The sequence below is a fragment of the Streptomyces yerevanensis genome (assembly GCF_000716805.1).
In the GTDB taxonomy this organism is placed as follows: Bacteria; Actinomycetota; Actinomycetes; order Streptomycetales; family Streptomycetaceae; genus Streptomyces; species Streptomyces flaveus.
The window spans coordinates 1-56740 of record NZ_JNWJ01000007.1 but is presented as its reverse complement, the minus strand read 5'-3'; the positions used below and the strand labels follow the sequence as shown (position 1 = coordinate 56740).

General features: G+C 68.6%; 53 protein-coding genes and 3 pseudogenes (1 of these 56 cut by a window edge). 22 read left to right on the top strand and 34 right to left on the bottom strand.

All coding sequences use genetic code 11. The features are described 5' to 3' along the window. Both OP79_RS08730 and OP79_RS08725 read left to right on the top strand, forming a co-directional pair. Positions 1–1206 carry the 3' portion of a SulP family inorganic anion transporter gene (locus OP79_RS08730; RefSeq protein ID WP_211270763.1) on the top strand. 267 nt of this gene lie to the left of the window's left edge, so 1206 of the gene's 1473 nt are visible here — the last part of the coding sequence; its start codon lies off the left edge, out of view; its stop codon occupies positions 1204–1206. A gap of 122 nt (positions 1207–1328) precedes the next feature. Beyond that, complete coding sequence (locus tag OP79_RS08725; RefSeq protein WP_342669507.1) at positions 1329–2039, top strand: transglutaminase domain-containing protein; 711 nt, start codon at positions 1329–1331, stop codon at positions 2037–2039. A gap of 22 nt (positions 2040–2061) precedes the next feature. Here the strand turns inward: OP79_RS08725 and OP79_RS08720 are convergent, their stop codons facing one another. The 4 genes and pseudogenes from OP79_RS08720 to OP79_RS49650 all read right to left on the bottom strand — a co-directional run. Beyond that, the gene (locus OP79_RS08720; RefSeq protein ID WP_051744516.1) at positions 2062–3258 is read right to left on the bottom strand and encodes a MalY/PatB family protein; all 1197 of its coding nucleotides are present in this window, start codon (positions 3256–3258) and stop codon (positions 2062–2064) included. Positions 3259–3576: 318 nt separating this feature from the next. After that, positions 3577–3786, bottom strand: a pseudogene (locus OP79_RS58460) (helix-turn-helix domain-containing protein); the annotation flags it as partial. Then, entirely contained in the window at positions 3725–4882 is a 1158-nt protein-coding gene (locus tag OP79_RS49655; RefSeq protein WP_342669506.1) for an RNA-guided endonuclease InsQ/TnpB family protein, read from the bottom strand. The pseudogene OP79_RS58460 and the gene OP79_RS49655, both read right to left, overlap by 62 nt. Before the next feature lie 333 nt (positions 4883–5215). Continuing rightward, a pseudogene (locus OP79_RS49650) lies at positions 5216–5754 on the bottom strand (response regulator transcription factor); the annotation flags it as partial. 191 nt (positions 5755–5945) lie between these two features. On the opposite strand from OP79_RS49650, the gene OP79_RS08705 reads away from it, so the two are divergent. Continuing rightward, positions 5946–7181, top strand: coding sequence for a glycosyltransferase family 4 protein (locus OP79_RS08705; protein WP_033319470.1), 1236 nt, complete (start codon positions 5946–5948; stop codon positions 7179–7181). Positions 7182–7205: 24 nt separating this feature from the next. Here OP79_RS08705 and OP79_RS08700 read toward each other — a convergent pair whose 3' ends face one another. The 3 genes from OP79_RS08700 to OP79_RS08690 form a co-directional block, all read right to left on the bottom strand. Then, a complete protein-coding gene (locus tag OP79_RS08700) occupies positions 7206–7385 on the bottom strand; it encodes a hypothetical protein (protein WP_033319469.1) in 180 nt (59 codons plus the stop codon). Then, positions 7385–8155: an SDR family NAD(P)-dependent oxidoreductase gene (locus OP79_RS08695; protein ID WP_033319468.1), complete on the bottom strand. Its 771-nt coding sequence runs from the start codon at positions 8153–8155 to the stop codon at positions 7385–7387. The genes OP79_RS08700 and OP79_RS08695 overlap by 1 nt, the downstream gene beginning before the upstream one ends. Before the next feature lie 110 nt (positions 8156–8265). Further along, the gene (locus OP79_RS08690) at positions 8266–8604 is read right to left on the bottom strand and encodes a YnfA family protein (protein ID WP_033319656.1); all 339 of its coding nucleotides are present in this window, start codon (positions 8602–8604) and stop codon (positions 8266–8268) included. Positions 8605–8701: 97 nt separating this feature from the next. Between OP79_RS08690 and OP79_RS08685 the strand changes: the two genes are divergently transcribed. Then, on the top strand, positions 8702–9241 hold the full coding sequence (locus tag OP79_RS08685; RefSeq protein WP_245685251.1) for a MarR family winged helix-turn-helix transcriptional regulator: 540 nt from the start codon (positions 8702–8704) through the stop codon (positions 9239–9241). Positions 9242–9424: 183 nt separating this feature from the next. Here OP79_RS08685 and OP79_RS08680 read toward each other — a convergent pair whose 3' ends face one another. Beyond that, positions 9425–9832 (bottom strand): winged helix-turn-helix transcriptional regulator, encoded by a 408-nt coding sequence (locus OP79_RS08680; protein WP_033319466.1) that lies wholly within the window; start codon positions 9830–9832, stop codon positions 9425–9427. A gap of 137 nt (positions 9833–9969) precedes the next feature. On the opposite strand from OP79_RS08680, the gene OP79_RS08675 reads away from it, so the two are divergent. Continuing rightward, positions 9970–10875, top strand: a complete 906-nt coding sequence (locus tag OP79_RS08675) for an NADP-dependent oxidoreductase (protein WP_033319465.1) — start codon at positions 9970–9972, stop codon at positions 10873–10875. A 48-nt stretch (positions 10876–10923) separates the two neighbouring features. Here OP79_RS08675 and OP79_RS08670 read toward each other — a convergent pair whose 3' ends face one another. Further along, on the bottom strand, positions 10924–11745 hold the full coding sequence (locus OP79_RS08670; protein WP_033319464.1) for a helix-turn-helix domain-containing protein: 822 nt from the start codon (positions 11743–11745) through the stop codon (positions 10924–10926). A gap of 84 nt (positions 11746–11829) precedes the next feature. Between OP79_RS08670 and OP79_RS08665 the strand changes: the two genes are divergently transcribed. Further along, entirely contained in the window at positions 11830–12459 is a 630-nt protein-coding gene (locus tag OP79_RS08665; RefSeq protein ID WP_051744515.1) for a TIGR03086 family metal-binding protein, read from the top strand. A gap of 162 nt (positions 12460–12621) precedes the next feature. Here OP79_RS08665 and OP79_RS08660 read toward each other — a convergent pair whose 3' ends face one another. Further along, positions 12622–13494 carry a polysaccharide deacetylase family protein gene (locus OP79_RS08660; protein ID WP_033319463.1) on the bottom strand — a complete coding sequence of 291 codons (873 nt, stop codon included), beginning with the start codon at positions 13492–13494 and terminating at the stop codon, positions 12622–12624. A 527-nt stretch (positions 13495–14021) separates the two neighbouring features. Between OP79_RS08660 and OP79_RS08655 the strand changes: the two genes are divergently transcribed. Continuing rightward, on the top strand, positions 14022–14888 hold the full coding sequence (locus tag OP79_RS08655) for an LAGLIDADG family homing endonuclease (protein ID WP_033319462.1): 867 nt from the start codon (positions 14022–14024) through the stop codon (positions 14886–14888). Between the two features lie 46 nt (positions 14889–14934). Here the strand turns inward: OP79_RS08655 and OP79_RS08650 are convergent, their stop codons facing one another. Continuing rightward, complete coding sequence (locus OP79_RS08650) at positions 14935–16128, bottom strand: RtcB family protein (RefSeq protein ID WP_033319461.1); 1194 nt, start codon at positions 16126–16128, stop codon at positions 14935–14937. A 170-nt stretch (positions 16129–16298) separates the two neighbouring features. Between OP79_RS08650 and OP79_RS08645 the strand changes: the two genes are divergently transcribed. From OP79_RS08645 to OP79_RS08635, 3 genes are all read left to right on the top strand, one after another. Beyond that, positions 16299–17225, top strand: coding sequence for a hypothetical protein (locus OP79_RS08645; RefSeq protein WP_033319460.1), 927 nt, complete (start codon positions 16299–16301; stop codon positions 17223–17225). Between the two features lie 118 nt (positions 17226–17343). After that, a complete protein-coding gene (locus OP79_RS08640; protein WP_051744514.1) occupies positions 17344–18195 on the top strand; it encodes a hypothetical protein in 852 nt (283 codons plus the stop codon). A 148-nt stretch (positions 18196–18343) separates the two neighbouring features. Beyond that, a complete protein-coding gene (locus OP79_RS08635) occupies positions 18344–19753 on the top strand; it encodes a DUF2637 domain-containing protein (protein ID WP_211270762.1) in 1410 nt (469 codons plus the stop codon). A gap of 75 nt (positions 19754–19828) precedes the next feature. On the opposite strand, the gene lysS is transcribed toward OP79_RS08635, so the two are convergent. Next, a complete protein-coding gene (gene lysS / locus OP79_RS08630) occupies positions 19829–21574 on the bottom strand; it encodes a lysine--tRNA ligase (protein WP_033319458.1) in 1746 nt (581 codons plus the stop codon). A gap of 606 nt (positions 21575–22180) precedes the next feature. Between lysS and argS the strand changes: the two genes are divergently transcribed. Next, positions 22181–23959, top strand: coding sequence for an arginine--tRNA ligase (gene argS, locus OP79_RS08625; RefSeq protein WP_033319457.1), 1779 nt, complete (start codon positions 22181–22183; stop codon positions 23957–23959). A gap of 125 nt (positions 23960–24084) precedes the next feature. Here argS and OP79_RS08620 read toward each other — a convergent pair whose 3' ends face one another. Continuing rightward, positions 24085–24537 (bottom strand): peptidoglycan-binding domain-containing protein, encoded by a 453-nt coding sequence (locus OP79_RS08620; protein WP_033319456.1) that lies wholly within the window; start codon positions 24535–24537, stop codon positions 24085–24087. Positions 24538–24835: 298 nt separating this feature from the next. Here OP79_RS08620 and OP79_RS08615 point away from each other — a divergent pair, with 298 nt between their 5' ends. The 3 genes from OP79_RS08615 to OP79_RS08605 all read left to right on the top strand — a co-directional run bounded on the left by OP79_RS08615 (position 24836) and on the right by OP79_RS08605 (position 27781). Beyond that, positions 24836–25711 (top strand): peptidoglycan-binding protein, encoded by an 876-nt coding sequence (locus OP79_RS08615; RefSeq protein ID WP_033319455.1) that lies wholly within the window; start codon positions 24836–24838, stop codon positions 25709–25711. Positions 25712–25740: 29 nt separating this feature from the next. Continuing rightward, the gene (locus tag OP79_RS08610; protein WP_033319454.1) at positions 25741–26592 is read left to right on the top strand and encodes a helix-turn-helix domain-containing protein; all 852 of its coding nucleotides are present in this window, start codon (positions 25741–25743) and stop codon (positions 26590–26592) included. A 262-nt stretch (positions 26593–26854) separates the two neighbouring features. Continuing rightward, positions 26855–27781: a phosphotransferase family protein gene (locus OP79_RS08605; protein WP_033319453.1), complete on the top strand. Its 927-nt coding sequence runs from the start codon at positions 26855–26857 to the stop codon at positions 27779–27781. Positions 27782–27803: 22 nt separating this feature from the next. On the opposite strand, the gene OP79_RS08600 is transcribed toward OP79_RS08605, so the two are convergent. The 4 genes from OP79_RS08600 to OP79_RS08585 all read right to left on the bottom strand — a co-directional run bounded on the left by OP79_RS08600 (position 27804) and on the right by OP79_RS08585 (position 32879). Further along, positions 27804–28706, bottom strand: coding sequence for an SAM-dependent methyltransferase (locus tag OP79_RS08600; protein WP_033319452.1), 903 nt, complete (start codon positions 28704–28706; stop codon positions 27804–27806). A gap of 311 nt (positions 28707–29017) precedes the next feature. After that, complete coding sequence (locus tag OP79_RS08595; RefSeq protein ID WP_033319451.1) at positions 29018–30922, bottom strand: CocE/NonD family hydrolase; 1905 nt, start codon at positions 30920–30922, stop codon at positions 29018–29020. Between the two features lie 135 nt (positions 30923–31057). Continuing rightward, positions 31058–31777 (bottom strand): ABC transporter permease, encoded by a 720-nt coding sequence (locus OP79_RS08590; protein ID WP_033319450.1) that lies wholly within the window; start codon positions 31775–31777, stop codon positions 31058–31060. Between the two features lie 220 nt (positions 31778–31997). After that, positions 31998–32879, bottom strand: a complete 882-nt coding sequence (locus tag OP79_RS08585) for an ABC transporter ATP-binding protein (RefSeq protein WP_033319449.1) — start codon at positions 32877–32879, stop codon at positions 31998–32000. A gap of 165 nt (positions 32880–33044) precedes the next feature. On the opposite strand from OP79_RS08585, the gene OP79_RS08580 reads away from it, so the two are divergent. From OP79_RS08580 to OP79_RS08570, 3 genes are read left to right on the top strand one after another with little or no spacing between them, the layout of a single operon-like run. Then, on the top strand, positions 33045–33263 hold the full coding sequence (locus OP79_RS08580; RefSeq protein WP_033319448.1) for a hypothetical protein: 219 nt from the start codon (positions 33045–33047) through the stop codon (positions 33261–33263). 19 nt (positions 33264–33282) lie between these two features. Next, complete coding sequence (locus OP79_RS08575) at positions 33283–34422, top strand: sensor histidine kinase (protein WP_211270761.1); 1140 nt, start codon at positions 33283–33285, stop codon at positions 34420–34422. Positions 34423–34425: 3 nt separating this feature from the next. Further along, complete coding sequence (locus tag OP79_RS08570; RefSeq protein WP_033319446.1) at positions 34426–35028, top strand: response regulator transcription factor; 603 nt, start codon at positions 34426–34428, stop codon at positions 35026–35028. 153 nt (positions 35029–35181) lie between these two features. On the opposite strand, the gene hemB is transcribed toward OP79_RS08570, so the two are convergent. From hemB to OP79_RS08540, 6 genes are all read right to left on the bottom strand, one after another. Then, positions 35182–36174, bottom strand: a complete 993-nt coding sequence (gene hemB / locus OP79_RS08565) for a porphobilinogen synthase (RefSeq protein ID WP_033319445.1) — start codon at positions 36172–36174, stop codon at positions 35182–35184. A 339-nt stretch (positions 36175–36513) separates the two neighbouring features. Beyond that, complete coding sequence (locus OP79_RS08560; RefSeq protein ID WP_033319444.1) at positions 36514–38193, bottom strand: bifunctional uroporphyrinogen-III C-methyltransferase/uroporphyrinogen-III synthase; 1680 nt, start codon at positions 38191–38193, stop codon at positions 36514–36516. After that, positions 38190–39170, bottom strand: coding sequence for a hydroxymethylbilane synthase (gene hemC / locus OP79_RS08555; protein ID WP_078491681.1), 981 nt, complete (start codon positions 39168–39170; stop codon positions 38190–38192). The genes OP79_RS08560 and hemC overlap by 4 nt, the downstream gene beginning before the upstream one ends. After that, positions 39167–40903, bottom strand: coding sequence for a glutamyl-tRNA reductase (locus OP79_RS08550; protein ID WP_033319442.1), 1737 nt, complete (start codon positions 40901–40903; stop codon positions 39167–39169). Before OP79_RS08550 ends, hemC begins: the two co-directional genes overlap by 4 nt. Next, on the bottom strand, positions 40900–41661 hold the full coding sequence (locus tag OP79_RS08545) for a redox-sensing transcriptional repressor Rex (protein ID WP_033319441.1): 762 nt from the start codon (positions 41659–41661) through the stop codon (positions 40900–40902). Before OP79_RS08545 ends, OP79_RS08550 begins: the two co-directional genes overlap by 4 nt. 361 nt (positions 41662–42022) lie before the next feature. Beyond that, positions 42023–42325, bottom strand: coding sequence for a glutaredoxin family protein (locus OP79_RS08540; RefSeq protein WP_033319440.1), 303 nt, complete (start codon positions 42323–42325; stop codon positions 42023–42025). A 174-nt stretch (positions 42326–42499) separates the two neighbouring features. Between OP79_RS08540 and OP79_RS08535 the strand changes: the two genes are divergently transcribed. From OP79_RS08535 to OP79_RS08525, 3 genes are all read left to right on the top strand, one after another. After that, the gene (locus OP79_RS08535; protein ID WP_033319439.1) at positions 42500–43444 is read left to right on the top strand and encodes an HAD family hydrolase; all 945 of its coding nucleotides are present in this window, start codon (positions 42500–42502) and stop codon (positions 43442–43444) included. A gap of 346 nt (positions 43445–43790) precedes the next feature. Then, complete coding sequence (locus tag OP79_RS08530; protein WP_033319438.1) at positions 43791–44621, top strand: ECF subfamily RNA polymerase sigma factor, BldN family; 831 nt, start codon at positions 43791–43793, stop codon at positions 44619–44621. A 266-nt stretch (positions 44622–44887) separates the two neighbouring features. Then, positions 44888–46123 carry a DUF5667 domain-containing protein gene (locus OP79_RS08525; RefSeq protein ID WP_033319437.1) on the top strand — a complete coding sequence of 412 codons (1236 nt, stop codon included), beginning with the start codon at positions 44888–44890 and terminating at the stop codon, positions 46121–46123. Between the two features lie 84 nt (positions 46124–46207). On the opposite strand, the gene OP79_RS08520 is transcribed toward OP79_RS08525, so the two are convergent. The 8 genes from OP79_RS08520 to OP79_RS08490 form a co-directional block, all read right to left on the bottom strand. Then, positions 46208–47272, bottom strand: a complete 1065-nt coding sequence (locus tag OP79_RS08520; protein ID WP_033319436.1) for a lysophospholipid acyltransferase family protein — start codon at positions 47270–47272, stop codon at positions 46208–46210. Between the two features lie 14 nt (positions 47273–47286). Beyond that, positions 47287–48348: an NAD-dependent epimerase/dehydratase family protein gene (locus tag OP79_RS08515; RefSeq protein WP_033319435.1), complete on the bottom strand. Its 1062-nt coding sequence runs from the start codon at positions 48346–48348 to the stop codon at positions 47287–47289. 335 nt (positions 48349–48683) lie between these two features. Beyond that, positions 48684–48782, bottom strand: a complete 99-nt coding sequence (locus OP79_RS51435; RefSeq protein ID WP_003948845.1) for a 30S ribosomal protein bS22 — start codon at positions 48780–48782, stop codon at positions 48684–48686. Positions 48783–48977: 195 nt separating this feature from the next. Continuing rightward, on the bottom strand, positions 48978–49187 hold the full coding sequence (locus OP79_RS08510) for a helix-turn-helix domain-containing protein (RefSeq protein ID WP_093781815.1): 210 nt from the start codon (positions 49185–49187) through the stop codon (positions 48978–48980). 129 nt (positions 49188–49316) lie between these two features. Further along, complete coding sequence (locus tag OP79_RS08505) at positions 49317–50132, bottom strand: phosphatase (protein WP_033319433.1); 816 nt, start codon at positions 50130–50132, stop codon at positions 49317–49319. A gap of 114 nt (positions 50133–50246) precedes the next feature. Continuing rightward, positions 50247–51419: an acetoin utilization protein AcuC gene (locus tag OP79_RS08500; protein ID WP_033319653.1), complete on the bottom strand. Its 1173-nt coding sequence runs from the start codon at positions 51417–51419 to the stop codon at positions 50247–50249. Continuing rightward, positions 51370–52584, bottom strand: a complete 1215-nt coding sequence (locus OP79_RS08495) for an MFS transporter (protein ID WP_033319432.1) — start codon at positions 52582–52584, stop codon at positions 51370–51372. The genes OP79_RS08500 and OP79_RS08495 overlap by 50 nt, the downstream gene beginning before the upstream one ends. A 121-nt stretch (positions 52585–52705) precedes the next feature. Then, positions 52706–53353, bottom strand: coding sequence for an HAD family hydrolase (locus tag OP79_RS08490; RefSeq protein WP_033319431.1), 648 nt, complete (start codon positions 53351–53353; stop codon positions 52706–52708). A gap of 269 nt (positions 53354–53622) precedes the next feature. Here OP79_RS08490 and OP79_RS55215 point away from each other — a divergent pair, with 269 nt between their 5' ends. Both OP79_RS55215 and OP79_RS08485 read left to right on the top strand, forming a co-directional pair. Continuing rightward, a complete protein-coding gene (locus OP79_RS55215) occupies positions 53623–53889 on the top strand; it encodes a hypothetical protein (RefSeq protein ID WP_157857292.1) in 267 nt (88 codons plus the stop codon). Between the two features lie 241 nt (positions 53890–54130). Next, complete coding sequence (locus OP79_RS08485; protein WP_157857291.1) at positions 54131–54559, top strand: hypothetical protein; 429 nt, start codon at positions 54131–54133, stop codon at positions 54557–54559. Positions 54560–54698: 139 nt separating this feature from the next. Here OP79_RS08485 and OP79_RS58455 read toward each other — a convergent pair. The 3 genes and pseudogenes from OP79_RS58455 to OP79_RS08475 form a co-directional block, all read right to left on the bottom strand. After that, positions 54699–54974: pseudogene (locus OP79_RS58455) on the bottom strand (IS701 family transposase); the annotation flags it as partial. Between the two features lie 197 nt (positions 54975–55171). Further along, on the bottom strand, positions 55172–55657 hold the full coding sequence (locus OP79_RS08480) for a hypothetical protein (protein WP_033319429.1): 486 nt from the start codon (positions 55655–55657) through the stop codon (positions 55172–55174). Between the two features lie 302 nt (positions 55658–55959). Further along, the gene (locus OP79_RS08475) at positions 55960–56415 is read right to left on the bottom strand and encodes an allene oxide cyclase barrel-like domain-containing protein (RefSeq protein ID WP_033319428.1); all 456 of its coding nucleotides are present in this window, start codon (positions 56413–56415) and stop codon (positions 55960–55962) included. Positions 56416–56740: the final 325 nt, after the last annotated feature.

Sequence of the window (56740 nt, the reverse complement as noted above, 5' to 3'; positions counted from 1 at the left end):
GGCTACCTCGTCGCCGCCGTGATCCTCGCCGGCGTCTTCCAGATCGTCCTCGGCGCGCTCGGGGTGGCGAAGCTGATGCGGTTCGTGCCGCGCAGCGTGATGGTCGGCTTCGTCAACTCTCTCGCCATCCTCATCTTCATGGCGCAGGTGCCGGAGATGACGGACGTGCCCTGGCCCGTGTATCCGCTGATCGCCGCCGGTCTGGCGCTGATGGTGTTCTTCCCGAAGGTCACCACCGTCATCCCGGCGCCGCTGGTGTCCATCGCCATCCTCACCGTCATCACCCTCGCGGCCGGCATCGCCGTACCGACCGTCGGCGACAAGGGCGACCTGCCCTCCTCCCTCCCCGTGCCCGGCCTGCCGGACGTGCCGTTCACCCTCGACACGCTCACCACCATCGCCCCGTACGCACTCGCCATGGCCCTGGTCGGCCTCATGGAGTCGCTGATGACGGCCAAGCTGGTCGACGACATCACCGACACCCACTCCTCCAAGACCCGCGAGTCCCTCGGCCAGGGCGTCGCCAACATCGTCACCGGCTTCTTCGGCGGCATGGGCGGCTGCGCGATGATCGGCCAGACGATGATCAACGTACGGGTCTCCGGCGCCCGGACCCGCCTGTCCACCTTCCTCGCCGGGGCCTTCCTGATGGTGCTGTGCATCGTCTTCGGGCCGGTCGTCTCCGACATCCCCATGGCCGCGCTGGTCGCCGTCATGGTCATGGTGTCGGCGGCCACCTTCGACTGGCACTCCATCGCCCCGAAGACGCTTCGGCGGATGCCGGCCGGAGAGATCACCGTCATGGTGATCACCGTCGCGTGCGTGGTCGTCACCCACAACCTCGCCATCGGCGTCGTCGTCGGCTCGATCACCGCGATGGTCATCTTCGCCAAGCGTGTCGCCCACCTCGCCGAGGTCACCGCCGTCACCGACCCCGACGACAGCACGGTCGTCTACCGGGTCACGGGCGAGCTGTTCTTCGCCTCCTCCAACGACCTCGTCGGGCAGTTCGACTACGCCACCGACCCCGACCAGGTCGTCATCGACCTGTCCGCCGCCCACATCTGGGACGCCTCGTCCGTCGCCGCCCTGGACGCCATCGAGACCAAGTACGCCCAGCGCGGCAAGACCGTCGAGATCATCGGCCTGAACGAGCCCAGCGCCCGGATCCACGGCACGCTCAGCGGGGAGCTCGCAAGCCACTGACCGGCGGCAGGACCTCTCGCATACGCTGCTGGCAAACGGAGCCGGAGGCGGGGGTGGGCGTGACCAGTCGGTTGTTGATGCCGTGGCGAGGTGCGAAGGTTCGGCCGGAAACGGCGGCCGGCGTGGGTGGTTCGACGCGGGCCACCGCCGTTCTGGACTGGGAGCAGCCCCTCGTGGCGGCCCTCGTGGAGCGCGTACGGCGCGAGGCGGGGCCGGGGGCCGAGGCTCGTGCGGCGCTTCAGGTGGCGCACGGGATCATCGCGCGTGAGGTGCGGCCCGTGTACTCCGTGGAGGACCGGCATCCGGCCTCGCGGACGCTGCGGCTGGGACGTGGTTCTTGTAGTCAGCGGATGGCTGTGCTGGAGTCCGTCGCTCGGGCGATGGGCGTACGTACGCGGGTGCGCGGGCTGCTCGTCGACGGGGCCTTCTGGTATCCGCGGTTTCCCCGGCTCAAGCCCCTCGTCCCGGAGCATGTGCTGCTCGCCTGGCCCGAGTTTCTGCTGGAGCAGGAACAGGAGCGGGAGTGGGTGCCGGTCGGGGAGCTGTTCGACGGGGTGGCCGGAGGCGGCGAGGCCTTCAGCAATCGCGGCGGTGAGACGCTCTTCGACGCGGTGGCGCGGGTCGGCGTGGACTGGAGCGGGTCGGTGAGCTGCGGTGCGCAGGGCGGCACGACTTGCGATCTGTCCGCCCAAGTCCTGCTCGATCTCGGGTACTTCGACTCCCGTGACGAGCTCTTCGGTCGGCACGGGCAGACACTGTGCCGCACGGCTCGCCTCCTCGCGGAACCCGTACTCGGGCGCTGGAGCGCGGGCGCCCGCGCAACGACGGCCTGAGCCGGGCCCGCCGTGCCCCCCCTCAGCCCAGAGCCCGCGCCATCCGCCGCACCGCCTCCGCGAGCAGTTCCTCGGACGTCGCCAGGTTCAGGCGTACGTGGCCCGAGCCGCCCGTGCCGAAGGGGAGGCCGGAGTTCAGGGCTACTCGGCCCCGGTCCAGGAAGGCGGACGCCGGGTCGTCGCCGAGTGGCAGGGCCCGGCAGTCCAGCCAGGCCAGGTAGGTGGACTCGGCGGGGGTGTAGCGGACGGCGGGGAGGTGTTCGGTCAGGAGGGTGGACAGGAGCCGGCGGTTTTCGTCCAGGCCCGTCAGCAGGGCGTCCAGCCAGGGGCCCGCGTCCCGGAGGGCCGCCGTGTGGGCCAGGATGCCCACGTGGCTGGGACCGTGGCTCACCTCCTCGGGGAGAGCCGCCAGCTCCGTGGCCGCGTCGGGGCCCGCGATGGCCAGGGCCGCCTTCAGGCCCGCCAGGTTCCAGGCCTTGGAGGCGGACATCAGGGAGAAGGCGTTCTCGCCGCCGGGGACCGTCAGGTACGGGACGAAGCGGGCGCCCGGGGACACGAGCGGGGCGTGGATCTCGTCGGCCACCACGCGTATGCCGTACGCGTGGGAAAGCCTTGCCACGGTGGTCAGTTCGGCGGTGGCGTGGAGCGTGCCGGTGGGATTGTGCGGGTTGCAGAGCAGGTACGCGGCCCGGCGGCGCCCGCCCTCGGTGACCCGGTCGAACGCCGACTCCAACTCCGCGAAGTCCAGACGGCCGTCCTCGCCCAGCGGAGCCTCGACCACGGTGCGGTCCATGTTCCGCAGGAACAGGTAAAAGGGCGGGTAGACCGGGCAGTTGACGACCACCGGGTCCCCCGGCCCTGTCACCAGCTTCAGCATCTCGACGATGCCCAGCATCACATCCGGCACGATCGCCGTACGCTCCACGGCGAAGTCGTCCCAGCCCCACCGCTTCCCGGCGAACTCCGCCAGCGCCTCGGCGTACGCCGTCCCGGCCGGATAGCCCGTGTCGCCGAGCGCGATCGCGTCCGTGACGGCACGCGCGACCGGCTCGGCGAGCGGCACGTCCATCTCGGCCACCCACAGGGGCAGTACATCCTCCGGGTAGGTGCGCCACTTCATGCTCGTACGGCGGCGGAGTTGCTCGAGGGAGAGTTGGCTCAGGGGATTGGGGTGAGCGGGAGCGGCTGGAGTGGCGTCAGGGGCGGTTTCAGGCAGCATGGGGAAGATTCTTCCCCTCTGGGGGCGACTATGAGCCCGGCAGGCAGCTGCGGTATGTCGGGGGCGGACGTTTGTGGCTTGTCGCTCCCCCACTCTCGAATTCCCCCCCACTCTCGACTGCGCTCGAGCGGGGGGACCTCCATGAGAGGGGCCCCATCGCGGCGGAGCCGCAAATTGGCACAGCCCCGCGCCCCTGACTTGCCCGGGCCGCCGCTCAGCCTTGCGAGCCGTCCGCCACCGTGAAGCCGATCGCCGAACCGCCCCCTCCCTCCGCCGGGCGAACGGCTCACCCCCATGAGCCGTCGCCACCTCCCGCACCGTGTGGATCAGCCCGGGCGCACCCGGCTTGTCGAGCTTGCGTCGCAGGTAACCGACGTACACGGCGAGGTTCTTGGAGCCGGGGCCGAAGCCGTAGCCCCAGATGCGGTCTTGAAGCTCTCTCCCAGAGGATCCGGGAGATTCCTGCCTACCTTGCGGTGGCGGGTTTGACGCCGTGCGAAGCGCGCCTGACGACTGCCCTCCCGGCAGCCGGGACGAGCGCGTGGCCCGTCCGGTATCGGTGAAGCACCGTGCGGGCGGCGTTGGTGTCGGCGTTGCCTTCCCAGCCGCACGCGGGGTTGTTGCACACGAACTCGGCCTGGTTCCTCCGGCTGCCCAAGGTCACCGTGTGGCACTGGGCGCATTCCTGGGAGGTGCCCGGGGCGGGGACCTCGGCCAGGAGTCCGCCCCGGCGGGCGAGCTTGTAGGCCAAAAGGCGCACGATCCGTCCCCAGGCTTCGCCGAGGATGGCCCGGTTCAGGCTGGCTTTCTGCGCGACCTGCCTGCCCGGCTGCTCGGCAGTGCCCTTCGCGGACTTGGTCATGTTCGTGATGTGCAGTGCTTCGACGACCACCGTGCCGTACGTGTCGGCGAGGGCGGTGGTGGTTTTGTGCTGCCAGTCCTCGCGTCGGCGCTTGGCTGTCGCGCGGATGCGAGCGATCCGGTCGTAGGTCTTGCTCAGGCGGCGGCTGGTGCGCTCGCCCTTCTTGCGGTGGCTCTTGCGGCGGGCCGCTCGCTGCTCGTGGTGGAGCAGACGGGCTTCTTCCTTCTTGCTGAGCCAGGGGCCGTGTTCGGCCCTTTCGCCGTCGGACAGGGCCAGCGGGACGGTGATCCCGGCGTCGATGCCGACCTGCGGGCCCGGATGCGGGCCGGGGGCGGGGGCCAGGGTGGTGACGCGGAAGGCGATGTGCCAGCCCAGGGCGTCCTTGACCAGCCGCGCCCCGGTGATCTTGCTGTCCTGGTCGGCGTGTTTGCCGGCGGGGAGGTCTTTGGTCCAGCGGAACTTCACCCGGCCGAGCCTGGGGATGTTGACCATGCCCCATCGGCGGTGCACCCGCACCACGTGCAGGTCGCGGCCTTGCGGGATGTCGATGCTCATCCTGGTGCGGAAGCGGGCCTTGAACTCTGGTGCCCGGGCCCGGCCCTCCCAGCAGTTCTTCCACGCCTGGAAGTAGGTTTTCAGCACCGCCTGGGCGGCCTGCGCGGGCAGCACGCCGAGCCAGTCCAGCTCCCTGCGGCCCTGGCGGATGACCGCGTCGGCCGCCGCCAGGGTCCGCTTCGCCTTCGCTTCGGGAGCATCGTCCACCAGTCGTGCAGCAGGTTCCAGGTGGTGCGCGCCGCATGCCCTTGTGCGTCCAGGACCGCCACCTGGGCAGGGTCGAGCGCCAGCCGGGCACGATGCCCGAACTGCCGCGTGACCAAGGTGCCTTGACTCACAACACGCTCCCCCCTTCGACAGTTCGCCCGACACTCACAAAAACGAGCGAGGCACTCAAAGGTCACTCAACTGGCCCCGGTGATGCGGCAGCCCCGTCACCGCCACCCGACGTGATGCCGCCTGCCGGTGTGCTGTCGGCCCAAGGCCCCGCTCTCCGAGCTGGACAGCTCCCTCAAGGGGGTCTGGGCCCGGCTGCTGCGCGACGATGCCGGCGTTGCGGGCGAGGAGTTCCAGGAGGTCGAACTCCGTGCGGGTGAGCTCGATCTCACGTTCCCCCGCCAGACGCGCCGGGCCTGCGGGTCGATGCGCAGCCCCACGACGGTGAGCCCGCCGCCGGGCATGCGTTGTTGTTCCCTGGGTACGCCGACGGGGGTGTCCGTACGTCGCAGCAGTGCGCGCAGTCTGGCGAACACCTCGTCGACGTCGAAGGGCTTGACGACGTAGTCGTCCGCTCCGGCGTCCAGACCGGCGACACGGTCGGCGGTCTCCACGCGCGCGGTGAGCATCAGGATCGGCGTACGGTCACCCTCCGCACGCAGCACCCGACACACCTGAAGGCCGTCGATACCCGGCATCATCACATCGAGCACCAGTACGTCGGGCGGGTGGCGATGGGCCCGCGCGAGTGCCTCCACGCCGTCGGCGACGGCCGTCACCTCGTACCCTTCAAGCGTCAGGGCGCGTTCCAGGGCGTGGCGGATGGCGCGGTCGTCCTCGGCGAGCAGCACATTGTGGGGCACCCGCCCAGTCTGCCAAGGCCTGGATTGCGTAGTACCTGATGAGAGGGGTACGACCGGGTCTCTTACCCGGTTCTCACCCCGCAGGGACCGGTGGCTTACCTCGCCCGGCCACCGTCTCCCCGGGACCAAGGGCGACGAGCCGCGACGGGGAAGGCACGCACCGCATGAAGCGTAGGAAGACCGCGAAACGCATGAGGATCGTGTTCCTGCTGCACAACGCTTACGCCATCGGGGGCACCGTCCGCACCACACTCAACCTCGCCGCGGCCCTCGCCGACCGCCACAGGGTCACGATCGTGTCGATGTCGCGCCACCGGGACGTGCCGCGCTTCGACATCGACCCCCGCATCACACTCGTACCGCTCGTGGACACGCGGGAAGGCAGCGCGGACCTCGCGGACCCCCTGCACGCGGAGCCGCCGACCGACTTCCCTTCCGCCGACAAGCGGCACAAGCAGTACAACCGCCTCACCGACATCCGCGTACGCGACTACCTGGCGAAGAGCGACGCGGACGCCGTCATCGGCACCCGCCCCGGCATCAACGTCTACGTCTCCCGCTTCGCCCCGCCCCGCGCCCTGCGCGTCGGCCAGGAACACCTGAGCCACGATGCGCACAGCAAGAAACTGCGGGCCGTACTGGCCGAGGAATACGGCGAGTTGGACGCGCTCGTGACGACGACGAAGGCGGACGCGAAGGTGTACCGGAAGCGGATGCCGCTGCCGGGCGTACGGGTCACCGCCGTGCCGAACATCGTGCCGGCGCCACGCGACGTGGCCCCCTCCACCGGGGACGCGAAGGTGATCGCGGCGGCAGGGCGGCTCGTTCCCGGCAAGCGGTTCGACCTGCTGATCGAGGCGTTCTCGGCGGTCGCCGCGAAGGAACCGGAGTGGCGGCTGCGGATCTACGGCGGCGGGGCCCAGAAGGAAAACCTCCAGTCGCTGATCGACGGCCTCGGCCTGACCGGCCGCGCCCAGCTCATGGGCCCGCGCACCCCCATCGAGGCGGAGTTCGCCCAGTCCTCGCTCGTGGTCAGCGCCTCGGACGCGGAGTCGTTCGGGATGACGCTCGTCGAGGCGATGCGCTGCGGCGTACCCGTCATCAGCACGGACTGCCCTCTCGGCCCCGCCGAGATCATCACCTCGGGCGTCGACGGCCGCCTCGTCCCCATGGGCGACACCCGCGCCCTCTCGGAGGCGATGCTCGACCTGATCGCGGACGAGTCCGGTCGGCGGGAGATGGGGCGGGCGGCGCTGGCGAGCGCGCATCGGTACGACGCCGAGCCGATCGTGGCGCGCTATGAAGGCTTGTTCGGGGAACTGCGGGATGCGCGGCGCAAGGCCCGCATCGAGCAGTGGAAGCGGAAGGCTCGTCGGGTGGTTCCGGGGCGGGGTGGGCGCTCCGAGGCGGCTGCTTCGCGTGCGTGACCGTCAATCTCGCGTACGTGGCGCCTACTTCGCATGCATGACCGCATAGATCATGACGAACGCCACGATGTGGATGCCGAAGAGGAAGTACGCCAGATACCACCAGACGTAGCGTTCGTTCTTCTTCTCCTGGGCCAGGCGGCGCTTTTCCGGGGAGTCGGGAGAATCGGGGGACTCGGCGGAGGCGTCCTGGGAGTCGGGCATCACAACTCCCTGTGGACCTTCGTGTTGGAGGCCTGGGCCCGGGGTCGGATGACCATGAGGTCGATGTTGACGTGAGAGGGGCGGGTGACCGCCCAGGCGATCGTGTCGGCCACGTCGTCGGCGGTCAGCGGCTCGGCCACGCCCTCGTAGACCTTCGCCGCCTTCTCCTCGTCGCCGCCGAAGCGGGTGAGGGCGAACTCGTCCGTCCTGACCATGCCGGGAGCGATCTCGATGACGCGCACCGGAGTGCCGACGATCTCCAGGCGGAGCGTCTCGGCGAGTACGTGGGCGCCGTGCTTGGCGGCCACGTAACCGGCGCCGCCCTCGTACGTGCCATGGCCCGCGGTGGACGACAGCACGACCACCGTGCCGTCGCCGCTCGCCGTCAGCGCCGGGAGCAGGGCCTGGGTGACGTTGAGCGTGCCGATGACGTTCGTCTCGTACATCTGGCGCCAGTCCGCCGGGTCGCCCGTCGCGACCGGGTCGGCGCCGAGCGCGCCGCCCGCATTGTTGACCAGCACACCGATGGTCTTGAAGGCTGTGGCGAACTCGTCCACCGCCGCGCGGTCGGTGACATCGAGCGCGTACGCCGCCGCCTGGTGGCCCGCCGCGTTGAGCTCCTCCGCCAGCGCCTCGATACGGTCCTTGCGGCGGGCCGTGAGGACCACCCGGTAACCCGCCGCCGCCAGCTGCCGCGCCGTCGCGGCCCCGATGCCGCTGCTCGCGCCGGTGACGACAGCGATACGGGAGTTGGGGGCGGGGGCGGTCATGGGCTGCTCCTCGGGCGGGCGTACGGGTTCGCGCTCTCTCGCGCGATCCGGCGTTCGAATCCCCGCCAGGATAGGCAGACAGCCACGCCCTCAGGCCAGCAGCGCCCCTCTCAGCTGCCTCCCCGGGGCGCGTACATGATCACGGCCATTCCGGCGAGGCAGATCAGAGCGCCGATCACGTCCCACCGGTCGGGCCGGAAGCCGTCCGCGACCACGCCCCAGGCGAGCGACCCGGCGACGAAGACTCCGCCGTACGCGGCGAGAATGCGGCCGAAGTTCGCGTCGGGCTGGAGGGTGGCGACGAAACCGTACGCGCCGAGGGCCATGACCCCGGCGCCGATCCACAGCCAGCCGCGGTGCTCGCGTACGCCCTGCCAGACCAGCCATGCGCCGCCGATCTCGAAGAGTGCGGCGAGGACGAAGAGGGCGGCGGAACGGGCGACGAGCATGCGTGCAGCTTCGCACGGGGCGAGAGCGTGCCGACCGGCCGGTTCCGTCACCTGTTCGCGGGGCTTGCCGGGGGTACCCGGTGGGATACATCCCCGTATGACCCTCTCCAGGTCCATGTCCATGTCCAGGTCCGGCACAACCACCGATGCGCGGCGCAGCCGTCTGCTCTCCGAGCTGGCCACCGAGTCGCGCCGCTGCATGGCCCTGTACGCCCTCTTCAACCAGGCCGTCGCCGACCAGCTGAACCTGCACCCCACAGACCTGCAGTGCCTCAATCTGCTCAGCCTGGAGAGGGGACCGGTCACGACCGGACGCGTCGCCGAGCTGACAGGTCTTACGACCGGATCGGCGACGCGGCTCGTGGACCGGCTGGAGCGGGCCGGGTACGTCGTACGGCAGCGGGACGCCGGCGACCGGCGACGCGTACTCGTGGCGACCGTGCCCGAGAAGGCCGAGGAGTTCGGCCGGATGTGGCGGCGGCTGAGCGGCGACTGGTACGCCCTCTTCGAGGAACTCGGGGACGACGAACTCGCCCTGCTCATCGGTCACATGAGGCGGACGGTGGAGTTCACGGCGACACAGACCGCTCGGCTTCGGGGCGGTCGGCTCGACTCCCTCCCCGAAGCCGATGCCTAGGGCCTGTCCGGCGGGTCAGGTTGCAGGAAAGTGACGGCGCCTTATAAGCCCAGGTGAGCGGGGGCTGGTGCGTCCAGATGCAAGGCGGAGGAGGGCGTCGACGCGGAGCGTCGGCAACCGACGACAACGCCGCAGGTGGGCGTGCCAGCCCCCGCGTCTGCGGCATGATCCGCCGGACAGGCCCTAGGCCTGCGAAGCCTCCGCGTCGTACCGCTCCCGCGCCTCGAAGACCTCCTCGATGTGCCCCTCCGCCCAGTCCTTCACCGCCACGAGGAGACTGCAGAGGTTCATGCCGAGCGGAGTGAGCTCGTAGTCGACGCGCACCGGCACGGACGGCGTGACGGTCCGCGCCACGATCCCGTCGCGTTCCAGTGAACGCAGCGTCTGCGTCAGCATCTTGGGGCTCACCCCCGCGATCTTGCGGCCGAGGTCGCTGTAGCGCATGGGCCCGGAGGCGAGCGCGGCGACGACGAGACTGACCCACTTGTCGCTGATGCGGGCGAGGAGCTGGTTGGTCGGGCAGGCCTTGAGGAACGCGTCGTACTCGAGCCGCGCCTGCTCACGCTGCTGGGCCGCCGTCTTCGTCGCCATGGCTCGTCGCCTCCGGATACCTCTGGGTGACGTACGCACTTTCAGGTGCCTACTTACGGAAAGATAGTAGCTCTTCCTAGGGTTGCCGCAACGGGATGGATACCTGAACAAATCACCTGCAAATGGGGAGAATTGTCATGCGTGCAGCAGTTGTCACGACCTTCGGCGGTCCGGAAGCCGTGGAGATCATCGAGACGGACATGCCGGAGCCGGCCACCGGACAGGTGCGGATCAAGGTCGCGGCCGCCACCCTCAACCCGGCCGACGCGGCGGTGCGCCAGGGCGTCTTCGGTGGCGCGGGCCGGCAGCTCGGTCTGGGCTGGGACGTGGCCGGCACGGTCGACGCGGCCGGCACGACTGTCGGGGCGGCGGCCGACTGGAGTGTCGGCGACGAGGTGGTCGCGCTCCTGTTCGCCATGGGCACGTCCCTCGGCACGCACGCCGACTACGTGATCGTGGACGCCGACGCGGTGGCCAAGGCGCCCACCACAGTCGCCGCCGCACACGCCGCCACGCTCCCGCTGAACGCCCTCACCGCCACCCAGGCCCTGGACCAACTGGACGTCCAGAAGGGCCAGAGCCTCCTGGTGACGGGCGCGGCGGGCGCAGTCGGCGGTTACGCCGTCCAACTCGCCGCCCACCGCGGGATATCCGTGACCGCCGTGGCCCGCGAGAGCGACGAGCAGCTCGTACGTTCCCTGGGAGCGGCCCACTTCGCGTCGCCGGGCGCCGTCGAGGCGGGCAGCGTGGACGCGGTGTTCGACACCGCGGTCCTCGGCGAGGCCGCGCTGGAGTGGGTGCGCGACGGCGGCGCGTACGTCGGTGTCATTCCGCAGGGCGCCCCCGCCTCCGTACGCGGCGTGCGGACCGACGCGGTGTCCGTGACCCCCGACGGGGCACGGCTCACGGAGCTGGTGGCACTCCTGGACGAAGGCGTGCTGACGGCGCGAGTGGCCGAGACGTACGCCCTGGCCGACGCGATCAAGGCGCACGCCCGGCTGGCGGAGGGCGGCGTACGGGGACGGATCGTGCTCGTTCCCTGACGACAGCGCCCCTCCCGCGCCTTGCGCAGCGCTCGTCCCTCACGGGCCCTATAGGGCGCCGCCCTGCGCGTACGCCGTCGGAGGCACCCCCACCGTCGACGTGAAGTCGCGTACGAGGTGGGCCTGGTCGGCATAGCCGAGGTCGGCGGCGAGGGCGGCCCAGTCGATGTCCCGCCGGGTGCCGGCCAGCTCCAGGGCCTCGTGGATCCGGTAACGGAGGATGATCCACTTCGGGCTGACGCCGACGTACGCCGCGAAGAGCCGTTGCAGCGCCCGTACGGACATGCCCTCGGCGCGCGCGAAGTCGGCCACGCGGCGGATCGAGCGGTCGGTGCGGATGCGGTCGACGAGGGTCATCGCGAGGTCGGCCTGCGGGTCGGGCTCCGGGGCGAGTGAGAGCAGGAACGCGTCGAGGGCCGCGACCCGTACGTCCTCGTCATCGGGCGTGAGTACGGCCTCGACGGCGCCCGCGGTCGAGAGAGCCGAGGGGAAGACCTCGTCCAGCGGCAGCCGCCTGCCCGTCCACTCCGTCAGCGCGCGCCCCGGCGCGAAGGGCCGGAAGCCGCCCGGCCGGAACTGCACGCCGCACACGCGCCCCCGCGCCTGAAGCTTCTGCGTGAACAGCTCCAGGCCGATCCCCGCGACCTCGCCGAACGGCTCACGCCCGGTGAAAGCCTGGAAGACGACGTTCACGGAGGGATGCGGGACGACGTGGGACGCGTACGGCGTGGGCAGGTCCCAGTCGATCAGCCAGTAGTGCTCCAGATACGGGCGCAGCGGCTCGGCGGGTTCGCGGCGCCGGAAGCGGACGCGGGAGAACAGCTCGGCGGCGTCGACGATGCCTCGCGTGTCACGTCGGGGAGCGGCCATGGCCGGATCGTATGACGCCCGCAGCGGCTGGGGCTGTCGCATTTCTTCAAGCCGCCGGAGAGGGGGCGTACGTACGGTCACGGTATGACCTACGAGATCAACGAGATCAGTGAGACCAATGCCGGTGTGCCCTCACTCGGTGATCTGCTCGGCACGGCCGCCGCCCAGGCCGTGCCCGTCGTGCGGGCCATCCCGGACGCTGCCCTCACCCATCCGACGCCGTGCGCCGATTACGACGTGAAGGCACTGGTCAACCACCTCTTCCATGTGGTCGTGGAGTTCCGGGAGCTGGCCGCCAGGAAACCGGCGGACTTCACCAGTACGCCCGACCGGGTCGGAGCGGGCGACGACTGGCGGGACGGGTTCGCGGAGGCGACGGCGCGACTGGTCGAGGCCTGGTCACAACCGGGGGCCGAGGAAGGGACCACGGGAGCCATGGGGCTGCCTGCGCGGACGGTCGGCTGCATGGTGCTGCTCGATCTGACGGCGCACGTCTGGGACCTGGCGCGGGCGACCGGCCAGGAGTACCGGCCGGATCCGGTGGGCACCGGTGTCCTGCACACCCTCGGCGAGGCCGTGGCCGAAATGGCGCCCACGGCCCGGCAGATGGGCATGTTCGCCGAACCGGTACCCGTACCGGAGGGCACGAACGCCTTCGACCGACTGCTGGCGGAGACGGGCCGCGACCCACGCTGGGCCCGGACCGGGCGGTAACGGGGGCGGGCACCGGGCACCGGGCGGACCATCACCGAGGCGCGGGCCGCGAATTCGAGACGGCTGCCCTCGGGAGCCGGGGAGGCATCGTCGGGAAAGTGTGACACCTCCGCGGGAAGCGTCACACTTTCCCGGCGATGGGTCCTGGCCACCCGTCCATGACTAACGCCCGCCCGGCCGCCGGCTCCCTGACCACTGCTCCTGAACACCCCGGTAGTCGATCACGAAGACCCCCTCCTCCCGCAGGAGTTCACGAGCTTCGGCCGACATCAGAAACTCATGATCGGTCTGCCGCACACGCCACCCCCCGGGCTCGACCACCCGCGACTCCGCGTCCCCCACCCCGGGATGCACCGCCCACTCACTGAGCCCGACCGGCAACTCCCGCAGCAACCGGGCATACCGAGCCGCCTTGCCATCGAGCCCCAGCGAGAAGCTGTCGAGGAAGTCGTTGTCGGTGACCGGCAGCCCGCGCACCCTCCGCCGCCCGGCCTCACCCCAGACCCGTACAGCCAGCCCGTACTCGCCGGCCAACGCCAAGGTCAACTCGAAAATGTCGCCCCGCCCACCATCGGCCAGGCAATGCCAGTCCAGATGAGTAGGCGCCAACCCGGCCTCCAGCACAACTTCGACCTGCGCCCGGAACTCGACCTCGACCTCCTCGATCCGAGCCCGCCCAAGCAACTCCTCACACCTGCCCGGCGAGAACAACTCCCCCGCCTCATCGAGCAACGACCCAACCCGCTCCTTCGAGGCAACCGGCCCCCACGCCCCCTCCCGCTCCGCCTCGCACACCAACGTGAGATGAATCCCGAACGGAATCCCCGGCCGCTCCCTCAACAACCGCATCGCCTCTCCAGCCCCAGGACACGGCACCATCAGGCTGCACGAACTTCCGATCCCGCCCTCGATCGCCTCGACGACGGCGACATTGACCCCGCGGCGCATCCCGAAGTCATCGCAGTTGACGATGAGGACACGGGCGTCGGCGGGAAACCCCAACAACTCACTGGACAGCACGACGGGTTCAGTCACCCCCGCAGTGTGAACTCCACGGACGAAAACACGCTCGCGATTTACGCGGCTACGCGTGCGTGCCGAGGTGGTGTCCACAGATGTGGTGTTGCGGAGGCGGGCGTGGCGGTGGCTCTGTGGACGCGATGGTGGGCCCTGGGCGTACTGAGTCCCACAGCGTGAGCACATCTCCCCGCAGTGTTCACGCACCGCACATTTGAGCGCCCGAAGGACACACTCCCCCTCACTGTTCACGCTTTCTGCGGGACAGGGGTCATGAGCCCGCGACGCGTATACGCCCTGGGGTTGTGCGTCCGCGTGGGACTGCCCGGACAATCGCCCCCGCCAGCGGTACACCACTCCCGCAGACGCCCGCACGGGGCGACAAGAAGCGCATCACATAACCCACAAGGGTGAACCGGATGGATCACCCATACGGGGTCTGAACTCCCGATCTAGGCTCGCGCCACAACATCAAAAACGACGGCCCTCGGCCGGGACCGGCATCCCAACCGAGGGCCTGACCATCAAGGAAGTAGGGCTTCCCTGTGGCTGAACGCGAGCCTAACGCGCACCAATTCACGCTCGATGACGCCCTCGGCGTCGACACGACGGGGTTCATGGACCTCGAAGACCCCAACTACGCCTACATGTTCGGCTTTCTGCAGGCAGACGGGCACCTCTCAGCTCAGTCGCGGCAACGAGGCCGTCTGACGGTCGAGATCAACGCGCAGGACATCGATCTCCTGCGGGAGTTTCAGAAGCTGACGCCGTACAACAGCAGCATCACCGAACGCACTCGGTCCACCAACTTCGCGGCCACCCACCACTCGGCCGTCTGGAGCCTGCACTCACTCGAAGCCAGGACCAAGCTCAACGAACTCGGCCTGCCATACGGTCGCAAGTCGAAGAAGATCACGCCCCCACGTGTCGAGTTCTCACGCCGCGACTACCTCCGCGGCGTCATCGACGCCGACGGCTCGGTGGGGTACACGAGCAAGGGCGTTCCCTTCATCTCTCTGACCACGGCCAGCACAGCCATCGGCGCTTACTTGTGCTTCTACGCAAGGAAGATCACGGGCGCCGAGCGCCACCCGCGGCCCAACCAGCGGGATGGCATCTACAACATCACGTACTCGGGTAAGGCTGCCCATGCCTTGAGCGGACATCTCTATTACTCGGGCTGCCTGTCTCTGAAGCGCAAGCAGTCAGCTGCCGATAGCGTCGCGAACTGGGTTCGCCCGACTGGCTGGAAGCCAGGGCCAGAGCGGATCCAATGGACTTCGGAAAAGGACAAGGTCCTGCTCTCCGTACCAACAATCGATGACGCCTGCGCCGAGTTGGGCCATTCCCAGAACGCGTGCCGAGCACGGCTCACGAAGCTGCTCGACGGCATGGTGCCGCTACCCAAGTAAGCAGCACTGTGGGGTGAGGCCCATGCGCCGAGCCCCACCGACGTAGCTAGCCCTTCACACACACGACCTGCTTCAGCTTCGCCACGACCTCCACGAGGTCGCGCTGCTGATCGATGACCTGCTCGATCGGCTTGTACGCGCCTGGTATTTCGTCCACGACACCGGAATCCTTACGGCACTCCACGCCCCGCGTCTGCTCCTCCAGGTCCTTCGTCGAGAAGCGACGCTTCGCCGCGTTGCGGCTCATGCGCCGACCCGCGCCGTGCGAGGCCGAGTTGAAGGACTTCTCGTTGCCGAGGCCCTTCACGATGTACGAGCCGGTGCCCATCGAGCCCGGGATGATGCCGTACTCGCCGGCCCTGGCGCTGATCGCCCCCTTGCGAGTGACGAGCAGGTCCATGCCCTCGTAACGCTCGCGGCTCACGTAGTTGTGATGACAGCTCACCTCAGGCTCGAAGGTGACCCGGGCCTTCTTGAACTCCCTGCGGATCACATCCTTGAAGAGAGCCATCATGATCGACCGGTTGTACTTCGCGTACTCCTGCGCCCAGTAAAGATCGTTCTGGTACGCCGCCATCTGCGGAGTGTCCGCGACGAAGACCGCGAGATCCCGGTCGATCAAACCCTGGTTGTGCGGAAGCTTCTGGGCAATGCCGATGTGATGCTCAGCAAGCTCCTTGCCGATGTTCCTGGACCCGGAGTGGAGCATGAGCCAGACCGAACCTGTCTCACTTATGCAAACCTCTGCAAAGTGATTTCCGGATCCGAGCGTTCCCATCTGCTTTGTGGCGCGTTCCTGACGGAATTTGACCGCTTCGGCGATCCCGTCGAACCGCCCCCAGAAGTCATCCCACCCACCGGTGGCGAACCCATGCAGCCGCTCCAGCTCCACAGGACTGTCATGCATCCCCCGCCCCACCGGAATAGCCTGCTCAACCTTCGACCGCAGCCGCGACAGATCCCCCGGCAGATCATTCGCCGTCAGCGACGTCTTCACCGCCGACATCCCGCACCCGATGTCGACCCCGACCGCCGCAGGACACACAGCCCCCCGCATCGCGATGACCGACCCAACCGTCGCGCCCTTGCCGTAATGCACGTCCGGCATCACAGCCAGCCCCTTGATCCACGGCAGCGTGGCGACGTTCTGGAGCTGCTGGAGGGCTCCGTCCTCGACCGACGCCGGGTCCGTCCACATGCGGATCGGGACCTTCGCTCCTGGTACCTCTACATATGACATAACGTCCTCATTCCCCCGTAAAGCAAACAAAGTTCGGGCATCGCAAATACCGGTGGCAAGGTCTACGAAAGGGGTGACCGACCGGCGTTCACAGCCGTGCGTGCGATAGACATTGTGGTCATCGGCCGCCTTCGGGCGGCAAGCGAATAAGCAGAGCGAGAGGAGCCCCCGTGCAGCGGAAGGCGTACGTATTCGGCGTCGCCGCGCTCCTCGTGGCGACGGTGACGCTGGCCGGCTGCACCGGTTCGGACGGCGGCGAGGAGCCGCCGGACTCGAAGCAGGACGGTTCGGGTACGACGGCCAGCGCGGCGGAGCCCGGCCGGTACCGCACGCTGCCGGAGCCGTGTGGTGCCGTCGAGCGGGGCACGCTTGATTCGCTGTTGCCGGGGCTCAAGCAGGTCACGGACGCGGAACAGCGGGAGGAGGCGTATGCGGGGGCGCCGACGCTGACGTATGACACGGACCGGAAGGTCGGCTGTCGTTGGACGGCGGAGGCGGCGAGCGCGACGGATCGTCTGTGGGTGGACTTCGAGCGCGTGACCTCGTACGAGAACGCCTTGAGCGACGACAGCCGCGCCTCGCAGCTCTATGCGGCGAAGGAGGAGGTGGCGGATCTGCCCGTACCTGTTCCGTCCGAGAGCGTCTCTCCGACCACGACCCCGAGCACGGATGAGTCCGGCGCATCGGACGAGGCGGCGGACGAAGCGACGGGCGGCGCGGCAGACGATACGGCTGGCGACCCGTCAGGCGATGCAACAGGCGGCGCGGACGACGGTGCGGATGACGGCGACGGCGGTTCTCCCGCCCCCACCGACGACCCGAGCGCCACGTCGAGCTCCACCCCCTCCCCCAGCGAAACCCCTGCCGCTCTTCAGCCCCGCACTCTCGACGATCTCGGCGACGAGGCCTTCTTGGACGATGCGCTGAGCGCTTCTCGGCAGCGCACGGTGACTGTGGTGTTTCGCACGTCCAATGTGATCGTGACGATCCGGTACGACGAGCAGCCGACGAGTACGACGGACGTCCCGAGCAGCGAGGACATGCAGAAAAAGGTGCGGGAACTGGCGGGCCGGCTCGACGACACGTTGAACGAGTAGTGGTCGTCTCGGGGTCGTGAGGCTGGGCGGAATGGAAGTCACATCCGTCTCGTACGGCGTACCGTGGCCCCTCGGACCCGACCGCACGCACACAAAACGCGTCTTGAGTGAAGGAACCATGCACCGACCCGCACGACTCACCCGCATCCTTGTCAGCGCAGCCGTTGTTCCGGTGGTGCTCGTCGCCGCAGGCTGCTCCTCGGATTCCGGTTCCGACTCCGGATCCGGTGGTTCCGCGAAGAAGGACTCCGGCGCGAAGGCGTCTGCTTCCGCATCGAAGGCGGCGGTGGTGAAGGAGGCCGCGTACGCGCAGTTGCCGGAGCCGTGCAAGGTGTTCTCGTCGAAGACTCTGGGCGAGCTGGTGCCGGAGGCCTCCAAGTCCGGTAAGGAGGGCAGGTCGGACGACACGGCGACGCGTGGCAGCTGTTCGTGGGACAGCCTGGAGGACAAGGGCGTGAAGGGTTCCCAGTTCCGCTGGTTGAGCGTGTCCCTGTTGCGCTTCGAGTCGGACCAGACCCGGGGTACGGGCGAGAAGCTGGCGTCGACGTACTACGCCGATCAGGTCCAGGACGCGAGCGCGGAGACCGGTGCGACGAACGCCAAGTCCGAGCCGGTGTCCGGTATGGGCAGCGAGGCGACGTCGGTGAGTTACGACCTGAAGAAGAAGGAAGGCATCTTCAGGCAGCAGGTGGTCGTGGCCCGGGCCGAGAACATCGTGGTGTCGGTGGATTACAACGGCGCGGGTCTCGCGGGTGACAAGACCCCGAGCGCGGAGGACCTGTCGAAGGCGGCGCTGAAGGCGGCGAAGGAGGCCGTGGAGGCGGTGGTGACCGCCAATCAGGGCGGTGGTTCGGGGTCGGGTTCCGGCTCCGGAGCGAGCGCGAGTCCGAGCAAGGGCGCGAGCGAGACCCCGGCCAAGGATGCCAAGCCTTCCGCCTCGCCCAGCAAGTCTCCGGCGAAGAAGGACTGAGAAGAGGGGCTGAAGGGGTGGTCCCGCCGTATACCGAAGCCGTACCGAAGCGGTGGCGGCGCCCTTCTTGCAACCCGTAGGCCGCACGCGTGTGCCACCCTGTTCCGCGCAACACGTCGCAACATGTCGCAAAGGGAGAGGAGTACGGGTGGCCGCGCCAATGGAGCTCACCAGGACGCACCGGATCCTCATCGGGGTCGTCGTCTTCGGGGCGGTCGTCATCGCTGCTATCGGCTTCGCCGGTTCGTACGCGGCGGTGCGCGAACTCGCGCTGGAGAAGGGTTTCGGGAACTTCAGTTACGTGTTCCCGATCGGCATCGACGCGGGTATCTGCGTCTTGCTGGCCCTGGATCTGCTGCTGACCTGGATCCGTATCCCGTTCCCGTTGTTGCGTCAGACGGCGTGGCTGCTGACGGCGGCGACGATCGCGTTCAACGGTGCCGCCGCCTGGCCGGATCCGCTGGGTGTCGGTATGCATGCGGTCATCCCGATCCTGTTCGTGGTCTCGGTGGAGGCGGCTCGGCATGCGATCGGCCGGATCGCGGACATCACGGCCGACAAGCACATGGAGGGCGTACGGCTCACCCGCTGGCTGCTCTCCCCCGTGCCGACCTTCCTTCTGTGGCGTCGGATGAAGCTGTGGGAGCTGCGTTCGTACGACGCGGTGATCAAGCTGGAGCAGGAACGTCTCGTCTACCGGGCGCGTCTCCGTTCCCGTTATGGCCGCGCTTGGCGCCGTAAGGCTCCGGTGGAGTCCCTGATGCCGCTGCGTCTGGCGCGCTATGGCGTGCCGCTGGCCGAGACCGCGCCTTCGGGTCTCGCGGCGGCGGGCATAGAGCCGGTGCTGCTGCCTCCGGCGCCGCGCCAGTCGGATCTGGAGCTGGAGCGGGCCGACCGGGCGGTGGACACGGCGGCTCCCCGGCGCGAGCAGCGTCCCGACCTCGAGGGCACTCCCGTTCCCGCGCCCGAGCAACTGGAGTACGCGCAGGAAGCGCAGGAAGCACCCCAGCCCGACCAGAACCCGTGGTTCAAGCCCCCGCAGGAGGTCTCCTACGAGGGCGGCTACGACCCGTCGTACGAGCCCGAGGAGCAGCAGTACGAGGGCCGGCAGAACGACGAGCGGTGGTACGAGGCCCAGCAGGTCCAGGATTTCCAGCAGGCTCAGGAGTTCCAGGAATTCCAGCAGGCTCATCAGGTCCAGCAGGTCCAGGAGTACGAGCCGGGCCCTGAGGACACGGGCAGTTGGCGCATCCCGTCGGGTCCGGGCGGCCGTACGCGGCAGCTGGGCGAGGGTGGCGGTCCTCCGGAGCCCGAGCAGCTTCCCATCCCGGGGCGGCGCGAGGAGCCCAGGCTGCCGGACGACATGTCCCGTGAGGACGCGTACTACCAGGTGTTCCGTCAGTCGATCAACGGTCAGGGTCTGCCTACGACGAAGGAGTTCGGCGCGAACATCGAGGCCGCGTACGGCGTCTCGCTCAGCGACAGCTCCCTCAAGCGCTACATGAACCGTTTCCAGAACCGTCTGAACGCGGAACTGGAGGAGGACCACATCGCGTAACCGTCGTCGTCTGTACGTGGCTGGGGCCCCGGAATTCTCCGGGGCCCCAGCCACGTATCACCAGCTCTCCGACGCTTACGCGCCGAGCAGCTTCCGTACCCGGTCCGCCCCCACGGCGAGCAGCAGCGTGGGCAGTCGGGGGCCGGTGTCGCGGCCGACGAGGAGGTGGTAGAGCAGCGCGAAGAACGAACGCTGGGCGGACTTGATCTCCGGCGGCAGTTCCTTGGGCGTGGCGTCCGGGGGGAATCCGGCCTGGACCTTGGGTACGCCGTACACGAGGTGCGTCAGCCCGTCGAGGGACCAGTTCGAGTCGAGTCCGTCCATCAGCAGCCGGAGCGATTCGCGGGCCTGGTCGTCGAGGGACTTCAGGAGTTCGACGTCCGGCTCGTGACGGACGACGGTGCGCTGCTCGGCCGGTACCTGGGTGTTGATCCACGCCTCGGCCTTGTCGTACCGCGGCCGTACTTCGTCGAGTGAGGCGAGCGGGTTGGTGGGGTCGAGGTCGCTGAGGATGCGCAGGGCCTGGTCCTCGTGGCCTGCGGTGATGTCGGCGACGGAGGCGAGTGTGCGGTACGGCATGGGCCGCGGGGTCTTCGGGAGTTCGCCCGCGGCGGTCCGTACGGCGCGGGAGTGGGCGGCGATGTCGGCGGGCAGGGCGGTGCTGTCGGCGACCTTGGCGTTCAGCTTGTCCCACTCGTCGTAGAGCCGCTGGATCTCCTGGTCGAAGGCGATCTTGAAGGACTGGTTGGGGCGGCGGCGGGCGTACAGCCAGCGCAGGAGCTGCGGCTCCATGATCTTCAGGGCGTCGCCCGGGGTGGGCACGCCGCCGCGGGAGGACGACATCTTCGCCATGCCGCTGATCCCCACGAACGCGTACATGGGGCCGATGGGCTGCTTGCCGCCGAAGATGCTGCCGACGATCTGTCCGCCGACCTGGAAGCTGGAGCCAGGAGACGAGTGATCGACACCGCTCGGCTCGAAGACAACGCCTTCGTACGCCCAGCGCATCGGCCAGTCGACCTTCCACACCAGCTTGCCGCGGTTGAACTCGCTGAGCCGGACGGTCTCGGAGAAGCCGCATTCGGTGCAGGTGTACGTCAGCTCGGTGGTGTCGTCGTCGTACGCCGTGACCGTGGTGAGGTCCTTGTTGCAGCCGCCGCAGTAGGGCTTGTACGGGAAGTACCCGGCGGACCCGGTCCCGTCGTCCTCGGCGGCGGCCCCCGACCCCTCGGCGGCCTCGAGCTCGGCCGCGTCGACGGGCTTCTGCCCCTGCTTCTTGCCAGTCGGGGCCTTCTTGGTCCGGTACTGGTCGAGGATCGCGTCGATGTCCGCCCGGTGCCGCATGGCGTGCAGGATCTGCTCGCGGTAGACGCCACTCGTGTACTGCTCGGTCTGGCTGATCCCGTCGAACTCGACGCCCAACTCGCCCAGGGCGTCGATCATGGCGGACTTGAAGTGCTCGGCCCAGTTGGGGTGGGGGGAGCCCTTGGGGGCGGGCACGGAGGTGAGCGGGCGGCCGATGTGCTCGGCCCACGACTCATCGATCCCGGGGACGCCGTTCGGCACCTTGCGGTACCGGTCGTAGTCGTCCCAGGAGATGAGGTGCCGGACTTCGTACCCGCGCCGCCGGATCTCGTCGGCGACGAGGTGCGGCGTCATGACTTCCCGGAGGTTTCCCAGGTGGATGGGGCCGGAGGGGGAGAGCCCGGACGCGACGACGACAGGTTTGCCCGGGGTCCGACGCTCCGACTCCTCGATGACCTCATCCGCGTAACGGGAGACCCAGTCGGTGGTCTCGGTGCTCTGACCCACGATCGGCACGTCCTTCTTTCCTCAGGGATTCGCCATCGCCCGGCGCGACGTTGTTCCGCCGGGCTGACCACCCCATTCTCCCAGCTCCGCCACCATCCACGAAAACGCCTTTTCACGGCCCCCGTCCCTGGGGCTTCGCCCCAGACCCCACCAGGGGCTGCGCCCCTGGACCCCCATCGGCCTGAACGGCCTCGTCCTCAAGCGCCGGACGGGCTGATTGATGCCGGCCTGGGCTGCCAAGTGCCCCCTGGGCAAGGATCTGCTTGGGCAGCGGAACCTCAGCTGCGGAAATCAGCCCAGGGCCGCGCAAAAGCAGAATTCAGCCCAAGTTCGCGGAATTCAGCTCAGGTGCGCGGAAAATCAGCCCCTCCGGCGTTTGAGGAGCGGGGGTCCGGGGGCTGGCCCCCGAAACGGGGTCCGGGGCGGAGCCCCGAAGGGGGTCTGGGGGCGCAGCCCCCAGCGGGGGTCCGGGGCCGGCCCCGGGATGGGACGGGTAGGGGCGGCGGGGGCGAAAACACCCCGCCCAACCCACCCGCGCGCACAAAAAACCGCTTTACCCCCCATGGGATACTGGCAACATCCACCCGCACCCGAGACGAGAACGGCACCCACCCCATGGCCTCGGTCACGTCCCTCACCGCCCACGTCCACCAGCGCCTGGCGGCCGCGCTCACGGCCGCCCTCCCGGCGGCCGGCGCCGACACCGACGTCGACCCCCTGCTGCGACGGAGCGACCGAGCCGACTTCCAGGCCAACGGAATCCTGGCGCTGGCGAAGAAGGTGAAGGCCAACCCGCGCGAGCTGGCGAGCAGTGTCGTCGAGCGGGTCGTGAGCGGTGACGTGATCAAGGGCATCGAGGTGTCGGGCCCCGGCTTCCTCAACATCACGATCACGGACAAGGCGATCGTCGAGAACCTCGCGCAGCGCGCGACGGACCCGGTGGCCCGCCTCGGCGTGCCGTACGCCGAAAACCCCGGCACCACGGTCATCGACTATGCCCAGCCGAACGTGGCGAAGGAGATGCACGTAGGCCATCTCCGTTCCGCGGTCATCGGCGACGCCCTGGTCCAGATCCTGGAGTTCGTCGGCGAGACGGTCGTACGCAGGCACCACATCGGCGACTGGGGCACCCAGTTCGGCATGCTCATCCAGTACCTGATCGAGCACCCGCACGAACTCGATCACAAGGACAGCGAGGTCTCCGGCGAGGAGGCCATGTCGAACCTGAACCGTCTCTACAAGGCGTCCCGCACGCTCTTCGACTCCGACGAGGCGTTCAAGACGCGGGCGCGCCGCAGGGTGGTCGATCTTCAGGCGGGTGATCCGGAGACTCTGGCTCTGTGGCAGAAGTTCGTGGACGAGTCGAAGATCTACTTCTTCTCGGTCTTCGACAAGCTGGACATGGACATCCGGGACCCGGACATCGTCGGCGAGTCGGGTTACAACGACATGCTGGACGAGACGTGCCGCCTGCTGGAGGAGTCGGGCGTCGCGGTCCGCTCGGAGGGTGCGCTGTGCGTGTTCTTCGACGACATCAAGGGCCCGGACGGCAACCCGGTCCCGCTGATCGTGAAGAAGTCGGACGGCGGCTACGGCTACGCGGCGACGGACCTCTCCGCGATCAGGGACCGCGTCTTCAACCTGAAGGCGAACACCCTGCTGTACGTGGTCGACGCCCGCCAGTCCCTGCACTTCAGGATGGTCTTCGAGACGGCGCGCAGGGCGGGCTGGCTGAACGGCGACACAAAAGCCGTACAGCTGGCGTTCGGCACGGTCCTCGGCAAGGACGGCAAGCCGTTCAAGACGCGTGAGGGCGAGACCGTACGACTGGTGGACCTGCTGGACGAAGCGATCGACCGCGCCACGGCCGTCGTACGGGAGAAGGACACCCAGGGTCAGCTGTCCGAGGAGGAGATCGCCGAGCGCGGTGCGCAGGTCGGCATCGGCGCGGTGAAGTACGCGGACCTGTCGACGTCCGCGAGCCGCGACTACAAGTTCGACCTGGACCAGATGGTGTCGCTGAACGGCGACACGAGCGTGTATCTGCAGTACGCGTACGCGCGTATCCAGTCCATCCTGCGCAAGGCGGGCTCCACCGAACCGGCCGCGCACCCGGAGCTCGAACTGGCCGACGCCGAGCGGGCCCTGGGCCTGCACATCGACCGGTTCGCGGAGACGCTCGCGGAGGCCGCCGCCGAGTACGCGCCGCACAAGCTGACGGCGTACCTGTACCAACTGGCGGCCCTGTACACGTCGTTCTACGACAAGTGCCCGGTCCTGAAGGCGGACACCCCGGCCCAGGTCGAGAACCGTCTGTTCCTGTGCGACATCACGGCCAAGACCCTCCACCAGGGCATGGCCCTGCTGGGCATCAGGACGCCCGAGCGACTCTGAGATCCAACGGAACCGCGGCCCGTCCTCTCCCCCGAGGGAGGACGGGCCGCGGCGTGTTCGGTCACACGCACCGGAGGCGGCGGGGCCTGCCCTCCGGGCGGACGACGGGTCTTCCGCGACAGGTCCTAGGAGGCCATGTCGTCGGCGAACCGCGCGAACGCGGCCTTGGTCCCCGCTCCGGCGATTCCGTCGATCGCGCCGGTGTAGCCGTAGTGCTGCTTCAGCATGCGCTGCAGCGCCTTCACCGTGCCGCTTCCGACGATTCCGTCGATCGCGCCGGTGTAGCTGTAGTGCTGCTTGAGGTAGCGCTGCATCGCCTTCCAACTCTCGGTGCCGAGCAGCCCGTCGACCGCGCCGGTGTAGCGCCAGTCCCTCTGCAGGATGCGCTGGAGGTTCTTGGCCTGCTCCTTGCTCAGGCCGAGGTTGTTCACCGCGAGCGGCGTGACGGCCCCGGCGCTCGCCACCGCCTTCGTGTCCTGCGCGGGTGCCGCGAAGCTGGTGCCGGCGGCCGTCAGGCTTCCGCCGGCGATCCCGACGACGGCGGCGACACTGACGAGCGTCCTGGTCATGGCTCGCATTTCGTTTCCCCTTCCGATGGGCGGAGCCGACCGCACCGGCCGGCTCGGAAACGAGACTGCGGGCCGGGGAGAGGAGTCGCCACAGTTGCCGCAGAAGTGACGTCACCGCGGGACGTCCCATGCGCTGACCTGCGAGGTTGCTGTCTGCCGAGTCGGTACGGCGGGACGGCTGTGGCGGGCGGTGGCCGATTCCGTACGGGTGTGGGAACCGCTGTCCGGTGTGGGCCGTGGTTGCCGATGCAGAATGCGATGGGGAACGGGGTCCCGGACCAGGGACCGCAAACGCGAGTGGGGGAACATGCCGCGTTGGAAAGAGCTGCCCACCGAACTTGATCCGCGCGTCCGCCAGTTGGTGGTGCGCCTGCGTCGGCTGAAGGACCACAGCGGGCTGACCATGCGGCAGTTGGCCGCGAAAACGGGGTACAGCGCGAAGTCGTGGGAACGGTATCTGGGCGGAAGGTCGCTGCCGCCCCGGGAGGCCGTCGAGGCGATGGCCCGGATCGAGGGCGACGATCCGACACGGCTGCTCGCGCTGCACGAGGTCGCCGCCGAGGCCTGGGGAGACAGACGGGGAGCCGCATCCGCACCGGAAGCACCCAGGACAACCGAAGCAACAGGAACCGCCGAAACGGCGGAAGCGGTGGAAACGGCGGAAGCGACCACGGCCGTGCCGGAGAGCCTTCCGGCCGGGACCAAGAAGGCGCGGCTGCATGTACCTTCACCGCGCGTCGCGCTCGTGGCGGGCGCGTTGACCCTGATGGTGGCCGTTTCTGCGGCGGTCCTGGTGGTCACACGGCCCGCGGACGGCGCGGGCAGAGCGGCGGCGGACCCCCACGCCCCGTCCGCCGCGGCAGCGTCGTCGTCGCGGTCGAAGCCCACGTACACCTGCCGGGTGGAGCGGATCGACGACCACTGGTACGCGGGCAACAGCCGCACCCAGGACTCCCTCCTGGCGTACGGCCACGCCGGGCCGAAGGTGGCCGAGGCACAGTGCCTGCTACGCCGGGCGGGCATATCGCCGGGGAAGATCGACGGGATCTACGGCCCGCTGACGCAACGCGCGGTCAAGATCATCCAGAAGCGGGCCGGGTTACCCAACGACGGCCTCGTCGGCCCGCACACCTGGAAAGCCCTCCGGACCGGCCCGCAGGCCTGGAAAGCCCACCAGGGATGACAGGGGGGACGACACGGAATGACACCGGGATGACTGGGCCGACACCGTCACCGGAACGCGCACGACTGGCCGCCGCGCTACGGGAGTTGAAGGTACGCACGGGCCTGAGCCTGGCCGGTCTGGCGGAGCGGACCGCGTACAGCAAGTCGTCCTGGGACCGCTACCTGGGCGGCAAGGCGCTGCCGCCACGCCAGGCGGTGCAGGACCTGTGCCGTCTTGCCCGCGAACCGGACAGTCGGTGCCTCGCGCTGTGGGAGATCGCGGAGTCGGGGTGGAGCGGGCGCGCGACGGACGGTACGGATACGGGTGCGAATGCGATCCCGGCCCCGAATCCGCCTCCGCCTCCGCCTCCGCCTCCGCAGGAAGACAGGCATACCGGTCACAAGCGTGCAGTCATGGCCGTCCTCGCGTCGGTGTGTGCCGTGGCCGTCGGAAGCGTGACGGTGGCCCTCCTTCTTCTGCCGCGCCAGGACGCCGAACCGCGGTCGTCCCGGTCCCCCTCCCCGGCATCGTCCGCTCCCGGACCCCGCTGCCGGGGAAACACCTGTGAGGGCCAGAACCCGAGCCACATGTACTGCCACGATGCGGACACCCTCGCCACGCGTCGCACGGCCACCGGGGCTTGGATGCAACTGCACTACAGCGAGAAGTGTGAGGCCAGTTGGGCCCGGACATGGAGTACGCGCATCGGCGACCGACTGGAGATGACGGCGGGCGGTCCCGTCCGCAGCGCCGACATCACGGATGACATCGACACGGAGTCCTACGTCTTCACCGACATGGCCGCGACTCGCCCCGGAACGACTGTCCGGGCCTGCCTCCTGTCCGGGGCGAGCGGCAAAAAGGAGTGCGTAAGCGCTTCGCTGGAAGCACAGCGATGAACCTGCGGGCCGGTGGAGGCTGGTCGCTCCCCCACTCTCGGCTGCGCCGCACATCGCCTTGCTCTCTCGAAAAGGCACGGCAAGTCATGGCAAGTCATGGCCAAAGGTTGAAGTGTCTGATCTTGTCCCGGAGTATGCGATGCTGCGGGGCGGCGCAGGCCCTCGACCGAGGAACCTCACCTCCGAGGGACCCCAACTGCGGGAAAACAAAGCCCTGTTGATCGCTTTGGATCGATTTGGATCGCTAGCTGGGAGAGCACCCATGCTGCCACTCGTGGAGACCGGCGAGGAGCTGGACGCAGTCGTCCGCGACGAGGCGCTGCTGCGCCCCGCCGTCGCGGACCTGTGTGAACGACTCGGCCTGGCCGGGCAACGGATCGTCCGCTTCGAGGAGGGTTCGCTGCCGGTGTACGCCATCGGTGAGGCGCACGTGGTCAAGCTGTATCCCGCGTTCGAGCAGAACGAGTGCGTACGTGAGGAGAAGGTGCTCAGCCACCTGTACGGCAGACTCCCGGTTTCGACACCGCAGTTGCACTCGGCGGGCGCGTACAAGAACGGCTGGCACTACGTCCTGATGTCCCGTCTGCCCGGCGTGGACCTCGATCAGGAGTGGCCGCGGATCCCTTCCGCGGACCAGGACCGGATCATCACGGAGGCCGCCGAGACCCTCGCCGCGCTGCACGCCCTGGACCCGGCACCGATCGCGGCCGCCGTGGGCCCGGCGGACTGGCGCACGCTGATCGCCGCGCAGCGGGCGCAGGCGGTCGAGCAGCAGCGGGCCGTCGGCCTCTCGCCGGCGTGGCTGGAACAGATCCCCTGGTTCCTGGACACGGTCCCGCTGCCGCCTCCGCCGCGACGCGTGCTCCTGCACACCGAGTTCACGCGCCAGCACCTGACGGTGGACCCTCACGGCTGGCGCCTGACCGGCCTGTTCGACTTCGAACCGGCCATGATCGGCGACCCGGCGTACGACTTCGTCGGCGCGGGCCTGTTCCTGACGAGCTGCGACCCACGCCTGTTCAAGCGGTTCTACGACGCGTACGGCCGCCCCCCGTTCAACCCCCGCACCCTCATGGCGTACGCCCTCCTGCACATCTACAGCAATCTGCCCTGGTGCCTCCGCGAACTCCCCGCCCCGCCGAAGCCGACGCTGGACTCGCTCGCGGAGACGTGGTTCGGCACGTACTGACGGCGCCCCGGCCTCTCTGCCTTTATGCCTTGCGGCCGGCCGCCGCGTAGACGTTGATGTCGGCGTCCGTCACGTCGTTGATGTCCCGGTAGCGGATCTTCTCGATGTCGTCGAGGGTCTCGAAGTCGGCCGGGGCCACGGCTTCGGGAGCGGGCGCCGGGCTGGGGTGCCAGTGGTGGACGGGGACGACACCGGGCTCGTCGAGCTGGACGCCGGGCGTCTCGGTGAAGAACCGCTCGACCTCGTCCTTGGAGCGGAGCACGAACGTGAACCCGCGCTCGGTGTACGTCCGCTGCACCGCGCGGATCTTGTCCGGGTTGAGGTCCTCGGTGATGTGGCTGAGTACGAGACGGCTCCCGGACGGCAGCGCGTCCATCAGCTCGCGTACGACCGGGTACGCCTCCTCGTCCTCGACGAAGTGCAGGATCGCCACCAGCGCGAGCGCGATCGGCTCGTCGAAGTCGAGGGTCTTCGCGGCCAGTTCGAGGATCTGCGCGGGGTTCTTGAAGTCCGCGTCGATGTAGTCCGTACGGCCCTCGGGCCCACTGGTCAGCAGGGCGCGCGCGTGCGCAAGCACCACCGGGTCGTTGTCGACGTACACGACCCGCGACTCGGGGATGATCCGCTGGGCGATCTGGTGGACGTTCTCGGCGGTCGGCAGTCCCGTGCCGATGTCGAGGAACTGCCGGATGCCGTCCTCCTGGACCAGCCGGGTCACGGACCGCCGCATGAAGTCACGGTTGTGCCGCACATCGAGGTAACCGCGCGGATTGGCCGCGAGTGCCGCGGCCGCGGCGGCGCGGTCGGTGGGGTAGTTGTCCTTGCCCCCGAGGAAGACGTCGTAGACGCGTGCCGGGTGCGCCTTGGTGGTGTCGATCCGCCTCCTCAGCTCGGCGGGGTCCTGGCTGAGAGCATCACCGCTCATGGAGACCTTCCCTCTTCAGTTCATCAGAACGCAGCTCATCAAATAGGCAACAAGCTAACTCCTGGGGCGACTTGATGGTGCCCGGCCGCTGCGCTCGGCTTGGGTGGGGTTCCGGTGGGCCCGTACCCGAGCCGTGAATGTCGCGTAGGGTCGCGGGTTTCGCGAGTACGACTGGTTCTGGCGCGGGCTGCTGCTCGGCGGGCTGCGGCGGACAGCCCTTCAACGCCCCGCACGGCCGTCCCGGTCGCGCCTGGCAGGGGCGACCGGGACGGCTCACGCGCGCCGACGCGGCGCGGTGCGGCGACAGCGGATCAGCGGTCGTCGCGGGTCGGCGGCACCGTGAACGCCGGGGAACCGGCGGGCAGTTGCACCGTGTACTGGCTCAGATAGGTGTCCAGGTAAGGTGAGCGCTCGCCGCCGGTGGCGATGTCGTCGGCCGGGTCGTCCAGGGCCAGTTCGAGCCGCGCGTCCTTGATCCTGACCTTCTGCTTGGACGGTGTGTCGAGCCAGTCGCCGGTCTGCACGGAACCGATCTCCACGGCCAGGGTGTGTCCGGCCTTCAGGGTCCAGTCGGTCGACTTGAGGTCGAGGGCCGGCCGGTCCGAGTCCAGCCGGGAGACCTGCTCGTCGAACATGACGGCGGTGCCGTTCTTGGCCACGTCGTACAGCTTGACCATCACGTTTCCCTCCCCCTCGACGGTCATGGAGACCCGAGGGGTGCCGGTGATACGCGTGGCCTGATCGACCGGCTCGGACCACTTGAAGAAGCTGGACGTGACCTCACCGGCCTTCTGCCTCTTCACCTGCGCCTCGGCCAGTCCCTTCGGGACGGCCGGCACGCTGCTGGAGGCGTTCTCCGAGTCCCCCTTGCCGGACGGCTTCGCAGCCTTCGGCGGCTTCGTCCTGCCGGACGGGTCCAGGGCCCGCATCGCGGAGGTGCCGCCGTCGTCCACGTACGAGCCGCCGCCGAGCCGGAGGGTGGCGGACCTCTCCACGACCGGCCACGTCTTCTGGGCGCGCCAGGCGCCGGTGTTGTCCTCGACGGCGTAGGCCGGGTGGCGGACCTCCGGCTCGGTTCCCTTCAGGTACTGGTCGTAGAAGGAGAGCGTCTCCTTGAACCAGCCCTCGCGCCCCATGGCCAGGCGCCCGTCTTCGGTACGGTCGTTGCCGCGCACGTGGTCCCACTGGCCGACCCATCCGCGCTCGGGGCCCTTGTGGTTGGCGAGGAACTCCTGCATCCCCTCGGGCTTGGTGTTGTCCTCGATGAAGCCCTGGGTGAAGAACAGCGGGGTGTCGGTGCCCTTGGCCTTCTTCGCCGCATCGCGAGCAGTCCAGTACGCGTTGTCCGGGTCGGTGATGCGGTACCCGGCCAGGTTCTCCGTGAGGCACTCCGGATGGCTTTGCTCGTACCGGGAGTTGGCCCGGTAGCGCGCGTCGTCGTCCGGCATCTGTGGGAGCGAGGCGATGGCGTTGTAGGTGGTGGCGCTCGTGACGACACGTGAAAGGGGCACGCCGCCCGAGTGGATGAGCCGGTGGTTGTCCCACACGGGCTCCTGGGCGACGACGGCCTTGAGGGCGTCCTGGTCCAGGTTGTTGCCGATGAGGCCGGTGAGCGCGTCGAACGACTTGCCGTACATACCCACCGCGCCCGTGGACCACGGCCGGCTCGCGCTCCAGTCGATCGCGGCCTTGACGTCGGCCTGGTCACCGGGTCCGCCGAAGTCGAGGCAGCCGGTGGAACCGCCGAAGCCGCGCGTGTCCACCATGACGAAGGCGTAGCCCTGGTCGAACAGGTCGGTGCCCTTGATGAAGTCCTGGAAGCGGTTCGAGGGGCCGGTGTGCTTCCAGTCCTCGGGGGCGATCTGCCCGGAGTGCCCGAAGTAGGCGCCCGCCGACAGGATGACCGGCACCCGTTTGCCCTTGGGCAGCTTCTCCGGCAGCAGGACGTCGGCGTGCAACTCGATACCGGAGCCGTCCGAGGACGGGAAGTAGTGCTGCGTCCAGACGGAACCCTCCGGGACGCGGTCGTTCTCTTCGTGCGTGACGCCATCGGTGGCGGTGGCGGTGGCTAAGCCCCCGGCGGGCTTCTGCGCTGTGGAGGCGGGCTCGGACGCCTTGCCCGAGGTGGCCGCGGCAGGACCGGTGAGCGTGCCGGTCAGGGCTGAGGCGGTGACGAGTGCGGAAGCGGCCCAGGCGGCCGCGCGTATTTTCTTCACTTGTTCCTCCGGAGGTGGGTGCGGACAGAGTTGGGCTGCGGAGCGATACGGGAGCGATACGAGGGCGCCGACCGGGCAGAGATCCGGCCCACCGCCCGCAGGATGGTGAGGGGCAGCCGCGGACGCGCAGGGTCGTCAGCGGCGCGGTTCCCAGCGGAAGAGGCGGGAGGCCAGCGCGACGGCGACGATGACCCAGCTCAGGGTGGGCAGCAGCAGAGGCAGGGAGTCCGCCACCGGAACGCCGCCGTTCCAGGCGTTGAGGACCAGCTCGGTGGCCGAGCCGCCGGGGAGCAGCCGCTTGAGCAGGGTGAGCTCCTCGGTGCCGGTGATCCCTACCCAGCTGGCGACGGCGATGGCGCCGAGGCTGACGGGCAGCGTGGTCACCTGGGCGTGCTCGGGGGAGTTCGTCAGTCCCGCCGTGGCCAGTCCCAGGCCGAGCATCATGATCACCGTCGAGAGGACCGCCGCCACCAGGAGGGGAACATTGGTCGGCCCGCCGGCGACCGCGGCCAGCACGATGAGGATCGCGGTCACCTGGACCAGTGCGAGGACGGTGACCGGGAGCATCAGCCCCGAGAGAATGCCGGCGTCGCTCGCCGGGGTGGAGCGCAGCCGCTTGAGGAAGAGGTTCTGACGGCGCGAGGCCAGAGTGGTCACCGTGGTGGTGTAGAGCCCGAACGCGCCCACGGTGAACATCACCACCGCCGCGATGTACCCGAGACTGCCCAGGTCCGCAAAGGTTTCGTGCTGGTGGATGAAGTACGCGCTGACCGCCACGGGCATGATGAAACTGGTGACCAGAACCAGCCGGTTCCGGAAGACCTGGATCAGCTCGCCAAGAGCGATTGAGAGCATGGTGAAGGTCCTTTTCTAGGGAAGTTCCGGGAGTGGTCTGAGCAGCCTTGGCGAAGTCCGGTGCGCTACCGCGCCCCTGAGAAGAGGGCCCGCAGGCCCCTCTTCTCAGGGGCGCGGGGCTGTATCCGATTTGCGGCTCCGCCGCGTGGGCGCGACCAGCCACAACGAACCCGCAGCGTGGAACCGGCCCGCACCTTTTACCGCACTTCGCGCGGAGCGCTCAGCTGCCGATGGAGCGGAAGACGTCGTCGAGCCGAGTCGGCCCGGCTTGGAGTTCCCGCAGCTCCACCGCGTTGTCGTGCGCCCAACCGAGCAGGGTGTAGAGGTCCTTCGGCAGATCGAAGGTCTGGATGAGGAACGTCCCGTCGCTCTCGCGCGTGGCCTGCAGCGGTAGCGCCGGCGCGGGGGCCGACAGGGAGAAGCGGATGGCGGCCGGCAGAGTCCGCGTCAGCTCGGAGACGGTCCCTTCCTGGTGGAAGGCGCCCTTGTGCATGAGCCCGATGCGATCGGCGCGCTGCTGAGCCTCTTCCAGGTAGTGCGTGGTGAGCACGATGGTGGATCCGTCTTCGCGCAGCTTGTCCACGGCGTCCCACAGAGCGTCCCGGGACTGGATGTCCAGGCCGGTGGTGGGCTCGTCCAGGAAGATCAGCTCAGGCTTCCCGTACACGGCGGTGGCGAAGTCCAGACGTCGCTTCTCACCGCCGGAAAGCTGGGACACCTGGGTGCCGGCCTTGTGCGTGAGGTCGACGATGCCGAGTACGCGTTCGACCCTGTCCCTGCGCTGGGAGAGTTTTCCGATCAGCCGGACCGATTCCTTCACCGTCAGATCCGGGGAGAATCCGCTCTCCTGCAGCATGATGCCCATCCGGGGCCGCACGGCGCGCCGGTCGCGCGGGCTCTGCCCGAAGACCCGCACGGTGCCCGAGGTGGCCGTGCGGTGGCCTTCGACGGTCTCCAAGGTCGAGGTCTTACCGGCCCCGTTCGTGCCGAGCAGCGCGTAGAGCTCCCCCTTCCGCACCTGGAAGGACAGGTCTTTCACGGCGTGGAAGTCGCCGTAACTGAGGTTCAGACGTTCAACGTCGATAACGGGTGTCGAGGTCATGCATCGATCTCAGCCGTCATCACGCTCGCCCGGCAGTGGCGTGGCGTCATCACGTCGCCATGACATTCCTGGGGGCAAACCCATGACGCAGTGTCACTGGTGCCACCCACGGAGCCGGAAGAATACTGCGGGCAGACTCTGCTGTTCGATCACGGAGAGCCGCACATGGACACCGGACCCCTGCGCATTCTGCTGACGGCCAACACGGCCGTCTTCCTTGTGGTCTGCGCGGTCTACCTCCTCCACCACCTCGGCGTCGGTCTCTACCCTGACGACATGGAGTCCTGGCTCGAGAACAACCAGTGGCTGATGTGGGCGGCCACGGCCCTCGCCGTGCCGAGCGCTCTGGCGATCCCGCTGCTCAGCGTGAAGACCCAGCGGTGAGGTCGAAGCGGGGGAACACATGATGTCCGAGCACCGTGCGGGAACGCGGGAACGGCTGCGCAGACTGAACGTCACCACGATGGTCGTGGTGACCGCTTCCGTAGGGACACTGCTGGTGGCGGTCGATGCCCGGACGTGGTGGCACGCCGTCATCCTGAGCCTGGGCGTGGCCGCGGCGCTGGTGGCTTCCATCCGGTGGACAGCGGACGGCATTCCCCGGGTCGTACTCCCGTGCCTGATCATCACCGCGATGGTGTGGCTCGCCGGGGTGTTGGTGGTGGACGGCCATACGGCGTTCTACGGCATCTCCATCGTGGGACCCCTGTACGCCCCCAAGTTGCCGCGCCACCGCGTCCTGGCCGCCGTCGGGCTGATCGCCTTCGTCGCCGTACTGGGCGCGGCCAGGCTGTTGGTGTCACCGGCAGATGTGCCCGACGCCCTGATCCGCTACGTCCTCATTCCGGCAGGTGTCACGGTGGTGGTGACGGGCAGCATGTTCGCCGGCCAGGTCTTCTACGACCTCGTCGAGGAGCTGGAGCAGTCACGGGAACGCGAAGCGGAGTTGGCCGTCGTCCGGGAACGCGTACGTTTCGCCAGCGATCTGCACGACATCCAGGGCCACACGCTGCATGTGGTGAAGCTGAAGGTCATGCTGGCCGAGAAGCTGGTGCGCAGCGACATCGGGCGGGCGGAGGAGGAACTACGGGAGGTGCGCGCCCTGGTCGGCGACACCATCACCCAGACCAAGGAACTCGCCTACGCACAGCGGCGGCTCAACCTGTCCGTGGAGCTGGAGAACGCGAAGAACCTCTTCGAGGCCGCGGGCATCCGCGTACGCGTCAACCGTGAGGCCGACGTCGACGAGCGAGTCAACGGGCTGCTCGGCCAGGTCCTCCGCGAGACGACGACCAACATCCTGCGCCACGCACAAGCCACGCGGGTGCGGATCACTCTCTCGGAGTCGGGCATCACCATCGTCAACGACGGCGCCCGGGAGGCTCCCCTCCCTGGGCTCAGCGGACTGGCCACCCTCAAGGAACGAGTGAGCGACAACGGAGGCGAACTGACGGTGGAGCAGGAGAACGGGCGCTTCCTCACGGCTGCGGCGTTTCCCTCCCTTTGCTCAACGACGCTGCCCTCCGCGGCGCGGAAGGACTGACCGATGACCACCGTGGTACTCGCCGACGACGAGGCCCTTCTCCGCAAAGCACTGGCGTCGTTGCTGACCCTCGAAGGCGAGATCACCGTGCTCGCCGAAGCGCAGGACGGCGAATCAGCCGTCCAGGCCACGCTTCAGCACAGGCCCGACGTGCTCGTCATCGACTTGGAGATGCCCGGTGTGGACGGACTCGGCGCCGTCGCGGAGATCCGCCGTGCGCGGCCGGACCAGGTGATCCTCATGCTGACCCGCCATGCCAGGCCCGGGGTGCTCCGCAAAGCCCTGAAACTCGGAGTCCAGGGCTTCGTCAGCAAGTCGGCGGAACCCGCGCACATCACGTCGGTCATCAACACCCTGCACGAGGGCAGGCGCTGGATCGACCCGGACGTCTCCGCGCTCGCCCTCGTCGACGACTGCCCCCTCACCGACCGGGAGATCGACGTCCTGCGAGCGACCGGCGCCGGGTACTCCGTCGCCGACATCGCCACCCGCCTCCACCTGGCGGAAGGCACCATACGCAACTACCTCTCGAACGCCATGCAGAAAACCCAGACACGAACCCGCCACGAAGCAGCACGCTACGCACGCGAACACGACTGGCTGTAGAGACGGGCGGGGCCGGTGCGATACCGCGCCCCTAAAAGGAGGCCGCAGGCCTTCCTTTTAGGGGCGCGGGGCTGTATCTATATGCGGCTTCGCCGCGGGGCGCGACCAGCCACAACGAACCCGCAGTTTCAAACCGCCAAACCCAGCGGAGCGCTACCGCAACTTCTGCGCGACCTCCGTCGCCCAGTACGTCAGAACGTTCTGGGCCCCCGCCCGCCTGATCCCCGTCAGCGTCTCCAGGATCGCCCGGTCCCGGTCGATCCAGCCCTTCTCGGCGGCGGCCTCGATCATCGAGTACTCGCCGGAGATCTGGTACGCGACCACCGGCACATCCACCGAGTCCGCGACCCGCGCAAGGACGTCCAGGTAAGGTCCCGCCGGTTTGACCATCACCAGGTCGGCGCCCTCCTCCAGATCGAGAGCCAACTCCCGCATGGATTCCCGTACGTTGGCGGGATCCTGCTGGTACGTCTTGCGGTCGCCCTTCAACGACGAGGCGACGGCCTCCCTGAACGGCCCGTAGAAGGCGGACGAGTACTTGGCGGTGTAGGCGAGGATGGCGACGTCCTCGCGCCCGATCTGGTCCAACGCATCGCGGATGACACCGATCTGACCGTCCATCATCCCGCTGGGCCCCACCACGTGCGCACCCGCGTCGGCCTGCACCTGGGCCATCTCGGCGTACCTCTCGAGCGTGGCGTCGTTGTCGACGCGGCCGTGCTCGTCGAGGACGCCGCAGTGGCCGTGGTCGGTGGTCTCGTCGAGGCAGAGGTCGGACATGACGAGGAGTTCGTCGCCGACTTCGGCCCGTACGTCACGAAGGGCGACCTGCAGAATCCCGTCCGGGTCGGTCCCCGGCGTCCCGAGGGCGTCCTTCTTGGACTCCTCCGGCACACCGAACAGCATGATCCCGGAGACCCCGGCCTCCACCGCCTCCAGCGCCGCCTTCTTCAGGCTGTCCCGCGTGTGCTGCACGACCCCGGGCATCGCGGCGATCGGCACCGGCTCGCTGACGCCTTCGCGGATGAACGCGGGGAGGATGAAGTCGGCCGGGTGCAGCCGGGTTTCGGCAACCATGCGGCGCATGGCGGGAGTGGTACGCAGCCGCCGCGGCCGCGTACCGGGGAAGGATCCGTACTTCGTCATGCCCTCTACGCTACGCCCGCTCCAGGACCACCTTTGCCGACGCGGAGTCGGAGATCACCGGGCGCTTCCCGGCCCTCCGCGCCTTCGATCCGGCTCCGCAGCAGAGTCACCACCTACGCCACGCCAAGTCGACCTACGCCCCCACAAACCTGCTCCACTTCGGCCACACGGTGCCGGCGGCGGCTTGGGGGGGGGCGATACGCGCCCCTGAAAAGGGGGCCGCAGGCCCTCCTTTTCAGGGGCGCGGGGCTGTATCGATTTGCGGCTCCGCCGCGCGGGCGCGACCAGCCACAACGAACCCGCAGCTTCGAACGCACCCCAACTGCTCCACCAGCGGAGCTACGTCGTACGCCGTCGCCGCGACCCCGGCCGCCTCTCACTGGGCCGCGTAACCGGCCCCCCGGCCTCCACGGCGGCAGCCCGCCGCCGCGACCCGAAGTCGGCGAGCGCCTCCGCCAGCTTGTGCACCGACGGCTCCGGAGCCATCACATCCACCCGCAGCCCGTGCTCCTCAGCCGTCTTGGCCGTGGCCGGCCCGATACACGCGATCACCGTCACGTTGTGCGGCTTGCCCGCGATCCCGACCAGGTTCCGGACCGTCGACGACGACGTGAACAGCACCGCGTCGAAGCCACCGCCCTTGATCGCCTCGCGCGTCTCGGCCGGCGGCGGCGACGCCCGTACCGTCCGGTACGCCGTGACGTCGTCGACCTCCCAGCCCAGCTCGATCAGTCCGGCCACCAACGTCTCCGTGGCAATGTCGGCCCGCGGCAGGAACACCCGGTCGATCGGGTCGAAGACCGGGTCGTACGGAGGCCAGTCCTCAAGAAGCCCCGCAGCCGACTGCTCCCCGGAAGGCACCAGGTCCGGCTTCACACCGAAGGCGACGAGCGCCTTCGCCGTCTGCTCCCCCACGGCGGCGACCTTGATGCCCGCGAACGCGCGCGCATCGAGCCCGTACTCCTCGAACTTCTCCCGTACGGCCTTGACCGCGTTCACCGAGGTGAAGGCGATCCACTCGTACCGTCCGGTGACGAGGCCCTTGACCGCCCGCTCCATCTGCTGAGGCGTCCGCGGCGGCTCGACGGCGATCGTCGGCACCTCGTGCGGTACGGCCCCGTAGGACCGCAACTGGTCGGAGAGCGACGCCGCCTGCTCCTTCGTACGCGGCACGAGAACCTTCCAGCCGAACAGCGGCTTGGACTCGAACCACGACAACTGGTCGCGCTGAGCAGCGGCCGAACGCTCACCGACCACGGCTATCACCGGCCGCCCGCCGTCCGGCGAGGGCAGCACCTTCGCCTGCTTCAGCGTCTGCGCGATCGTGCCGAGCGTCGCGCACCAGGTCCGCTGCCGGGTGGTCGTACCGGCGATGGTCACCGTCATCGGTGTATCGGGCTTGCGGCCGGCGGCCACCAGCTCGCCCGCGGCGGCGCCGACGGAGTCGAGAGTCGAGGAGACGACGACGGTCCCGTCGGACGTGCCGACCTCGGTCCAGATACGCCCGGAGGCCGTACTCGCGTCGACGAACCGCACGTCCGCGCCCTGCGCGTCACGCAGCGGAACACCCGCGTACGCGGGCACTCCGACGGCCGCGGCGATACCGGGTACGACCTCGAAGGGCACGCCCGCGGCGGCGCAGGCCAGCATCTCCTCGGCCGCGTACGTGTCGAGCCCGGGGTCACCGGCGACGGCACGTACGACCCGCCTGCCGCTGCGTGCGGCCTCCATGACAATATGGGCCGCGTCCCTCGACGCGGGGGCACCAGCGGTTGTTGACGCGCCGTCAACCACCGTCAGCTGAGGCGTGTCCGGGCCCGATTCCGTGTCCAGCACGGTCACGCCCTGTCTGGCGTGCGTACGGACGACGTCGAGCACTTCGGGCTCGGCGACCAGGACATCCGCGTTCGCCAGCGCCTGAACGGCGCGCAGTGTGAGCAGTCCCGGATCTCCGGGTCCGGCACCGAGGAAGGTGACGGAGCCGTGTTCCAGACCGGCGGGAAGGGTGGTGGGGCTCAATGTACTCGCTCCCCCATCAGACCGGCCGCGCCCTTGGCAAGCATCTCGGCAGCGAGTTCACGGCCGAGCGCCATTGCTTGGTCATGTGTCTCGGGCACGGGACCGGTGGTGGACAACTGCACCAGCGTCGAGCCGTCGGTCGTGCCGACGACGCCGCGCAGGCGCATTTCCTTGACAATCTGCCCGTCGGAAAGCAGGTCGGCCAGCGCACCTACAGGTGCGCTGCAGCCGGCCTCCAGGGAAGCGAGCAGGGACCGCTCGGCGGTCACGGCGGCCCGGGTGACCGGGTCGTCGAGTGCGGCGAGCGCCGCGACGAGGTCCGCGTTGTCCGCGGCACATTCGATCGCGAGCGCCCCCTGGCCGGGGGCGGGCAAAACCATGTCGACCGAGAGGAACTCGGTCACTTCGTCGATCCGGCCGATCCGGTTGAGTCCGGCGGCGGCCAGTACGACGCCGTCCAGCTCGCCGTCGCGCACGTACCCGATCCGGGTGTCGACGTTCCCCCGGATCGCGACGGTCTCGATCGTCCGCCCGTGGCAGCGTGCGTACGCGTTCAGCTGGGCCATGCGGCGCGGCGAACCGGTGCCCACGCGGGCGCCGTCCGGCAGCTCGGCGAAGCTCAGTCCGTCCCGGGCGACGAGCACGTCCCGCGGGTCCTCGCGCACCGGCACCGCGGCCAGTGCGAGGTCGTCGGGCTGCGTGGTCGGCAGGTCCTTGAGGGAGTGCACGGCGAAGTCGACCTCGCCGCGCAGCAGCGCCTCGCGCAGTGCGGTCACGAAGACACCCGTGCCGCCGATCTGCGCGAGAAGCTCGCGCGAGACGTCGCCGTACGTGGTGATCTCGACGAGCTCCACGGACCGCCCGGTCGCCCGGCTCACGGCGTCAGCCACCTGCCCGGACTGGGCCATGGCCAGCTTGCTGCGCCGTGTCCCCAGCCTCAGGGGGCCGCTCTCCGGCCCCGTTCGCCGCTCAGTCATGCTCGCCCTCGGTTCTTGGCGTTCTCGGTGTTGATGTCATCGGTGGCCCGTGAGACGGAGTCGACCGTCTCCTGGTCCAGGTCGAACAGGGTCCGCAGTGCGTCCGCGTACCCGGCGCCGCCGGGTTCGGCCGCGAGCTGCTTGACCCGTACGGTCGGCGCGTGCAGCAACTTGTCCACCACGCGCCGTACGGTCTGGGTGATCTCGCCCCGCTGCTTCTCGTCAAGCCCGGGCAGCCGCCCGTCGAGCCGCGCGATCTCGCTCGCGACGACATCGGCGGCCATGGTGCGCAGCGCGACGACGGTGGGGGTGATGTGCGCGGCCCGCTGGGCGGCGCCGAAGGCGGCGACCTCGTCGGACACGATCCGCCGCACCATGTCCACGTCCGCCGCCATCGGCACGTCCGCGGAGGCCTCGGCCAGCGACTCGATGTCCACGAGGCGCACGCCGAGCAGCCGGTGCACGGCCGCGTCGATGTCGCGTGGCATGGCGAGGTCGAGCAGCGAGAGCACGGGCGACGGGCGCGGGGCCAGGGCGACGGGCTCGGGCTTACGACGCTCGGGCACGCGCCCGATGGCGGCCGCGGTCGCGGCGAGTGCGGCGATGACGCCGGCGTCGGACTCGGGCGTACGGGCCGCGTGTGTACGGCGGCGATCGACCGTCGCGTTGTCCACCCAGGCCGCGTGCTGCTCCAGGGCCGCCGCGTCCAGGCCCGCCACCGCGGCGTCCCCCATGACGGAGAAGGCGGCGGCGCCCTGCACGGGCGACAGGTCCAGCGGACAGCCGTCGTCGGTGCCGACGCTGGTGGGCGGAAGGTCCGCGCGTACGACTCGGGGGGTGGCCGCGCGCTCCTCGGCGGGCGCACCCGTACGGCCCTCGACCGCCTCGGCGACCGCGTCGGCCGTCAGGACAAGGCCCGTCGCGCCGGTACAGGACACCGCGACATCGGCACGTGTCAGCTCGGCCGGCACCGCGTCCATCGGTACCGCGCGGGCCGCCACGTCCGTATCGCCGCCGTCCGACAGGCGTTGTCCATATTGCTCTTCGAGCAGGGCTGCGAGGCGCTCGGCGCGGTCCAGCGTGCGGTTGGCGATGACCACTTCGGCCACCCCGGCACGCGCGAGCGTCGCCGCGGCCAGCGAGGACATGGAGCCCGCGCCGATCACGAGGGCCCGCTTGCCCTTGGCCCAGCCCTCGACGTCCGCCCCCGAGGTCAGCTGCTCCAGGCCGAACGTCACCAAGGACTGCCCGGCCCGGTCTATGCCGGTCTCGGAGTGGGCACGCTTGCCGACCCTGAGCGCCTGCTGGAACAGGTCGTTCAGCAGCCGCCCCGCCGTGTGCAGTTCCTGCGCGGTCGCGAGTGCGTCCTTGATCTGGCCGAGGATCTGGCCCTCGCCGATCACCATCGAGTCGAGCCCGCAGGCCACGGAGAACAGGTGGTGAACCGCCCGGTCCTCGTAGTGCACGTACAGATAGGGCGTGAGCTCCTCGAGCCCGACCCCGCTGTGCTGCGCGAGCAGCGTGGAGAGCTCGGCGACACCGGCGTGGAACTTGTCCACGTCGGCGTACAGCTCGATCCGGTTGCAGGTGGCGAGCACCGCGGCCTCGGTGGCCGGCTCGGCGGCGATGGTGTCCTGGAGGAGCTTGATCTGCGTGTCCGCGGACAGCGCGGCCCGCTCCAGGACGCTGACCGGAGCGCTGCGGTGACTCAGCCCGACGACGAGAAGACTCATGCCGGCATCACGGCGGGGACATCCCCGTCGGGCCCTTTCCCGGTCTCCTTCGCCGCCGCCGCCGCGGCCTCGGCCTCGAGCACGGCTTCCGCTTCTTCGCCGGCCTTGCGCTGCTCGTGGAAGGCGAGGATCTGCAGCTCGATGGAGAGATCGACCTTGCGTACGTCGACGCCGTCCGGCACGGAGAGCACGGTCGGCGCGAAGTTCAGGATGGACGTCACGCCCGCGGCGACAAGCCGGTCGCAGACCTGCTGGGCGGCGCCCGCGGGGGTCGCGATGACACCGATCGATACGCCGTTGTCCTTGATGATCTTCTCGAGGTCGTCGGTGTGCTGCACGGGGATTCCGGCGACGGGCTTCCCGGCCATCGCGGGATCGGCGTCTATGAGGGCGGCGACCCTGAAGCCGCGCGAGGCGAACCCGCCGTAGTTGGCCAGCGCCGCGCCGAGGTTACCGATACCGACGATCACAACCGGCCAGTCCTGGGTGAGGCCCAGCTCGCGGGAGATCTGGTACACGAGGTACTCGACGTCGTAGCCCACACCGCGCGTCCCGTACGACCCGAGGTACGAGAAGTCCTTGCGCAGCTTCGCGGAGTTGACCCCCGCGGCGGCCGCGAGCTCCTCGGAGGAGACTGTGGGTACCGAGCGCTCCGACAGTGCGGTCAGCGCACGGAGGTACAGCGGAAGCCTGGCGACGGTGGCCTCGGGAATCCCTCGGCTGCGGGTCGCCGGTCGGTGAGTTCGGCCAGTTGCCACGGTGCTCCTGCGGGTAGAGCGGGGCTGCAGGCGGCCACACATCCGACCGCCCCGTCGACAGCAGGCTATGTCTTTGTGAATGCATGCACAAAGATGGTGTCCGATTTGCCCGCCCAACGTGACCGGGGTCACGCGACCCTGCCACATGCGTATGGAACCGGCGCAAAGGCACCTTCGTTCCCTGCTTGATGGGGGCAAAGCCGTACACACTCCTCTACGCTCCCCGCCCCCGAGGCCAGACCGCCCCGATCCTAAGTGACTTTGCGAACCACTTGGAGTGCCCGGACGGGCCACGGTTCGGTTACGCACGCCACGACGGCCGGGTTTGCGCACGCCACCACGCTCCGATCGCGCGCTCCCCTCACCCCGCGAGGGCCCGCCGCAGCCGCCCCTCGTCCACCCGCCAGAACGTGTGCTGCGCACCATCCACGAGCACCACCGGGATCTGCTCCCAGTACGCGCGATACAGCTCCTCGTCCTGCGTAATGTCCCTCTTCTCCCAGGACACACCGAGTTCCCCGCAGACTTTCTCGACGACGACCTGCGCGTCCTCACACAGATGACAGTCGGGCTTCCCGATCAACGTGACCAGCCGCTCACGCGGCGCCTTCTTCTTCTCCGTACGGCGGTCAGTACGCCGAAAGATGGGACTCATACGAGCCATTCTCGCCCGCCGACCACGCCCGGTCAGATGCGGGACCTTCACACAATCCACGCCACCACATGGGCGCGACCAGTCAGGAAGGGCCCACAGCCGTAACGACACGGTCGCGGAGAGTTCACACCATTCAAACCTCCCGACTCCGGAAGTAACGCACCGACTGGCTATGCTCACGCCATGGCCGCTCTCGGATGGCTCACTCCCCGTAGGCGCTCCGCCACGGCGCGGAGCGTGTTGGCAGGCGAGGCCTCGGCGGAGGCAGCGCGCAAGTCCTCCCAGGAACTGGAGGAACTCGCGCACGAAGCCGCGCCCGAAACCGCCGCCGAGGAACCGGAGTTCCCGGTCCTCGGCGACGACAAGGCCGCCGCCTTCTTCGACCTCGACAACACCGTGATGCAGGGCGCCGCGCTGTTCCACTTCGGCCGCGGCCTGCACAAGCGGAAGTTCTTCGAGACCCGCGACCTCGCCCGGTTCGCCTGGCAGCAGGCCTGGTTCCGGCTGGCCGGCGTCGAGGACCCCGAGCACATGCAGGAGGCGCGCGACTCCGCGCTGTCCATCGTGAAGGGCCACCGCGTCTCCGAACTGATGTCGATCGGCGAGGAGATCTACGACGAGTACATGGCCGAGCGCATCTGGCCCGGCACCCGCGCGCTGGCCGAGGCCCACCTCGACGCGGGCCAGAAGGTGTGGCTCGTCACGGCCGCCCCGGTCGAGATCGCCACGGTGATCGCCCGCCGCCTGGGTCTGACCGGCGCCCTCGGCACGGTCGCCGAGTCGGTCGACGGCGTCTACACCGGCAAGCTCGTCGGCGAACCCCTGCACGGCCCCGCGAAGGCGGAGGCGGTACGGGCGCTGGCGGCGGCGGAGGGCCTGGACCTGGGCCGCTGCGCCGCGTACAGCGACTCGCACAACGACATCCCGATGCTCTCGCTCGTCGGCCACCCGTACGCGATCAACCCCGACGCCAAGCTCCGCAAGCACGCCCGCACCCTCGACTGGCGCCTGCGCGACTACCGCACGGGCCGCAAGGCGGCGAAGGTCGGCATCCCCGCGGCGGCCGGCGTCGGCGCGGTGGCGGGCGGCACGGCAGCAGCGATCGCCCTGCACCGTCGCCGCCGCTGACACCGGCCCCACCGTCCATGAGTGCCCGCGTGTACGAACACGCGGGCAATTCTGCTGTCCTACCCGCCCACCGCCCCCGCCAGTCCCGTTGACGGCAGCCGGCCACAACACGCCCCGGGCCCGGCCGGAATGTGAAGCGATTCGATCAACTAGCGGTCACCGTGCGGCACTTGATCAGTCGTCGATGCGTAACAGAAGCGACGTATTCGATGATTTGAGCAACTGGGCGTAGCCCTGCCTGTACGAAGCGTTATTCTCCTCAGACGCATGACGGACCTCATACGTCGCTACGACGGGTGAATGTTCCGGTACTGCACGTGATGGAAGCTCTGCCTCTGGGAGTCCCGTGTACCCACACGTCGGGGTTGACGCCTCGGGCCTGGCTACGCTCCGCGCGATGGTCCTCGACCACCTGCGCGGTTTCGTCCCCACCGCGTACGCCGTCCCCGCCCTCGCTGTCTCCGCCGCGCCCATCGGTCCGTGTTACGCACTGGCCGACGGCATCGAGCGGGGGCCGGCGCGAAGCGCCGTCGTCGAGGGGCGGAAGTCGGGTGACGGGCGGACGGTGGGCAGACGGGGTCGCTCGAGCGCGTCCGCCACCACCGCCCGCCGCCCGGCCGCGGACAGTGACAGCGCCCGGATGATGAACCTCGTGGAGCGCGCCCAGGACGGCGAGGCCGAGGCCTTCGGGCGCCTCTACGACCAGTACAGCGACACCGTCTACCGCTACATCTACTACCGCGTGGGGGGCAAGGCGACCGCGGAGGACCTCACGAGCGAGACCTTTCTGCGCGCCCTGCGCCGCATCGGCACCTTCACCTGGCAGGGCCGCGACTTCGGCGCCTGGCTGGTCACGATCGCCCGCAACCTCGTCGCCGACCACTTCAAGTCGAGCCGCTTCCGCCTGGAAGTGACCACCGGCGAGATGCTCGACGCCAACGAGGTCGAGCGCTCCCCCGAGGACTCCGTCCTGGAGTCCTTGTCGAACGCGGCGCTTCTGGACGCCGTACGCCGCCTCAACCCGCAGCAGCAGGAGTGCGTGACCCTGCGCTTCCTCCAGGGCCTCTCGGTCGCCGAAACCGCCCGCGTGATGGGCAAGAACGAGGGCGCGATCAAGACCCTCCAGTACCGCGCCGTGCGCACACTGGCCCGGCTCCTGCCCGACGACGCCCGCTGAGAACCCGTATCGCACCCTCACCCACCCCGCACGCCCCCTTACCCTCAGCGACGCTCAACTCACCCTTCGTCGCCGCCTGTTGGCTTCGCGGTCCGATCATCCGTCCTCCGTAACCCAAGTGCCGAACCGCTCGTTGTGCGGGATACAGGCTCCCTGTGGTCACCTCTGGCCGTCCCCGATCACTCGATCGTGTGGATCCGATCAGAGAGTGCAACCCTCAGGACCCCCTGGGGAGTCGACCGTCATGACGAGAGGAGGTGCCGCCAGTGATCGCGAACGTATCGGCGCACCGGCGGGCGCACGCCTTCGCCCAGGCCCTGGAAGAGCAGTCCGACCGGGGCACGGCGGCCGAGCAGTCCGAAGGTCCGGCCTCGGAACCCACGGACCAGTCCGGCCGGTCCGAGCGGAGCCGGATGCTGTCCCTGACGACCGGCCTCGGCGAGCTGCCCAAACCGGCGATGGACCCCGAGGTCAAGGTCGTTCAGCGGGCCCAGCTGGTGGCCGCGATGGAGGCCATGCTGCAGGAGGGCACGGCCGCGGGGGGCGACGCGGTGGAGCCTTCGGTGCCCGGGCAGAGATCGCCACGGGGGCGGGGTGCTCATCGGGCGACCGGGATGGGAAAGCTGCGACCGCGTTCCCGGCTCTCCAAGGGGCTCGCCGCGGGTGGGCTCACCGTGGGTGTGGCCGCGGGAGCGTTCAGCGGCGTGGCCGCCGCCAGTTCCGACGCCCTGCCCGGTGACTCGCTCTATGGGCTCAAGCGCGGCATGGAGGACCTCAAGCGGGGCATGGCCGACGACGACAGCGACCGCGGCGGGCTCTATCTCGACCAGGCGTCCACGCGGCTGAGCGAGGCGCGTCGGCTGATCGAGCGCGACCGCTCCGGGCCCCTCGACCACGAGTCCATGGGCGAGATCCGCCGTGCGCTGTCCGGCATGCGGCACGACGCGTCGGAAGGCCATCGGCTGCTGCACGAGGCGTACGAGCGCGACCCCGACTCCCTGGGCCCGATCCAGACCCTCTCGGCCTTCTCCCAGTCGCACCGCGACGCGTGGGGCGCGCTGCGTGACCGGCTGCCCGCGCAGCTCGGCGATGTCAGCCGACAGGTCAGCTCGGTCTTCGACGCCATAGACGAAGAGGTCGATCCGCTGCGCTCGCTGCTGCCGAAGCCCCCCTCACGGGAGGGCACAAGCCGTCAGCCGGACTCCGGCCGGTCCTCCACCGGCTCCTCCGACACGGACCGCCCGACCACCCCCAGCGCCACCGACGGCTCCCCCGACGGCGGCGAGTCCAGCAGCGGCACCCCCAAGCCGTCCACCTCGGGCACGGAGGACGACGGCCTGCTCGGCGGCAACACGGGCGGCCTCCTGGAACCGCCCACGGAAGACACCAGCACCACCCCGTCCGACAAGACCACCCCACCGGCCAAGCCCGACGTCACGGTCCCGCCCCTGCTCCCAGGGCTCCTCCCGGAGCTGGGCGTCGAGAACGAGAACACGGATTAGTTTCTGCTGATACGTCGGTGGGGGCGCCCCTTGCGAAAAGGGGCGCCCCCACCGGCGTATCCACGCTCCTTCAGAAGCCGCCCGTCAGAAGAACACGGACCTGCGCTGCACCAGCAGCTTGTACAGCGTGTGCTGGATCTGCTCCCTGACCTGGTCCGTCAGGTTGAACATGAGCATGGGGTCCTCGGCGGCCTCCGGCGGGTAGCCGTCCGTCGGGATCGGCTCGCCGAACTGGATGGTCCACTTCGTGGGGAGCGGGACCGCGCCCAACGGGCCGAGCCACGGGAACGTCGGCGTGATCGGGAAGTACGGGAAACCCAGAAGCCGCGCCAGCGTCTTGGCGTTGCCGATCATCGGGTAGATCTCCTCCGCTCCGACGATCGAGCAGGGGATGATCGGCGTGCCCTGGCGCAGGGCCGTCGACACGAAGCCGCCGCGGCCGAAGCGCTGGAGCTTGTAGCGGTCGCCGAACGGTTTGCCGATGCCCTTGAAGCCCTCCGGCATCACGCCGACCAGCTCACCGCGCTCCAGAAGCCGCTCCGCGTCCTCCGCGCACGCGAGCGTATGACCGGCCTTGCGGGCCAGCTCGTTGACCACCGGCAGCATGAAGACCAGGTCGGCGGCCAGCAGGCGGAGGTGGCGGCCGTCAGGGTGGTTGTCGTGCACCGCGACCTGCATCATCAGGCCGTCCAGCGGCAGGGTCCCGGAGTGGTTGGAGACGATCAGCGCCCCGCCCTCGGACGGGATGTTCTCGATGCCCTTCACCTCGACGCGGAAGTACTTCTCGTAGAGCGGTCGCAGCATCGACATCAGGACCTGGTCGGTGAGCTCCTGGTCGTAACCGAAGTCGTCGACCTCGTAGTCGCCCGTCAACCGCCGCCGCAGGAAGGCCAGGCCACCCGCGATGCGCTGGTCCCAGCCACCGCCCTGCCGCTCCGGCGGGGATGCGGATTCCTCAGGCGTCACCGGCACATCTGTCACAGGAACATCATCCTGCAGAATCGTTCGGCCAGGCAGGGGCTGGACCTCACGTACCCCTGCGGGCTCGCCCTTGAGCCGACTCCCCGCCCCCCGGCGCCGCGGCGGCCGGTGCGCGGCACTCCCACGGGACCGATCGTCGTCGAACGGAATGACCTTGGCGTCCGCCATCGTTGATGCGCTCCTCAGTTGGCGCTCTGCGTCGGGGGGTGGCCACCGCCCAGAAGGGACAGCCCGGCGATCCGGTCGACGGCCCCGGCAAGGGCTTCCGGCGGCAGGAGTCCGGGGCCGCGGCTGCGCGCGAAGTCCGCGAAGGTCTCCACGGTCGTGTACTTCGGCCGGAAACCCAGCGTCTCGCGCATCTGTTTGGTCGCCACGACCCGGCCATGGGTGAGCAGCCGCAGCTGCTCGGGCGAGAAATCCGTCATACCCAGCGTACGCACTGCCGTGCCCACCCAGCTGACCGCGGGCAGCAGCAGCGGCACCGTGGGCTGGCCGAGCCTGCGCGCACACTGCGAGAGGAGCAGGAGGCCGTCGCCGGCGATGTTGAACGTCCCGCTGTTGAGCGTCCCGCGCTCCGGTTCGTGCGAGGCGATGCGCAGCACGTCGATCACATCGTCCTCGTGGACGAACTGCAGCCGCGGATCGTAGCCGAACACGGTCGGCAACACGGGCAGCGAGAAGTACGCGGCCAGCGGCGAATCCGCGCTCGGCCCGAGGATGTTCGCGAACCGCAGCACACACACGGCCACATCGGGCCTGCGTCGCGCGAAGCCGCGTACGTACCCCTCGACCTCCACCGTGTCCTTCGCGAAGCCACCGCTGGGCAGCGACTTGGGCGGCGTCGTCTCGGTGAACACGGCCGGGTCGCGGGGCGCCGACCCGTACACGTTCGTACTGGACTTCACGACCAGCCGCTTGACCGCCGGGGACTTCTGACAGGCACCAAGCAGCTGCATGGTGCCGATGACGTTGGTCTCCTTGACCGAGGTCCGGCTGCCGCTGCCCAGCGGAGTGCCTGTGACGTCCATGTGCACAACCGTGTCGACGGAATACTCGGCGAGCAGGCGCGCGATGGTGGGCTGCCTTATGTCGGCCTGTACGAAATCGGCTCCGCCCAGGTGGTGCTCGGGCCGGACCGCGTCCACGGCGACCACCCGGTCCACCTCGGGGTCACGCTGGATCCGCCGTACGAAACGGCCCCCGAGCTGCCGGGCCACTCCGGTCACGAGCACGACCTTGCCCAAGATCAGCGCCTTCCTTCCAGCCCTTGAGGACTTTCTGCTCGTACTCTGCCGAGTTCCCCGTGACGGCCCACGTTAGCGGGTCGATGTTGCGCTGTGGTGACCACTCGATGCATGAAGTCACCACAGACGCGGACGTACGGCCGGACTCGGCCAGGGACGTACGACCAGACCAAGCCAACCAGGTAGGGCATCAAGCCAACGGGGTATGGCTGTGGCCTCCCACCGGTCGGTGGGAGGCCACAGAGCGCCTGCCTGTCGCAGCGGCGCGCAACACCATGAACAGAGTCGTGAGGGCGGGACCGCCGGGGCGGGTTCACGGCCCTACGACCTGCTGCCTACTTCTTGTTGCGACGCTGAACGCGCGTGCGCTTGAGCAGCTTGCGGTGCTTCTTCTTCGCCATCCGCTTGCGCCGCTTCTTGATAACAGAGCCCACGTCAACCCTCGCTCACTTCTCGGACAACCCCCGCGTCAGCGGGGACAATCACTCGGTGCGGGGCTGCATTGGGGCCCACACGACCTACGGGGGGCCAGCCTACCCCGACAGAGCTCCGAGCTTGTAATCGAGGTGATCCCGGGGGAAACCGGGGACGCCCCTGAGGGCCGTCACCGGTATCCGCCCAAGGCGCCGTCAGGCGGTTTCCACCCCCACATAGGACTCGCGAAGGTACTCGTGAACCGCTTGCTCCGGGACTCGGAATGACCTCCCGACCCGGATCGCGGGCAGATGACCGCTGTGCACCAGTCGGTACACGGTCATCTTCGACACTCGCATCACCGAGGCGACTTCCGCCACGGTTAGGAACTGAACCTCGTTCAGAGGCCTCTCGCCAGCAGCCATGACACACCTGAACCTTCCGCACTCGACGGTCACCGGCTTCCCCTTCCGGTGACACTTCGTCGTTGCGTGCTCACTCCCCAATGTAGGGGCGGGTGATGCGAGTGGGGAAGAGGGGATGCCATCTGGTCCCTACTGTGACAGACACGCTCGATTGAGTACATAGCGAGTAAGCGGCCGGTAGTAAGCAGACCGCACAGCGTCATCAAGCGGAACGGCGACGGACACCCGCCCCTCCGCCTCCCCGACGAACAGCGCGGGATCGTCCGTATCACCAAGACCCATGGCCTCGAACCCCAGTTGACCTGCGCCGCAGACCCAGCCATGGTCTCCGATCACCAGTTCCGGGAGAGGCCCGCCGGCCTCCGCCGCGGCGGCCAGCGCGAGTCGAACCGGGAGCGGTGAATGGGAGTGTGCGCCGGTCTCACAACCGGTGGCGGAGGAGCCTGGTTCGCGCACCAGCGCGACACCTTGTACGTAGTCAAGGTTGTGCGTGCGTAGACCGAACCGGGTCGTTATGTCGACACAGCTACCCTGCGCGGGGGTGAGCACGGCACATCCCGCCGCCGACAGGGCGTCCGCGAGAGCGGCGTAGAAACCGAGCAGTCGGTGCGGGTGGCCGGTACCCAGGAGAACCGGGGAACGGTTACGGGCCGCCGCCTGGAGCCGCTCCGCGAAGGCGTCAAGAGCCGCCAACGTCCGCTCAGGGTCGATCACATCATGGCCCGATGTATGCCGTGGATCGGCCGAGACTCCGCACTTGTCCGCCATCAAGGCAATCAAATCCGGCTGTTTCCACGTCCATTCAGGGTCGAGCCCGATCATCACGCGGGGATCGCGAGCCGCGAAGAGCCGATAGCTCCGCAGACTCTCCTCCCGCGAGGTCGCCACGGGCCCGGCCAACCGGGCGGCCAGCAGATGCGCACGCAATGCTCCGGCACTCAACACGTCAGAGATGCTGGCGCATGTGCCACTGGCCCACGCCCAGAACGGGAAAAGCCCGCACGGTCGGAGTAACAGACGGCTGTCCACCCTGGCGGAAGCGGGGTCCGCGAGGAGGGCCTACGCCAACAGCCCCCGCAACGGGAACACGGCCCGTCGAGTCGCGACGATCGCCTGATCGAGCCGGTCGGCCGGATCGTAGCCGTCCTCCCACGACTTCCAGGCCACGGGCCACCGTCCATCAGTCATCCGCGCCGGCGCCAACTGCCGCGTACGAGCGAAGACTTCCTGCCGCCATCCCTCAGGAATCACCGCATCCGGCGCGATCTCCCGTCCCGCGGCAATGGCGACAAGATGCGTCCACGACCGGGGCACCACGTCCACCACGGCGTACCCGCCCCCACCAAGCGCGATCCACCGCCCCTCGGCGTGCTCATGCGCCAGCTCATGACAAGCGACCTGCACCGCCCGCTGCGCATCCAGCGAAACGGCCAGATGAGCCAGCGGATCCTCGAAGTGCGTATCGGCCCCGTGCTGAGTCACCAGCACCTGAGGCCGGAAGTCCGCGATCAACTCCGGCACGACGGAGTGAAAGGCCCGCAGCCACCCCGCGTCCCCGGTCCCGGCCGGCAGCGCCACGTTCACCGCGGAGCCCTCCGCACCGTCCGCCCCGGTCTCCTCCGGCCACCCGGTCTGCGGAAACAAGGTCCGAGGATGCTCGTGCAACGAGATCGTCAGCACCCGCGGGTCCTCCCAGAACGCGGCCTGCACCCCGTCCCCGTGATGCACATCCACATCGATGTACGCCACCCGCTCCGCCCCCAGCTCCAACAGCCGCGCAATCGCCAGCGACGCGTCGTTGTAGATGCAGAACCCCGACGCCCCGCCGGGCATCGCATGGTGCAGCCCACCCGCGAAGTTCACCGCGTGCGAGGCGTCCCCGCGCCACACCGCCTCGGCCGCCCCCACCGACTGCCCGGCGATCAGCGCGGACACCTCGTGCATCCCGGCGAAGGCTGGATCGTCCATGGTCCCGAGGCCGTACGACATGTCCGCCGCCCGAGGATCCACGGAAGCGGCCTTGACCGCCTCGATGTAGTCCTCGCGATGCACGAGCCGCAACGTCGACTCCCCGGCCGCCTTCGCCGAGACCACGTCCATCTCACGATCGAGCCCGAAGGCATCGACCAGCCGACGGGTCAACGTCAGGCGGACCGGATCCATCGGGTGATCCGGACCGAAGTCATAGCCCGTTACTGCCTCGTCCCACATCAGCTGTGTGCGGCCGCTCATGCCCGTCACCGTATCGGTTTGGTTCAGGAGCGAACGACCGGGCGTACACCAGGGTCACCAGCACCAACACCATCGGCACGAGCATGGCCCCCCGATAGGTCCACGCATCGCCCAGAGCCCCCACGAGGGGCGAACCGATCAAGAAACCCACATAGTTGAAGATATTCAGCCGTGCAATGGCAGCATCCGCCGCACCGGGGAACAGCCGCCCGGCGGCCGCGAAGGTCTGCGGTACGAGCACACACAGCCCGAGCCCCAGCAACGTGAACCCGAGCAGCCCGACCCACGCCCCCGGCGCCACCGCCACCACCGCGAACCCCACGGACGCGACGATCGCCCCCAGCCGTACGACCGCCACGGCCCCGAACCGCCGCACCCCGAAGTCCCCGATGGCCCGCCCGAGCAGCGTGGTGACCATGTAGACGTTGTACGGCACGGTCGCCAGCTGCTCCGAACTGCCCAGCACGTCCTGCAGATACTTGGCGCTCCAGTTGGAGACGGTCGAGTCCCCGATGTACGCGAAGGTCATCACCAGACACAGCGGCAACAGCAGCTTGAAGGCGACGGGTTGCCCGACCGCCTCCTTCGGCTTCTCCGCGCCGGGTCCGCCTCCGTCGACGTACCACCGACTCCCCACCAACGCGACGGGCAGCAGCACCAGGACGACCGGCAGATACGACACGAACAGGTGCAGATCCCAGTGCGCCCCCACCCATGCGAGCGAGGCCCCGATGATCCCGCCCAGGCTGTACACCGCGTGGAAGCCGAGGATGATGCTTCGCCCGTACGCATGCTGCAGGCTCACTCCGAGCATGTTCATGGACGCGTCGAGCGCTCCGACGGCCAGCCCGAACGCCGCCAGCGACAACCCGATCTCCCACAGCCCGTCACCGGCTCCGACACCGAGCAGCGCGAGCAGCACGACGGGCTGGGACCAGCGCAGTACGTGACTGGGACGCACCCGCTTGACCAGCTGCTCCGTGCAGACACTGCCGACGCCGGCGAGGACCGGCACGGCGGCGAGGAAGGCGGGCAGCAGGGCATCGGAGATCCCGTACTGGTCCTGGATCGCGGGAATCCGCGTCACCAGCAGCGCAAAGGCCACACCCTGAGCGAAGAAGCTGAACGCCAACGAAGCCCGGCCGCGCCGCAGCACATCTGTCATGGCGGCTCAGCGTAAGGCTCTTGCTTACTCGTGGGTAGACGATTCGGAAGATGAGTTTTATTCACCTTTCGAAGAGCAAGATCGGCTGACGAGCTGTTCGGCCAGTCACCCGGCCCACTGGTCAGCTCTGGAGAAGCCCGATCAGCTCACTCATGTCACCGAAGAGCCGGTCTGCACCCGCCAGCCGGTCGGCGGTCGTCATCGCCGTGAAGCCGTACACGTCCATCCCGGCCGCGACGGCCGCCCGCACTCCGAGCGGACTGTCCTCTACGACGAGGCACTTCTCCGGCGGTACGCCCATCCGATCGGCCGCGTACAGGAACAGATCCGGTGCCGGCTTCCCCCGCCCCACATCCTCCGAGCTGAAGATCTGGTCCTCCCCGAACCACCTCTCCATCCCGGTCTTCCGATGCCCGACCCGGATCCGCTCATGAGTCCCGGACGAGGCCACACAGATCCGCACCCCGTCCGCCACCAACTTCTCCAGCACCTCCGCCGCCCCGGCCACCGGCTCCAGGTCCCGCTCGAACGCCGCGAACACCCGGGTGTGCAGCACATCGTCGAACTCCTCGGGCAACCGCCGCCCCGACCGCTGCCACACGATGTCGTGTACGCGGTGCACGGCGGCGCCCATGTAGTCGCGCAGCGAGTCTTCGTACGAAGTGGGGTGCCCCAGCTCGGTCAGATAGCCGGCGAGGATCCGATTGGAGAGAGGCTCGCTGTCGACGAGCACCCCATCATTGTCGAAGACCACCAGGTCATAGCGCATGAGGGAGAGCCTAGTGCTCGGCCGTGACGATGATCTGACCAGCCGGCTCGTCATGCAGGTGGAGTAGCGGACCGCGGCCGAACAGCTTCACCCGAATGCCACGGATGACGCGCCCGATTATCCGTACCGAATTACCGTTGAGCGCATGTCTTAGATCCTTCCTGGTCGAGTAAGAATCCAGTCTTGCCCGGACCGACGCGGTTTCCCGAAAGATCGACGGCATTCCTGGTGACGCCATCCGGCACAGACCACGAAAGGAGGCACAAGCAATGGAGGATATTCTTCGAAGGCTCGACAAGTGCAAGATCGACGCAGAGGACTTCCATGTCGATCTCGCGCGCGACGCGAAGATCAGCCTCGAATGCCTCGACCCTATACCCGGAGATACTGAAGCCGAGCCTGCGGCGGCACAGCCTCCGGTTGGGTGCCGCGCGTCGCTGTACGATGCCATAAGGGGCATGAGCGAATACGGATCAACGGTCGAGACAGAAAAACGCCGGAATGATCGCGATGGCCTCTTTCGTCCGCGCGGGTGAGATATGCGAGACACAGGCCGCAGCCGATGCCGGATCTCACGCCGCTTTCGGTCGCCTCGGCACCGATCGGCTCACTGAGAATTCCCGCCAGTGAGTGAGGGCTGTGATGGACATAAAAACGCGGGAAGGCTTCGATCCGTACCCCGAGGAGCCCAGAGGGCGGACCCTGGGGGACAAGTACTTCATGGAGTTCACGAGGCTCGTGCACGTGAGCCTGAAGAGTTCTTGGTGGGGAGAGCCGGTGAGCGCTCTTCTGGGCGCTGCGGGCGGTGCCTGGCTCGGCCATGACGACGACCTGCCGATAGAGCCAGTGATCGGAATTGCCGCCTCCATGATCGGTGTCATCATCGGAGCCGTTCTCGCCGCATTGGCAATGATCACGCGAGCCTGTGACACTTCTTTCCTGAGGAAAGCAAGCAAGGCAGGAATTCTACCCATCACCGATTACTTGTGGCAATTCTTCACTGTCATCGCAATGGGCGTCTTGTCCACTATCTCCCTGTTGCTGGTGGCCGCAGTTTCCGAGGAAGCCCCGACAGAGCTGCGTGTGGCTGCCGGGGGACTGGCCGGGTTCTTCGTACTTTGGACACTGACCAGCCTCCTTCCCGCCTTGGGAGCGCTCATAGTGTTCACGCGCCTCATCGAGAAAACCGCTGGTATCCGCGAATAACGGCAGAAAGAATCGGTTACCAGTAGTTCGTTAAATCCGGTGGTAGAAATCAAGACCGTGGCCGGTGGTGACCGCATCGATCAGGGCTTGGAGTTCGGCGGGGGTCCTTGTCCGTCCAGGCCTGCCACCAGCGGTGCAGGGTGGTGGCCACGATCAGGCGGCACGGGGAGTCGGGGCCGTAGCCGCCCAGGCGGGCATCAGCTGCCCACCAGGTTTCGCTGTGACCGTCGCGGAAATGGCGCTCAACGGGCGTCCACTCACCGGGATGACCAGCATCCCTCCAGGTCAGGGCGGGGACGGCGTCGATGGGGGTGTGCGGCTGGTCGGCCGGGGCTCAGGTGCCGCCCTGGGGTTTGAGCGCCACCAAGTAGGCCAGATGGGCGTCCCGCAGTGCGAGGTACCAGTCGTCGATGACGATGGACTCCGCCGTCGTACGGAGCGGTCGTCGTCCGGCTGCGCAGCAGTTCGAGGCGTTGCTTGTTGACCTGCTCGGCGTCCCAGGTGGACTCGGAGCAGCCAGACCACCGGTCACAACAACTGCGGCTGCCGTACTGGGCGGCTCCCGCGTGGGGCAACGTGAACGGCGCCCCACGCGGGAAGGTATGCCCTACGTCATTCGTCGATGTTGAGGGTCAAGTGGACGCGGTGCCCCTCCAGGGTGATGTAGCCGTCACCATAGGCCGAGCGGTAGTGGCCGGTGCCGCCGATAATGCCGGTCTTGGCGGTCACTGGCTCATCCGGCTTGTAAGTGATCATGTCGCTGAGCGTCAGTTTCCCTTTCTTCAGGCGCAGTACACGCGTGCACTGGGCGGTCAGCTCGTCGGCGGAGGCCTTGACCGCGCTGCACTCTGACTCGGCGTCACCGGCGTATCGAAGCTGCTTCTTCTTGACGCTGTACAGCTTCAGATGGGTCACCCAGCTGTCGCCGACCTCAACGTAGTCGGGCATCGTGTCGAGTACGTTGACCCCGGTCAGCGTGACCTTCTCAATATCGTTGTCCTTGTCTTTTCCCTCGGCGTGCGCGGCCATGGCGGGAAAAAGGGCGAGCGCTGTGGTGAAGGCTGAGATGACGACACCACGGACAGCTGAATTGATCACGGAACCTCCAGGCCGCATACAGTGCCCCAGGCCCTCTGGAGCATTGGCGAGTCATTTCACGCGGTGTGATCCCCCCTGGACAATGCGCCCCCCGCGTCCGGGCCGCACATGCCACTCGGACAGAGGAACGGTCCCCCCTCTGACTGACTGTCGGCGGGGCTGCCCCCGGACACCGCCCCGCCCTCGACGCCTCGGTCGTCACCGCTCGGCCTCCAATTCGGCCCGACGAATCGGCCCCCGGGTGAACGCCGCGCCCCCACCCGGGCAGCGGAAGCGAACCCGTGCGGGGAACACTCTCGACGTCAGTCGTCGACGTGGAGATCGAAGTGGACCCGGTTGCCTGTCAGGGTGATGTAGCCCTCTCCCTCGGCGTCGTTGTAGATGCCGGTGCCGCCCGCAATAGCAGTCTTGGCGGTGATGGGCGCATCATTCGTGCGCGTGATCATGTCGTGGAGGGTGATTTCGCCCTTCTTCAAGCGCAGCACACGCGTGCACTGGGCGATCAGATGGTCTCTGGTCGCCTCGACAGCACTGCACCGCGAACTGGCGTCGCCAGCGAACCGCTTCTTGGAGTCGTACAGATGCAGGTAGGTGACCCAACTGTCGCCGGCCTCGACGTACTCCGGCATCGTGTCGGTCTCGGTGACACCGGTGAGCTTGAGCCTCACGATGTCGTCATCCCCGACGTCAGCCACCGCGGCCTGCGCGGACAAGGCAGGAAGAAGGGTGAGCGCGGCGGTCAAGCCGACAGCGGTCACGGCACGACGGACAGTGGCAGAGGTCATGGATCCTCCTAGGGGTTGGACTGCGGGGTGCCCGGCCCTCCGGAGCACCGACGAGCCATTCCATGCGCCGGAATCCCGCCGGGCAACGCGCCTCGCTCGTCCGGACCGCACGAGCCACTCAGACAGAGGAACGATCGGCCAGCGCCACGTGTACCAGGGAGGCGGAGATCCTTGCCGACCCTGCTCCGGCCGAAACGCAAGAAAGCCCCACACCAAAAGGTGTGGGGCTTTCTCAATGTTTGTTCGGCGGTGTCCTACTCTCCCACAGGGTCCCCCCTGCAGTACCATCGGCGCTGTG

Excerpts from the sequence above, each read along its gene's own strand:
- OP79_RS08540 (WP_033319440.1), bottom strand. The coding sequence starts at position 42,325 with ATGGCTCGTATGAGTCCCATCTTTCGGCGTACTGACCGCCGTACGGAG.
- hemC (WP_078491681.1), bottom strand. The coding sequence starts at position 39,170 with ATGACTGAGCGGCGAACGGGGCCGGAGAGCGGCCCCCTGAGGCTGGGG.
- OP79_RS08550 (WP_033319442.1), bottom strand. The coding sequence starts at position 40,903 with ATGAGTCTTCTCGTCGTCGGGCTGAGTCACCGCAGCGCTCCGGTCAGC.
- OP79_RS08590 (WP_033319450.1), bottom strand. The coding sequence starts at position 31,777 with ATGCTCTCAATCGCTCTTGGCGAGCTGATCCAGGTCTTCCGGAACCGG.
- OP79_RS08675 (WP_033319465.1), top strand. The coding sequence starts at position 9,970 with ATGCGTGCAGCAGTTGTCACGACCTTCGGCGGTCCGGAAGCCGTGGAG.
- OP79_RS08680 (WP_033319466.1), bottom strand. The coding sequence starts at position 9,832 with ATGGCGACGAAGACGGCGGCCCAGCAGCGTGAGCAGGCGCGGCTCGAG.
- OP79_RS08650 (WP_033319461.1), bottom strand. The coding sequence starts at position 16,128 with ATGTCATATGTAGAGGTACCAGGAGCGAAGGTCCCGATCCGCATGTGG.
- OP79_RS08510 (WP_093781815.1), bottom strand. The coding sequence starts at position 49,187 with ATGGCTGCTGGCGAGAGGCCTCTGAACGAGGTTCAGTTCCTAACCGTG.
- OP79_RS08700 (WP_033319469.1), bottom strand. The coding sequence starts at position 7,385 with ATGCCCGACTCCCAGGACGCCTCCGCCGAGTCCCCCGATTCTCCCGAC.
- OP79_RS08705 (WP_033319470.1), top strand. The coding sequence starts at position 5,946 with ATGAGGATCGTGTTCCTGCTGCACAACGCTTACGCCATCGGGGGCACC.
- argS (WP_033319457.1), top strand. The coding sequence starts at position 22,181 with ATGGCCTCGGTCACGTCCCTCACCGCCCACGTCCACCAGCGCCTGGCG.
- OP79_RS08720 (WP_051744516.1), bottom strand. The coding sequence starts at position 3,258 with ATGCTGCCTGAAACCGCCCCTGACGCCACTCCAGCCGCTCCCGCTCAC.
- OP79_RS08520 (WP_033319436.1), bottom strand. The coding sequence starts at position 47,272 with ATGGCGGACGCCAAGGTCATTCCGTTCGACGACGATCGGTCCCGTGGG.
- OP79_RS08615 (WP_033319455.1), top strand. The coding sequence starts at position 24,836 with ATGCCGCGTTGGAAAGAGCTGCCCACCGAACTTGATCCGCGCGTCCGC.
- OP79_RS08535 (WP_033319439.1), top strand. The coding sequence starts at position 42,500 with ATGGCCGCTCTCGGATGGCTCACTCCCCGTAGGCGCTCCGCCACGGCG.
- OP79_RS08500 (WP_033319653.1), bottom strand. The coding sequence starts at position 51,419 with ATGAGCGGCCGCACACAGCTGATGTGGGACGAGGCAGTAACGGGCTAT.
- OP79_RS55215 (WP_157857292.1), top strand. The coding sequence starts at position 53,623 with ATGGAGGATATTCTTCGAAGGCTCGACAAGTGCAAGATCGACGCAGAG.
- OP79_RS08575 (WP_211270761.1), top strand. The coding sequence starts at position 33,283 with ATGATGTCCGAGCACCGTGCGGGAACGCGGGAACGGCTGCGCAGACTG.
- OP79_RS08685 (WP_245685251.1), top strand. The coding sequence starts at position 8,702 with ATGACCCTCTCCAGGTCCATGTCCATGTCCAGGTCCGGCACAACCACC.
- OP79_RS08585 (WP_033319449.1), bottom strand. The coding sequence starts at position 32,879 with ATGACCTCGACACCCGTTATCGACGTTGAACGTCTGAACCTCAGTTAC.
- OP79_RS08490 (WP_033319431.1), bottom strand. The coding sequence starts at position 53,353 with ATGCGCTATGACCTGGTGGTCTTCGACAATGATGGGGTGCTCGTCGAC.
- OP79_RS08670 (WP_033319464.1), bottom strand. The coding sequence starts at position 11,745 with ATGGCCGCTCCCCGACGTGACACGCGAGGCATCGTCGACGCCGCCGAG.
- OP79_RS08665 (WP_051744515.1), top strand. The coding sequence starts at position 11,830 with ATGACCTACGAGATCAACGAGATCAGTGAGACCAATGCCGGTGTGCCC.
- OP79_RS08695 (WP_033319468.1), bottom strand. The coding sequence starts at position 8,155 with ATGACCGCCCCCGCCCCCAACTCCCGTATCGCTGTCGTCACCGGCGCG.
- OP79_RS08580 (WP_033319448.1), top strand. The coding sequence starts at position 33,045 with ATGGACACCGGACCCCTGCGCATTCTGCTGACGGCCAACACGGCCGTC.
- hemB (WP_033319445.1), bottom strand. The coding sequence starts at position 36,174 with ATGACGAAGTACGGATCCTTCCCCGGTACGCGGCCGCGGCGGCTGCGT.
- OP79_RS08620 (WP_033319456.1), bottom strand. The coding sequence starts at position 24,537 with ATGCGAGCCATGACCAGGACGCTCGTCAGTGTCGCCGCCGTCGTCGGG.
- OP79_RS08640 (WP_051744514.1), top strand. The coding sequence starts at position 17,344 with ATGCACCGACCCGCACGACTCACCCGCATCCTTGTCAGCGCAGCCGTT.
- OP79_RS08605 (WP_033319453.1), top strand. The coding sequence starts at position 26,855 with ATGCTGCCACTCGTGGAGACCGGCGAGGAGCTGGACGCAGTCGTCCGC.
- OP79_RS08600 (WP_033319452.1), bottom strand. The coding sequence starts at position 28,706 with ATGAGCGGTGATGCTCTCAGCCAGGACCCCGCCGAGCTGAGGAGGCGG.
- OP79_RS08495 (WP_033319432.1), bottom strand. The coding sequence starts at position 52,584 with ATGACAGATGTGCTGCGGCGCGGCCGGGCTTCGTTGGCGTTCAGCTTC.
- OP79_RS08610 (WP_033319454.1), top strand. The coding sequence starts at position 25,741 with ATGACTGGGCCGACACCGTCACCGGAACGCGCACGACTGGCCGCCGCG.
- OP79_RS08570 (WP_033319446.1), top strand. The coding sequence starts at position 34,426 with ATGACCACCGTGGTACTCGCCGACGACGAGGCCCTTCTCCGCAAAGCA.
- OP79_RS08690 (WP_033319656.1), bottom strand. The coding sequence starts at position 8,604 with ATGCTCGTCGCCCGTTCCGCCGCCCTCTTCGTCCTCGCCGCACTCTTC.